Origin of the sequence: Rhodoblastus sphagnicola, assembly GCF_002937075.1 — a bacterium.
Lineage (GTDB): Bacteria > Pseudomonadota > Alphaproteobacteria > Rhizobiales > Beijerinckiaceae > Rhodoblastus > Rhodoblastus sphagnicola.
This window is the reverse complement of the sequence record NZ_NHSJ01000018.1, coordinates 56,510-101,927: the sequence shown is the minus strand read 5'-3', so window position 1 is coordinate 101,927 and position 45,418 is coordinate 56,510. Positions and strand designations below refer to the sequence as shown.

Sequence of the window (45,418 nt, the reverse complement as noted above, 5' to 3'; positions counted from 1 at the left end):
TGCTCGGTGACCGGCGGCCCTTCGACATGTTTGGCGTTCACGGGAGGCTCCTGAAGTTAGTAAAATTATGGAGTATGTCGATTATAAAGGTCAAGTGCTTACCGATGCGCGACGCAAGCACCGGCGCCCGACGCAAAGGGGGCGATCTCGCTATCGCTCCGTTTTTGCGCCACCTCGTCATCACGTCGCCAGGACTGTTGCTGCGGTCGCAGGCTTTCCAGGCGTGGAGTTGCTGGGCGCGATAGGATTCCCGCCGCTCTGACAGGGCAGGGATCGGGGGCATGTCGCGCGACGGAACGGGGGGTGAGTAGTTCCCGAATCTGTCGCAATCCCTTTCCAGAGGGTATTGTGGGACGAGGTCGGCGCCGACCCGGATTTGAGGATATCGAGACTGAGCCGGAGACCGCATCGCGGGCGCCGCCGCGGCGGGTTATGGTTGCGCCAGCGCCCAACACCCATCATTGAACCCCGCGGCGCGCCGAAGCGTTGAAAACGGCGATGCCGAGTGAAGCTCGCTTCGGCGAAATATAACCTCCCTGCCGAAGAGGGCGCAGGGCGAGAAAAATCAAGCTTGCCGATCTTTTGTCCACGTGCGGCTCAATCGAAATCGGACAAACGGATATCGGACGCCGTGGAAGCGCCTGTAGCGGATTGCGCATGAGTCGTTTCCAGACCTGCCTTGGTCCCATCGCGTTGCGAGCGCCCCCTGACCCGATCCGGGCAGGGGCGACACAGAGGTCCAATTTTGCCCCGCCTTGAAGGGAAAAGTGATCCATGGTCGCCAAGCTCAAGGTCCTCATCGTCGAAGACAATTTGATGATCGCCGATCTTGAGAGAGATCTGCTTGTCCACTACGGCTACGAAGTCTGCGGTGTCGCCACCACCGTCGCTGAGGCGGTGGCCCTTGGCCTCCGCCATAAACCCGATCTCGCTCTCATCGATCTGTGCCTGGCCGATGGCGGCCGCGGGACTGAGGTGGCGATCCGTTTGCACGCCGTGGGCAGGATTGGCGTCCTCTTCGTCACAGCCGGTGTTGCGAGCGCCGGGATGGGGGAGGCGGGCGGCGAAGCCTGCCTTGGCAAACCCTACGATGTCGACGACCTCCTGCGTGGATTGGAAATCGTCGCCGAAATCGTCGCCACGGGCGCGGCTGCGCCGCCATTTCCGCGCGAGCTTCAGTTGCTGCGCCGCGCCTGTTGCAAGCCGCTGGAACGCGCCGTTGGATAATGCGGTCGTGAACCCGCGCGCCCGCGCGCCGCTTCCGGCGCCCACGGGGTTTCACACCAGCCGCGCCGCCGAAGCGCGGGGAGGTCGTTCGCCTTAGTGAGACAGGCGGCGCGAGTGCGACCGCGCCGCCTGTCCCGCGACGATCCCCGCGGAGATCGCCCTTGCGCCGGCGCCGCGAGGAGAAACAACGTCGGCGCAAACTCATTTCAGCTTGAAGGCGTCGTGGCGGTCTGGGGCGGCGGCGCGACGATGCGGGTGATCTTGCCGCCCTCGTCCTCGTCGACCTGCGACCCCACGGCGCCCATCACCTTGAACCCCTTTTCGGCGAGCAGGTCGGCGGCCTTGCCGGCGCGCGCGGCAGGGTTGGAGACGGTGACGATCGGCCGCTCCTTCGGAATGAAATCGAGCTGCTTTTCGGGATCGGCGATCTGGATGTTGAGATAGACCGGGGAGGTCCCGATCTTCGCAATTTCATCGGGACGGCGCAGATCGACGAACAGAACCTGGTCGGGGAAGGACAGCAGAGCGTCCACCGAGGCGCGATGCAGTTGCGGGGTCATGTAACTGGAAACGAAGGGGTTCGCGACGGCGGCGCGGGAGGGGGCGTGGCGGAGGGCAGGTCGCCGGCGACGGCTGGGCCGGCGACAAAAGTCGCGGCGAGGAGGGGAAGGAAACGCATCGTCTGTCCTTGGCTGTCCACGATCATTAAGTATAGTAATACTCTCTATAATATAGTCGTCAAGACAAGTGGAGTCTTCCATTTTCCCAAGCGTCGCCAAAAACAGCGCGCGCCTGCAAAACCGACGGCTGTCGCCCAGCGTCAATTATATCGACAAATCATATCGTCGAATGGAGTTTCCGCCGCCTTGGCGGCGCCCGCGCCGATCTCTCTCGCGCAACCCGCGCAGCCGCTTCAGGTCAGGATGTAGCGTTGCGCGCTCAGCTCCCAGGCGGCGTCAAACAGCGCGTGGACATTTTCGGGCGGCGTGTTGATCGGCAAAGCGCAACCCAGACCGAGGATGTAGCCCTTGGGGTTGCCGACGCCCTTCTCGAAGCACGCGCGGGCATTGGCGCGGACATCGGCGGGGCCGCCGTTGGCCATGACGGCGGTCGGCCTGATATTGCCGATCAGCCCCACCCTGTCTCCCACTTGCGCGCGCGCCTCGGCCAGATCGACTTCGTCGTCGACGCTCAACAGGCTCGCCCCCGTGTCGGCCATATCGGACCAGATCCGCGAACTGTCGCCGCAGATGTGCAGCGAGGGCCCGACGCCGCCGGTCAAATCTTTGACAGCCTGCACGATCTCCGTGAGGTAGGGCTGGGCGAACTCCTTGAATTGCCTGGCGGCGATCAGCGTGCCCGACGCCATCGGCTCGGCGAGGCTGACGCGGGCGCCGAGCGCGATGACTTCGCGGATGAAAGGGAGGGTGGCGTCGGTGGCGATGCGCAGGGCGCGATGGGCGAACTCGGGCGCGCGGCGCAGATCGCGCAAGAACTGATCCGGACCGCGCAAGTACGAGGCCGTCGTGAAAGGACCGGCGGTGGTCAGCGAAACCGGCACGCTGGCGCCGGCTTGGTCGAGCACGATCTTGGTCGCCTCAAGAAACAGCGGCAACCGGCCATCGCACCTGGGATCGGGAATTTTCAGGCGATCGAGATCGTCGTGCGTCGGCGCGGGGTTTTCGAAGACATAGGCGGTGTTGTCGGGGAAGGCCAATCTGGCGCCGAGGGCCTCGGCGATGCCGGTCAAGCCGGGTCCGGTGTTGAGCATGTCGACGCCATAAAGCCTTTGTGCCGCGAGCTGGCCTTTGGCCATCAACGCCGCCGACTGTTGATATTCGCCGACGGTGACGCCGATCACCCGCGCCGCATGGTCGCTCATGAGGAGGAACACCGGGATGCGGTCATAGGGCTTGCCCGCGAGCGCGGCGGCGAAGCGCTCGCGAGAAGTCATCGTCTCTTTGTGGGTCATGGTCTTTCGTCCGAAGTGGTTTCGTCTGCGGCCCGTCAGGCGGCCGCGCTGAGATTCGCGTCGAGGAGGGCCGCCAGAAGGGCGAAAGCGCCGACGCCGCGGTGAGGAGGCTCGGAACGGCTCCATGCCCCGCGACCGCCCCGATCCCAGTCGGCGGAGAACGACAGAACCACAGCAAAGAATTTTAATCTATAGAAATTGTAGCTTATAAGGATTCGACAATCCAGCCGCAACCCCGCGACAGATCGCCGCGAGGCGCGCGACAGTGTCGCCGCCGCGCTTGCCCGGCAGGCCCCTTCACCACGATCGCGATTGGAGAGATGCGGCGCGGCGAGCGAAGGAAAGCTGTCGCCGCGCGCGCGGAACCTGCTTTCACGCGACAGAAAGGGAGGCGGAGACTGCGCCGATCCGGCAACACCGGACGGAAACGCCTAAAAAAAGAGGTTTGGTGGGAGAGGTAGGACTCGAACCTACGAAGGCATAGCCAGGGGATTTACAGTCCCCCCCCTTTGCCGCTCGGGACACTCTCCCAACACCGGTTTCGCTAGCAAGGCCAGCGACTTCCAGAGACGAAAAAGGCCCTTGCGCCGGGCCCCGTTCGTGTGGGGGGCCTTATGCGCGACTCGGGCACGGGCTGTCAACTGCAAAAGATCGCGTCATTCTTGCCAAAACGGGCGCCCCGTGACACGACGGTGACGGAGACGAAAATGAGAAAACCCGGCAAGCCCCCGTTCGACCGCGCCAACGCCAGACCGGAGCGCGGCAAGCGCGCGCCCGCGCCGAAAACCGGAAAGCCGCCTGTTTCGGGCGACGCCTCGTTCCGCCGGCCCTCCGCCGAACTCGCGGTGATCCATGGCTACCACGCCGTCCGCGAGGTTTTGCGCGCCAAAAGACGCAAGTGTCTCGACCTGTTCGCGACCGCCGCCGCCGCGGAACGGCTACAGGCTGAGATCGCGGGCTGCGAGGTGAAGGTCCATGTCGTCGCCCCCGAGGTTCTGGACGCGCGCCTCGGCGGCGACGCCGTGCATCAGGGCGTCCTGCTGGAGGCGCGGCCCCTGCCGGAGCTGGACATTTCCGACATCGAGGTGAACTCCGGCCTGGTGCTGGCGCTCGACCAGATCACCGACCCGCACAATGTCGGCGCCATCCTGCGCACCGCCGCCGCCTTCGCCGTGGACGCCGTCATCGTCACCGACCGCCATGCGCCCGAATTTTCCGGCGTGCTGGCGAAAACCGCGTCCGGCGGGCTGGAGCATGTGCCCCTGGTCGAAGTCGTCAACCTCGCCCGCGCGCTGGAACACCTCGGCGACGCCGGTTTTCTGCGCGTCGGGCTTGATTCGGAGGGGCCGGCCAGCCTTGAGCACACCGTGCTGTCGCGCCCCACGGTCCTCGTGCTCGGCGCCGAGGGCAAGGGGTTGCGACGGCTGACGCGGGAAAAATGCGATGTGCTGGCCCGGCTCGACATGCCCGGCGCCATCAAGAGCCTCAATGTCTCCAACGCCTGCGCCGTGGCGCTGACGCTGGCGCGGCTCGCGCTCAAGCCATGATCATGGGCCCGCGAAAATCCTGGGTCGGCGAAAGTCTTAAGGCTTATCGCCGCCGCCCGCTTGCGCTTCGCGCCGATCGCGCCCATCCTCTCAAAAAACCACAATAAGAGCTTTCCAAGTTTGCCCGGGAGGATTCATGACCGACGCGGTTTTGTCGCGCGCCGATGACGCGGCGCGCCCGATGACGCCACAGGAAAAGCGGGTGGTGCGCGCCGCCTCCGCCGGCGCCGTGTTCGAATGGTACGATTTCTTTCTCTATGGCTCGCTGACCCCCGTCATCGCGCAAAATTTCTTTTCCAACGTCAACCCGACCGCCGCCTATATTTTCGCGCTGCTGGCCTTCGCCGCCGGTTTCGCGGTGCGGCCGTTCGGCGCCTTGCTGTTCGGGCGGCTCGGCGACCTCACCGGGCGCAAATACACGTTCCTCCTCACCATCCTCATCATGGGGCTGGCGACCTTCTTCATCGGCCTGCTGCCCAATTTCGCGGCCATCGGCTTCGCCGCGCCGGTGCTGCTGACGCTGCTGCGCATGGCGCAGGGGCTGGCGCTCGGCGGCGAATATGGCGGCGCCGCGCTGTTCGTCGGCGAGAGCGCGCCAAAGGGCCGGCGCGGCTATTTCACCTCCTACATCCAGCTCACGGCTTCCGGCGGGCTGCTGCTGGCGCTGCTGGTGACGCTGGGCTTCCGCGCCCTGCTCGGCGAGGCGGATTTCGCTGTTTATGGCTGGCGTTTCCCCTTCCTCGCCTCGTTCGTACTGCTGGCGGCCTCGGTCTGGATGCGGCTGCGGTTGAACGAATCGCCGGCCTACCTGAAGATCAAGCGGGCGGGTCGCGCGTCCGCCGCGCCGGTCGCGGAGGCGTTCGGATCGTGGCGCAACGGGCGGCTGGCGCTGATCGCGCTGTTCGGCGCCACCGCCGGGCAGGCGGTGGTCTGGTACGCCGGGCAGTTCTACGCCCTGTTCTTCCTCACCCAGACGCTGCGGCTCGACTCCACCACCGCCAGTCTGCTGATGGCCGGCGCGCTGGCGCTGGGCGCGCCCTTGTTCGTGCTGTTTGGCGCGTTGTCGGATCGAATCGGCAGAAAACCGGTGATCCTGGGCGGCTGCCTGCTCGCCGCCCTGCTCACGTTCCCGATCTTTCAGGGGCTGACCCATGCGGTCAATCCGGCTTTGGCGCAGGCTTCGGCCCGCGCCCCGGCAAAAGTGATCGCCGATCCGAACACTTGCGCTTTCCAGTTCGATCCGGTCGAGGCCAAGGCCTTCGTCAGCTCCTGCGACATCGCCAAAAACCTCCTGGCGAGCGCCGGGGTGAGCTACGCCAATGAGGCGGCGCCGCCGGGGGCGCTGGCGAAAATCGTGGTCGGCGACAGGGAGATCGCCAGTTTCGAGGGCAGGGGCCTCGACGAGGCCGGGCGCGCGGAAAGGCGCGCGACGCTGGAGCGACAGGTGGCGGAGACGCTGGCGCGGGCGGGCTATCCGTCGCGGGCCGATCCGGCCAAGGTCAATATTCCCGTGGCGCTCGCCCTGCTGACGGCGCTGATCGGGCTGGTGGCCATGACCTATGCGCCGATCGCGGCGCTGCTGGTGGAGCTGTTCCCCACGCGCATCCGCTACACCGGGCTGTCCACGCCCTATCATGTCGGCAATGGCTGGTTCGGCGGGTTGCTGCCGCCTTTGGCCTTCGCGCTGACGGCGGCGAGCGGGAATATCTATTCGGGCCTGTGGTATCCGGTGGCGGTGGCCGGCCTGACTTTTGTCGTGGGCCTGATTTTTGTGCAGGAGACGAAAGGCAGGGACATAGCGGCGGCGGATTGAGCGGGCTGTCCCGCCGTTCGGGCGAAGTTGAAGCCAATGCCGCCCCGCGTTCTCGATGGCGTCCGACAACGCCCCTCGCCCCGTCAACGGGGAGGCGGTGACTCCGCGTCCGGGTTGCGCGGCTCGCGCGGGTTTGTTAGCAGAGGATCTTCGCCGGCGTAGCACAGCGGTAGTGCAGCGGTTTTGTAAACCGAAGGTCGGGAGTTCGATCCTCTCCGCCGGCACCAATATTTTCAAATAGTTAGACAAAATCCGTGGAATGGCTCAAGCGCAGGGCAATCAGTGCGGTAACAAAAACAGAGGCGGGTAATACGCCTTTTTGCCCCAGAATCGCTGCTAGCTCGATTCGAGCGCCGGCTCTAGACTCTTTGTTTTCGCATGATCTTTTCCGAAAACCGGCGTCCACTTTTCGCGATCGCGCTCTGGTGGTGGCGCTCAGACACGAAAAAACCCGCCACCGGGTTTCACCGTGCGGAGCCTCTCCGGCAGGTAATTGACGTGGGTCAAAAAATTTTGGAACGTAAGCGAGGCAAGCGCGTTATCGTGCGGCTGACTTGCCGAACTTGGGCGATCTTGAGGAAATTCTGCATCAGTTTTGTGTAACGATGGAACATCGAGCATGTAAGCGAGTCCTCAGCGCCTCGCTTAAATCAATAATTCGTATATTCCAGCGAGTTTTGCAGAAAGAACGAAAGAAGCTGAAGTCATCGCGCTGCAAAAGCGTACCATGCCGCTCAGGTGGCAGGTTAATACTGTAATGTATGCAGGAGGCTTCAATATGCTGGTTTCGTATCAATTAGATCAATACAATTCGTCTGTGCCGCAATGCGCCAAAAGATCTGTACCCGCTTTCGTCGACGAGCTTTCTCAATGTATGCATTTAATTAAAGCTGCGAATCAGGAGCTTGCCGACAACCTTAGCAAGGATAGCGCCGAGCCGGCCGATCTCGAATTCGGCGTTATACTCTGCGACCTGCTGCTTTCAGAAGTCTCCGACGTCAGCAGGCGCATTGCAAGCGAAATCAAAGCCAAGCCTTCGAGGGCATGTGCCTCTGGACGCGGCGAGGACAGACCGAATCCAGCATGAGAAAAGACGCCCGTCAGCGAAAGACTGACGGGCGCTCTGATCTGGCGCCAAACTGGGGTGAATTCTACAAGGCATGCGAAACACGCCGCCCAGTGCGGCGCCGTCCTATTCGTCCGCCTCGTCCTCAAGATCGGCGTCGCCGTCGATCTCATCCATCAGCAGGATCAGCGCCTCGCTGGCGTCGGCGATCAGCACGCGCATGGCCGGCGTGAATTCCACGATTTGGGTGAAGTCGTCAGGGCTGGCGTGGTCTGCAACGGCTCAGAGGTCCTGACCGGCAAGCCGCGGGCGGTGAACGCGCTTTCTCGCCATGGTCAGCCACTATGTTTTCGAGACGACGTTCTGCAATCCCGCGACAGGCTGGGAGAAGGGCTAGATCGAGAAAAAGGTTCAGGACGGACGCCATCAGCTTTGACCGTCGAAGGTCGGGAGTTCGATCCTTTCCGCCGGCGCCATCAAATCAACCCCTTAGCGCCAAAGAGCGCCAGAAGACCGCCCCAGGGCGTCCCCGCGCGGGAAAGACATGGGCATGACGCGGCCCTTTTGCCTAAGCTCCAGCCGGGTTAGGAGTCTTGAGCTGAAGGGGCGAACAGATGCGCATTCTCGGTCTCACCGGTTCGATCGGCATGGGCAAGTCCACCACGGCCGCCCTGCTCGCGGCGCAAGGCGCCGCCGTGTTCGACGCCGACGCCTGCGTGCATCGGCTCTATGAGGGCGAAATCGTTCCGGCTCTGGCCGAGGTCTTTCCCCAGGCCGTGAAGGACGGGCGGGTCGATCGCGCCATCCTGCGCCTCGCCGTGGTCGGCAAGCCCAGGGAGATCGCGTTGCTGGAAAAAATCGTCCACCCGGCGGTGCAGCGCGGAAAATGGGATTTTGTCGCGGCCCAGGCCAAGGCGGGAACGAGCCTGTGCGTGCTCGACATTCCGCTCTTGTTCGAAACCGGCGACCACCGACGGGTCGATGCGGTGATCGTCGCGACCGCGCCGCCCGACGTGCAAAAGGCCCGCATTCTCGCGCGCGGCGGCATGGATGAGGGGCAGGTCGAGGCCATATTGAGCCGGCAGACGCCCGATGCCGAAAAGCGGCGGCGCGCCCATTTCATCGTCGAAACCCAGCATGGTCTTGCCCACGCCGAGCGGCGCATCGGCGTGATCCTGCGCGCGCTCGCGGTTTGACGCAGTGACGGGGATCATGCCGAGCGCGGCGCGCCCGAGGTCTACACCTCGACCTATGACCTGCGCAAAACGCTGGCGGCGACCGCCGCCCTGCTGAAATGGGCCGACCAAAGGGTGGTCGGCAAACTGCCGCGGGCGTCCGGCTTCGCGCCGCCCGCGCGCAGGGCGTCGCGCAAAACGGCTTGATTCTTTGCCGCAAAATCGGTTATTGAGGGACACCACAGGCCGCAAGGGCCTGTCCGAGAGCCGCATGACCTTTGTCGCCAACCAGACGCCTGTTCTGAACGCCGCGCTTGAAGCGCTGGCGGCGTCTGCGTCGCGCGCGCGCCTTCTCCTCCTTATCAACCCCTGAGGGCCGGCCGGGCTATGCCTGGGCGCTCAGGGGTTTTTGCCATCTCAACCCGAGCTTTTCGCCCGTGGCTGCGCCCTTGCGCGCCTTGCCCGAAAATTTTAAGGCAAACGGGCGTCCCTATTTGGAGACGATCATGACTGATCAAAACAACGACCGCGTTTTCATTTTCGACACCACCCTGCGCGATGGCGAGCAATGTCCGGGCGCCTCGATGACGCTGGAAGAAAAGCTGGAAGTCGCCGACGCGCTGGACGCCCTGGGCGTCGATATCATGGAGGCCGGCTTCCCCATCGCCTCGCAGGGCGATTTCGAATCCGTGTCAGAAATCGCCCGCCGGGTGAAGAACGCCTCCGTCGCCGGCCTGAGCCGCGCCGCGCCAAAGGATATCGACCGCTGCGCCGAGGCGGTGAAACATGCGCGCATCCCGCGCATCCACACCTTCATCAGCACCTCGCCGGTTCATATGCAGTACAAGCTGCAAATGGCGCCGGAACGCGTGCTGGAGCTGATCGCCTCCTCGGTGGCCCGCGCCCGCAATCACGTTGCGTCAGTCGAATGGTCGGCGGAGGACGGCACCCGCACCGAGCACGACTTTTTGTGCCGCTGCGTGGAGACGGCGATCAACGCCGGCGCCACCACGATCAACATTCCGGACACGGTCGGCTACACCACGCCGGACGAATATCGCGCGCTGTTCGAGATGGTGCGTTCGCGCGTCCCCAATGCCGACAAGGCGATCTTCTCGGTGCATTGCCACAACGATCTGGGCATGGCCGTGGCCAATTCCATCGCCGGCGTGATGGGCGGCGCCCGGCAGATCGAATGCACCATCAATGGCATTGGCGAGCGCGCCGGCAATGCCGCGCTGGAAGAAATCGTCATGGCGCTGAAGACCCGCGCCGACGTGCTGCCCTACAAGAACAATATCGACACCACCTTGCTGATGCGCACGTCAAAACGGGTTTCGGCGGTGACTTCGTTCCCGGTGCAATACAACAAGTCCATCGTCGGGCGGAACGCCTTTGCGCATGAGAGCGGCATCCACCAGGACGGCATGCTGAAGAACGCCCACACCTATGAGATCATGACGCCGGAATCGGTCGGCGTGTCCAAGACCTCGCTGGTGATGGGCAAGCATTCCGGCCGCCACGCTTTCAAGGAAAAGCTGAAGGAGCTGGGCTACGATCTGGGCGACAATGGCCTGGAGGTCGCCTTCACCCGCTTCAAGGATTTGGCCGACCGCAAAAAGGTCGTCTACGACGAGGACATTGTCGCCCTGGTGGACGACGAGATCGCCAACGCCCATGAGCGCATCCAGGTGATCGCCCTGTCGGTGATGGCCGGCACCAAGCAACCGCAATCCGCCGCTCTGACGTTGCAAATCGACGGCCAGCAGAAGACCTATCAGGCCACAGGCAATGGTCCGGTGGACGCGATCTTCAACGCGATCCGCGCGCTGGCGCCGCACGAAGCCAAATTGGAGCTGTTCCAGGTCCATGCGGTGACGGAGGGTACGGACGCGCAGGCGGAAGTCTCGGTGCGGCTGTCGGACGGCGATGTGGTCAGCGCCGGCAAGGGGGCGGACCCGGACACGCTGGTGGCCTCGGCGCGCGCCTATGTTTCGGCCCTGAACAAGGTTTTCGCCCGGCGCGCGCGGGGGACGGTCGAGGCGGTCGCCGCGCTCTGAAACGACTCCGCCGGCAAAAATCCGCCTCCCCTGGAGACTTTTGCCGGCGGACATTGCGCTTCGGCCGTGACAGCCGCGCGCTTGGAAAAGGAATTTGCTTCAAAATCCTGGTCTGGAAACCAGACCACTTGGTCATGCTATCCTTTGGGCGCCTGATGTAAATTCGCTGTTCGGCTTACGGGATCTCCGCAAACGGCGCAGGGGACGATACGGATGCTTTGCCTTTGGTCACGCGGGCGGACCTTCATGGATTCGCGCGTTCAGCCGCGTCGGTCGAGCTTAGGAGACGCCGCGAAATAAACGCGCCAAGAGAGCCGGGGTTCTCCTTCTCCCCTTGCGGGAGAAGGTGGCTCGTGGCGAAGCCGCGAGACGGATGAGGGGCGCTAACCGCCGCATATCCGTTCGAAATCAGGGGACGAACCCCTCATCCGGCCCCTTCGGGGCCACCTTCTCCCGCAAGGGGAGAAGGGGCGTCCACCATTGGGACCAGAGTCCGAACAAGGCGTCGATTAAGTTATTTCGTCGCGTCGCCTGAATGGGTCGCGGCGCATGTCCGGGCGGTCCCGGTACCGCACTTTCAAGCGAAGCGGGCGCCGGTTCGCGAACGCTCACGCGCACTTCGAATTGTCGGCCGCAAACCCTGCCGCGAAAACAAAAACCCGCCGTCTCCGGCGGGTTTTTGTGAGCGACGATGCGTCCCCCTCAGGCGGTGATGCGGTCGTCGGCGTCGGAGGGTTCCCGGAGCACATAGCCGCGGCCCCAGACGGTTTCGATATAGTTGCGGCCGTCGGAAGCATTGGCCAGCTTCTTGCGCAGCTTGCAGATGAACACGTCGATGATCTTCAGTTCGGGTTCGTCCATGCCGCCATAGAGATGATTGAGAAACATCTCCTTGGTCAGGGTCGTTCCCTTGCGCAGGGAGAGCAGTTCGAGCATCTGATATTCCTTGCCGGTCAGATGCACGCGGGCGCCGCTCACTTCGACGGTCTTCTGGTCGAGGTTCACGACGAGGTCGCCGGTGGCGATCACGGACTGGGCGTGGCCCTTGGAGCGGCGCACGATGGCGTGAATGCGCGCGACCAGTTCGTCCTTGTGGAAGGGTTTGGTCAGGTAGTCGTCGGCGCCGAAGCCGAGGCCCTTGACCTTGTCCTCGATGCCGGCGAGGCCGGAGAGGATGAGAATGGGGGTCTTCACCTTGGCCACGCGCAGGGTGCGCAGCACTTCATAGCCCGACATGTCCGGCAGGTTCAGGTCGAGCAGGATGATATCGTAATCGTAGAGCTTGCCGAGGTCGATGCCTTCTTCGCCGAGGTCGGTGGTGTAGACGTTGAAATTCTCGGACTTCAGCATCAATTCAATGCTTTGCGCGGTTGCGCTGTCGTCTTCGATCAATAGTACGCGCATGTGAAGTCCTCACCCCGCCCAAAGTATACGGCGCCTAGCCGGCCGCCGGCCTTGTCCCCCGACTGAACGACGCGAATCATACCCGAAGACGCTTAACGCCGAATGGTTAACAAAAGCTGATTCACCCTGGCAAGCTGTCTCGGGTCACAATCCTCGCTTCTTCGCCCCGGCGCGTCGCCGAGGGAAATTTTGTCTCGCAAGCTGGCCTGGACGAGGGGGATCGCCTCAAGCCGGCTTTGCTCCGCCCTCTCGGCCCGGTTGAGCGGGACGGTCGAACGGCTATGAAGCGAGTGTTAAACATGGCGGTTAACGAAGGCTGAACGCGCCCGACGCAATTGCATGCGCCACCCCGCTTTTTTTCGAATTCGACGAAAAAATGTCGCGCGAGTAATAAAACGGCAACCTCCCTGCGCCAATGTTCGGCTGTCTCGCGGAACAAATCGAGTTTGTGGAACAGGCTTTGCAGCTTGGTGAGTTTGGAGTCTCTGGCATGAAGTCGCGGGATACGCTCGTTCGTCTAAAGAAGTTTCAGGTGGATGAAAAACGCCGCCGGGTCGCCCAGATCGAAATGATGATCGCGGAATTCGGCCGGATGGCCGGCGATCTCGACCGGGAAATCGCCGCCGAGGAGCAGCGCACCGGCGTCAAGGATCAGGCCCACTACGCCTATTCAACCTATGCCAGCGCCGCCCGCGCGCGCCGCGACAATCTCGCGCAGTCGGCCGACGAGCTGAAGCATCAGCTCGAAGAAGCCAAGACGGCGCTCGACATCGCCAGCGACGAACTGGCCAAGGCGCAGGTGCTGGAAAGCCGCGAAAAGGGGCCGGCGCTCGCCGATCTCGCGCGCGACGCGATGGATCTCACGACCTTGCGCGGCGCGCGCGCCTGAACGGATATCCGATGGCGGCGGGACTTGCCTCGCGCACTGCGGGACTTGCCTTGCGCCGCCGCCTGTAGCAAACAGGCAAACCCGCGCGCGGTCCCGGACGAGCCTGAATGCTTCAAGATACGCCATCTGACAGCCCGTGTTCGCGCGAGGGGCCGCCCGCCGGCGGTCCGACAGGTAGCGATTCCGCGCCGCGGGAGCCAGATCGCAGGTCCCGCATGGATTTCATCAAACGCAATCTCGATTACATCTGGCCGGCGGTCGGCTTTGGCGCGGTCGCGGTGTCTTTCTGGCTGCTCTATCGCGAATTCGCGGGACAGGCGATCGGCCCGCAGTTGATTGCGGCCTTCCGCGCCATCCCGCCCGGCCATTATGCGCTGGCGATCCTGTCCACCCTGCTGGCCTATGCGGCGCTCGCCGCCTATGACCGCATCGCCCTGATCCATCTGGGCGTGGCGAACATTTCCTGGCGCTTCGTCGCGGCCTGCTCCTTCACGACCTACGCGCTGTCGCACAATATCGGCGCGTCCGTGGTCTCGGGCGCGGCGGTGCGCTATCGCGGCTACAGTTCCAAGGGCATGAGCGCGGCGCAGATCGCCATTCTGGTGGCGGTGTGTTCCCTGACCTTCCTGCTCGGGGACGTGCTGCTCAGCGGCGTCGGCCTGCTGCTCGAGCCGCACGCGCTGGCGCGAATCGGCGGCCTGATGCCGGAGTTCCTGCGGCCGTGGCTGGCCAATCCGAACAATGCGCGCTGGATCGGCGCCGCCTTCGTCGGCGCCATCGTGCTTTATGTCGCCGGTTCGGCCCTGCACATGCCCTCGTTCACCATTCGCGGCACGCGCATCGCCTATCCGCGCCTTTCGGTGGTGCTGCGTCAAATGATCGCCGCGCCCGCCGAATTGATCGGCGCCGCCGGCATCATCTATTTCGCTCTGCCCGAAGCCGGCAACCCCGGCTTCATCGTGGTCATGCTGGTGTTCATCTTCTCGTTTTCGGCGGCGCTGGCCTCGAACGCGCCGGGCGGGCTCGGCGTGCTCGAACTGGTGTTTCTCAAGGCCATGCCCGGCGCGCCGCAGGAAGGCGTGCTGGCGGCGCTGCTGCTGTTTCGCCTGTTCTACCTGCTGATTCCGCTGGGCATCGCCATTTTCATCGTGCTCGGTTTCGAGAAGCGGCGGCTCAAGGAGGCGATCCAGCACCACCACCAACTGGCCGAAAACCGCCCCCCGCCTCAGTAGGGCGTTTTCGAGCGGAGTGGAGCGCGGCTGCCGCCGCGTCGCGCCAGGAGGGCGCCCAACCGAATGGCCGGGCGTTCGACCAGCACGAAGTTCGCGGCGGCGACCAGCGTCACGGCGACCGCCGCCCCCGGCAACAGCAGCGGCGTCAGCGACGCGGACAGCGGCTCCACCAGTGCGCAGCGTGAACGCAACAGGCCGCCGAAATCGTCGCCGCACGCCACGCCAGCGAAGAAGAAGGGCGAGTCCTCCAGACGGGGCAAGGCCAAGGCCGTCTGGCTTGCTAACCAAAAATCAACATCGTATCCGCATCGTCGGGGCGCTGGCGTCAAAAAGTCGTCTTCGGACGCGTGATATGCGTCCGAAGCGCCAGGCGATGCTCATCCGCGCGGGTCTCCAGGCGATCCGGGTGGAGCGATTCCGATTGCGCCTCCCATCAAATCCTGCGCAAGGATCGTTCGATCTTCAGGAAGTCCGCCATGAACGCGCCGTCGAAGTCCCGTTATCTCTATCTCGTTCCCGTCTCGCGCGAGGCGGGCCTGACGTCCATGGCGCTTGGACTCGTGCGGGCGTTGCAGCTTTCGGGCGTCCGGGTCGGCTTCGTCAAGCCGATCGCGCAGCCCGAGGCGGCGGGCGAATCGGACCTTGCGTGTCACTTCGCGCGCGCGCTGTGCGGCGTCGCCACGCCCGACCCCATTTCCTTCGATCATGCCGCCTATATGGTGCGATCCGGCCGCCTGGCCAGCTTGATGGAGGAAATCGTCGCGGGGATCGACGACCTCGGCCGCGATTGCGCCCTGACGATTGTCGAGGGGCTGATCCCCGACGCGGACATTCAGATTGCGATTCGGCTGAACATCGAGATCATCCGGTCGCTCGGCGCCGATCTCGTTCCGGTGCTCGCGGGCGGGTCCAGCACGCTTGAGGACCTCGCGAAGAAGACCGAGGCGGCGATCGAGCAATATGGCGACGACGGCCGGCGCTCCATCGCCGGCGTGCTGATCAATCATTGCCATACGGGCGCGGCGGCGCTTCAGGCGGCTGGCGGCTTCATGCGGTCGAGCGGGTGCGGCGCCGTTCCCATTCTCGCGGCCGTACCCGATCTGACGGAAATCTCCATGCCGCGCGTCATCGACATCGCGACGGGCCTTGGCCTTGAGATCGTCCAGCGCGGCGATATCGAAACCCTGCGGGTCAAGACGCATCTGATCGCGGCGCGCGCGCCGGAAAAACTGCTGTCCTATCTTCGGCCGGGAACGCTGGTGGTGACGCCGGCCGATCGCGCCGACGCCATACTCGCGGCGGCGCTGCTCGCCCAGCGCGGCATGCCGCTGGCCGGCTTCGTCCTGACCTGCGGCGGCAGGCCGGCGCCGGAGGTGTTGGACGTGATGGCCGGCCCGCCGCTGGACCGGCTGCCGATCCTCGGCACGGAAGAGGACACGTTCACCATCGCGTCGCGCCTGTCGCATCTGTCGAGCCACATCGCCGCCGACGACCCCCAGAGGATGGAGCGGGTGATCGCCGCCGTCGCCGAGGCGATCGATACCCAGCCGCTGCAAGCGCGCATCGCGGCGCCGGTCGATCTCTTGATGCCGCCGCCGGTGTTCCGGCATAGGCTGGTCGAGGCGGCGCGCGAAATCGACGCGCGCATCGTCCTGCCGGAGGGCGACGAGCCGCGCACGCTGAAAGCCGCCGTGATCTGCGCGGAAAGGAAAATCGCCCGCTGCGTCCTGCTGGGTTCGCCCGCCAAGATCCGCTCCGTCGCCGCGGCTCATGGATTGGACCTGCCGCCCGCGCTGGAAATCGTCGATCCCGACGCGGTGCTGCGCGATTACGTCGCGCCGATGGTCGAACTGCGCAAGAGCAAGGGCCTGACGCCGCTCCAGGCGGAAAAGGCGCTCGAGGACACGGTCGTGCTCGGCACGATGATGCTGGCGCGCGACGTTGTCGATGGCCTCGTGTCCGGCGCCGTCCACACCACCGCCAATACGGTGCGCCCGGCCATGCAACTGATCAAGACCGCGCCGGGATCGAGCCTGATTTCCAGCATTTTCTTCATGCTGATGCCGGATCAGGTGTTCGTCTACGGCGATTGCGCCATCAATCCGGCGCCCAACGCCGAGGAACTGGCCGAGATCGCCATCCAGTCGGCGGATTCGGCGACGGCTTTCGGCATCGATCCGCGCATCGCCATGATCTCCTATTCGACCGGCGTATCCGGCGCCGGCGAGAATGTCGAAAAGGTGCGCCGCGCCACCGGACTCGTGCGCGCGCGCCGGCCCGATCTGGTGATCGACGGCCCGATCCAGTACGACGCGGCCTCGGTCGAAAGCGTCGGCCTGCAAAAGGCCCCGTCCAGCCCGCTGCATGGCCACGCCAATGTGTTCATCTTCCCCGATCTCAACACCGGCAACACCACCTACAAGGCGGTGCAGCGCGCGGCGAATGTCGTCACCGTCGGCCCGATGCTTCAGGGCTTGCGTAAGCCGGTCAACGATCTGTCGCGCGGCGCGCTGGTCGATGACATCGTTTACACCATCGCCCTGACGGCGATTCAGGCGGGCGCCCGCAAGCGCGCCGCCGCCGCGCCGGAGGCGCGCGCTCAGGCCTGCTGAAAGCCGGTCAGCGCATTGACGACGTTGATCCCGATTTCGGCGACGGCATAGCCGCCTTCCAGCACGAACAGGGTGGGCAGCCGCAAGGCGCCGATCCGCTCGCCCATGCGGGTGAAATCCGCCGAACCCAGCGTGAAGAAGCTGATCGGGTCGCCCGCGAAGGCGTCAACGCCGAGCGACACGACCAGGGCGTCCGCGCCGAAATCCGCGATTCTTTTCAGCGCGTCGGACAGCGCGGCCTCGTAATCCGTCCAGCCCGCGCCGCGCGGCAAGGGATAATTGGCGTTGGCCCCTTCGCCGGCGCCCGCGCCGGTTTCATCGGCATAGCCCGAAAAGTAAGGAAAGGCCTGGCGGGGATCGCCGTGGAGCGAGGCGAACAGGACGTCGCCGCTGTGGTAAAAAATGTCCTGCGTGCCATTGCCGTGATGGAAATCCACATCCAGCACCGCGCAACGCGCCGCGCCGTGGTCGCGCAGGAAACGCGCGGCGATGGCGGCGTTGTTGAGGAAGCAATAGCCGCCGAACAGATCGCGGGCGGCGTGATGGCCCGGCGGCCGGCACAGAGCAAAGGCCGCGCGCCCGCCTTGGGCAAGCGCGTCGGCCCCGCTCAGGGCGACCTGCGCGGCGGCTTGCGCGGCCTCCCAGCTTCCCTCGGTGAAGGAGGTGTCGGCGGCGAGCGCGTAATAGCCGAGCTTGCCGCCGATCGCCTCCGGTCGGCGCGCGCGGTCGCGGTTTGTCGGCCACACCATCGGGATGGCTTCGCCTTCATGGCCGGCGGCGGTCCATTCGCGCCAGGCCGATTCGAGAAAGGCGACATAATCGGCGTCATGGACGCGCAGCGCCGGCGCCAGCCCGAACTCGCGTGGCGCGAAAATCTCGCCGAGCCTGGCTTGGCGCAGGCGATCCAGAATCAGGGTGGCGCGCGCCGGACATTCGTAAGGCGCGACCAGCCGCCCGTTGGAGAGTTCGGTTTTCGCGTCCCGGCGGATGTGGCGCTCGGAATAGAAGATGTGCATGGTCCCTCAATTCGCGGGCAAAAACCCGCCCCCGAGGCGAGCGCGCTGAACAGGGCGATCGTCAAGCCTCTTGCGCCTCGGGCGCTTTCTTGTCCCTCGCCCCGCCGAGGACGAGCAGGCGCCCGGACAGGGGCGCGTTTTCGAGAATGTCGCGCGACAGGCCGAGCCGCGCGGTGGTCACGAACAGGGTTTTGCCGTCGGCGCCGCCAAAGGTGAGGCCGGTCGGGCGCGGGACGGGCAGGGCCAGCACGCCGCTGATTTCGCCGACCTCGTCGAGCTGGGCGAGGCTCCAGCCGTCCCACAGCGCCACCCACGGCCGCCCGTCGGCGTCGAGCGCGATGCCGCGCGGCTCGCCCGATCCGCGCGCGATCCGCGCGAGAATATGCGGCGTGGCGCGCCCGGCGCAAAATTCGTGAATGAGTCCGCGCTGGCCGTCGGCGGCGAAAATCTTGTTCGAATCGGGAGCGATGACGAGGTCGTCGATGTCGCCGGTCACGGTCCAGACTTTGGCGAAACCCAGCGACGGCGACAGCACGCCGATCTCCGCCTTGTCGCCTGCGTTGACCGCGACCCAGAGCGTCCCGTCGGGCGCGGCGCGCATCACGCTGGGGGGCGGGCAATCCGCGCGGACGGGAACCGGCCCTTCGCAAGCGGAGCTGAGGCGAAACCAGCCCTCCTGACACGCGACGATCACCCCGCCCTCCGGGGCCGGGCCGAGCGCCTGGATCGGCGTCGGCAGGGTCGCGCGCAGGCGCGGCTGGCCGCCCTCGGCCAGGGCGTAAACGACGGGCGCGAGGCGGTCGGCCCAGTACAGGCATTTGTCCCGCGCCGACCAGAACGGATTGCCGCCGTGGAAGGAGGCTTCGCCGCTGCCGCTCCAGCCATTGGCGCGTTTCGGCTCGATCGCGGGCAGGCGGCGGACCAGCGCGGCGCCGATGCGGCGCGCGGCGTCGATCAGTTCGGGGCCAAGTTGTTCGATGCGCTCCAGCGTCATGCGATAGGACGGCCCGGCGACGCTGATCGCGGCGACGCAGCGCCCCTCGGCGTCGTAAACCGGCGCGCCGACGCAGCGCGCGTTGAGGACGATTTCCTGGTCGTCGACGGAAAAGCCGCGCTGGCGGATGATGTCGAGCTGACGCCGCAGCAGGTCGGGATGGGTGATGGTGTGCGGCGTACACGCCTCGAAGCGCAGGCCCTCGATCAGGCGATCCGCTTTGCGCTGCGGCAGGAAGGCGAGGATCGCCTTGCCCTGGCTGGTGCAATGCAGCGGTTTCGACACGCCGAGCGGCGTCATCGAACTGTTGGCGTGCGCGCCGACGTATTTCGCCATCGACACCACGCCGTGGCCCGAAAGCACGGCGAGATAGGCGGTTTCCCCGGTCATGTCGCGCAGGTGGCGCAGCTCCATCGACGCGGTGGTGACGAGATCGGGATAGGCCCAGACGTTTTGCGCGAGATCGAGGAAATGGTAGCCGAGCGCCAGACCGTGACCGTCGACGTCGGAGCGCAGCAGCCCGCGCGCGGTCAGCGCCGAGACGATGCGATAGAGGGTGGATTTCGCCAGGCCGGTGGCCTCCACGAGGTCCTGGACGCCGACCGGCCCGGCGGAGCCGCCGACCAGATCGAGAATGTCGCAGGCCTTGGTGATCAGCGCCGTGCCATGCGCGCTGGCCTTGTCGTCGCGCCTTGCGGCGGCCTCCGCTGCTGTCATCGCCATTCTCGTGGCCATCCTCGTGGGTTCATCTCACCATATGAGATGATCCCGGTGGTGTCTCGCGTTTTTCCCCAATTCGCCGAACAGGCTTCAGGGCGGCGCGGGCGGGCCGGATCGCGTGGCGACGAAACGCGCCATCGCCGGCCCCGCCAGCAGCACCGCGAACAGGCGCAGCGTCTGCATGGTGACGACGAACGACCGGTCGACCGGGCTGGTTGCGGCGATGATCGAGATCGAATCCGCGCCGCCGGGGCTGGTCGCGAGATAGGCCGTCAACGGGTCCAGCCCGCAGAAGACGACCAGCGCCTGTCCCAGCCCGGCGCAAAGCCCGATCAGCGCAAGCGTCGCGACCATGATCGCCGGCAGGCGCCGCAGCGCATAAAGCAGCAGGGCGCGGGTAAAACGCAGGCCGATGCGCGCGCCGATCAAGGCATAGGCGCAGGCGAACAGCCAGGGCGGCAGGTCGATGGTCGCGCCAAAACCCTGCTTGGCGAAAACCGCCGCGACCAGCGCCAGCACGATGGGACCGCCGGAAAACCAACGCATCCGCGCGAAACCCACGGCGAACAGGACGATGGCGAGGGCGGGCAGGCACGCCCAGACATCCGGCGCGGCCGGCGCGGCGGTCTCCGCCGCTTGCGTCCCGATTGCGCGAAAATGCGCAAAGGCGGCCGAGGAGAGGGTGATGATCAGCACCCGCGTATATTGCATGAAGGCGACGAGTTGCGCGTCGGCGCCGTGATGGTCGGCCAGCACGGTCATCACCGTCGCGCCGCCGGGGCTGAGGCCCCACACGACGGTGGAGCTGGGCAACAGGCGCAGCCGCATCAGGACAAAACCCAGCAGGCTGCTCGCCGCGAGCACGAAGGCCACGCCGACGCCGAACAGGGGCCAGCGCTCCAGCAAGGCGTGCAGGAAATCGGCGGGCATGAAGCCGACGATCAGGCAGCCGACCACGGCCTCCGCGACAGCCGAGAGCGGCTCGGCGATCTCAAGCGTTTCCCCGCGCGTCGCCACGACAATCGCGGCGATCATCGGCCCGATCATGAAGGCGGCGGGGATGCCGAAATGGCGCAGCAGCGCGGTCAGCGCGGCGGCAAGGCCGACGAGCGCGGCCCATCCGAACAGTTTTGGCTGTGGCGGGAACAAGAAACTAGCCCTCATGCTGAGACGCGAGCGGAGGTCGCCTCTCGAAGCACGAAGGCGGTCTGCGGGTTTGTCCGCGTTCTCAGTCAAATCGATCCTGATCGATTCGAAGTTTTTCGGCGCTGCGTCAAGCAGTTTCACGTCACCGGCCAGGGCAATCGGGTGAACGAGTAGAGCGGCAGCCGAGCTGGGACTCCCTTCTCCCCTTGCGGGAGAAGGGAGTCCCGAAGGGGCATAGGCGCTAGGTTAAGCTTGGCGCCTGCCGAGAATTTCGTGGGTTGATCCCCTCGTGCTTCGAGACGGCGAGCTTCGCTCGCCTCCTCAGCATGAGGGGCTCAATGGAATCAATCCAGTAGCCCTCATGCTGAGGAGGCTCCGAAGGAGCCGTCTCGAAGCACGAGGGCGGTCCACGGCTTTTGCCGCAGCCTGCCAGCGCTTAACCGAGCGCATATGCCCCGAAGGGGTCGGATGAGGGGTTCAACCGCAAGGACAAAGGCGTTTTTCTCCGGCAGGCGCCCCCCTCATCCGGCGCTTCGCGCCACCTTCTCCCGCAAGGGGAGAAGGGAACACGACCGCGCGCGCCTCTTCTGTATTCTTGAAGTCACGGACCCCGGATCGAACCGGGTCGGCGCATTGCGCGAACCCATCTTGATGATCGGCGCGGCGGCGAGTCCTTGGGCTGGCGTCGCTCAGTGTTTTGGTCGCGGCGCGGTCTCGGCCGGGGCGCCAATGAGAATCGCGCGGAAATCGTTGACATTGGTCAGCGTCGGTCCGGTGACGACGGAATCGCCGAGCGCGGAGAAAAAGCCGTGGCCGTCATTGTCGTCCAGCGCGTCCCTGGGGCGAACGCCCGCCTTCCAGGCGCGGGAAATCGTGTCGGGCGTGAGGATCGCGCCGGCGATTTCCTCCACCCCGTCGACGCCATCGGTGTCGCCGGCGAGCGCCCAGACATGATCGAGGCCGTTCAGCGCGATGCCGAGCGCCAACAGGAATTCGACATTGCGTCCGCCGCGTCCCCCGCCGCGCACGGCGACGGTGGTCTCGCCGCCGGACAGCAGCAGGCAGGGCGGCTCAAAAGGCTGTCCGCGCAGCGCGATCTGGCGCGCGACGCCCGCCATGACGGCGCCGACCTCGCGCGCCTCGCCTTCAAGGGAATCCCCGAGAATGTGAACGGGCAGGCCGGCGGCGCGGCCAACCTCGGCGGCGGCCTCCAGCGCCATTTGCGGCGTCGCGATCAGGTGGGTTTCGATGTTTTGCAGGCGGGGATCGTCCGGCTTGACCGATTCGCCGCGCCCGCTTTCGAGCAGGTCGCGCACAGCCGGCGACATCTCGACGCCGTAGCGGTTCAAAATATCCAGCGCGTCGGCGCAGGTGGTGGCGTCGGGAACGGTCGGTCCCGAGGCGATGTCGGACAAAACATCGCCGGGAACGTCGGAAATCAGCAGCGACACCACCTTGGCCGGATGCGCCAGCGCGGCGAGCCGGCCGCCCTTGACGCCGGACAGATGGCGGCGCACGCAATTGATCTCGGAAATGCTGGCGCCGCACGCCAGCAGCGCGCGGCTGACCGCCTGCTTGTCTTCCAGCGTCAGGCCCGGCGCGGGCAGAGCCATCAGCGCGGAGCCGCCGCCGGAGATCAGGCACAGCACGGTGTCGTCGGGGCCGGCGGCGGCGGCGATTTCGGCGATGCGGCGCGCGGCGTCGAGACCGGCCCGATCCGGCGCGGGATGCGCGGCCTCGACGATGTCAATCCGCGCGCAGGGCACGCCATAGCCATGGCGCGTCACCACCAGGCCCGACAATTCGCCCGGCCAGTTGGCTTCGACCGCGCGCGCCATCGCCGCCGAGGCCTTGCCGGCGCCGAGCACGATGAGCCGTCCCTTCGGCGGCGCGGGCAGGTGAGGGGGGACGCAGCGCGCGGGCTGCGCGGCTTCAATCGCCGCGTCGAACATGCGTTTGAGGAGGGCGCGTGGCTCGAAGGTCATGGGTTCACCCCTTGTCGGGCTTTCCGCCCGACTCCGCAGTTTGCCACGAACGCGGGCGCTTGACATGGCGCCGGCCGAAGCCGCCGCGCCGTTTCAGTCCGACTGGCGCGCGCGGTCGGCGGCGACCAGGGCGAGGCCGCAGGCGACCGACGCGAAAGCGTCGCCAAACCTGAGTTTGTCCGCGCCGAACCGGCTTGCGAACAGATTTCGCACGGCGGGAACGAAGGACGTGCCGCCCGTCAGGAAAACCGCGTCAATGTCGTCGGGAACGGCGCCCGCGCGTTCCAGCGCCAGATCGACCGTCGCCTCCATGCTCGCCACGTCCTCGGCGATCCAGCGCTCGAAATCCGCGCGCGCGACCTCCGTTTCGATGCACAGTCCACCGGCGGCGAACCGGAACGGCGCGTGGTCGCTGGCCGAGAGTTGCGCCTTCAGTTTGGAAACCGCGACATAGAGTTCGTAACCGAGATCGTGATCGACGATCTCGATGAGATGCTCAATCTCTTCCGGCTTCTCGGCGTCCTTGGCGAGGCGGCGCAATTGCGCCATGGTGTCGGCGCTCTTGAGCAGGGACAGTTTGTGCCATTGCGCGAAGGCGGCATAATAGCGCGCCGGCATGGGCAACTGTTTCTCGAAGGACCGATAGACCGAGTTCCGCCCGAGTCGCGGCGAAACCAGATTGTCGATGAGGCGGAAGTCGAACGTGTCGCCGGCGACGCCGACGCCGGCATGGGACAGGGCGTTGGCCTCCAGCCGGCCGCCGGCGGGATTGAAGCGCATCACCGAGAAATCGCTGGTGCCGCCGCCGAAATCCGCGACGAGAACCGTTTCCGGGCGGGTCAGCGTGCGGCCATAAGTATAAGCGGCGCCGAACGGTTCATAGGCGAAATCCACCGTCTCGACGCCGGCGTTGCGATAGGCGGCCGTCATGCGCTCCAGCGCGAGCGTCTCGTTGGCGCGCTCGCCGGCGAACACCACCGGTCGCCCGGAGACGATGGGCAGGCGCGACAGCTCGGCCGGCAGGATGTCGGCGAGGAAGACGCCGATGAGATCCTCGATCAGGAATTTCTTGCCGAACAGCCGCGTGTCCTGGAACGCCGGACTGGAGACATAGGTTTTCAGCGATTGCAGGAAGCGATGCTCGCCGTCGATGTCCAGCGCGCGATCCAGCGCCGCCGGTCCCGAAACATGCCGCACCTTGGCGTGGGGCGGGCGGCCCTCGCGAAAGAACAGCAGAGCGGAGCGATAGGCGTCCACCGGCCCGGCGGGCGTGTCGAAGCGCCGCGCGACGACGGCGCCGGAGGCGTCCGCTATGGCGACGACGCTGTTGGTCGTCCCGAAATCGACGCCGATGGCGATCGGGTTCATCAATCCGAAATCCTTGTGTTCGCCGCCCCGCGCACCCTCCCGTCCCCGCGCGACGCCTGTTCGGGCGGACGTTCGGGAACGCGCCAACGCCTTGAAAGAGGAGGAATCGATGTGGCGGGGGAAGCAGTCCGAGCCTCACCTATCGTGGCAAACGGTCGATCCGTCAATTGAAAGGGCCGCCCGGCGCGTTTCGGCGGATTGACGAGGAACGGCGCAGCCATGATCTTGTCCCGGCCGGAGAGACCGGCAGGCGACCGCGCGTTTTTTTTGGCCCAGGCGAATGGGTCGGCAGGGGCAGGCAACGAAAGGCGAACCCTGCGACAGACCCAAAAGTTTTTGGAAATTAATTTGCCTTGAAGCGCATCGCGGTCCTATTGCATGGCGACGCCCGATGATGCGTTTGCGGGCGATTGTTTATTTATATTGCTGATTTCAATAGAAATAAGCTTTAAGGGGTCTTCGGGTTCAATATGTTCTGTCCATCTCCTTGGAAATCTTGCGGGATCGCATCAACTTTGTCTGGATTGGGTTGACGCAGCGCGATACCAACGTTAGGGTTCATCGACCCTGCGCTCGCGCAGCCGGGAATCGCGGTTGGACCAAAACTCAATTCATTCTTGAGGATCGCCATGGTTGCGAAGCTACTCGACGGCAAAACCTCCACCGACACCATTACGGTGAAGAGCGGAACGTTCTGGGGCACGGCCTACGACGAGGTAGACACCCATTTCACCCCCGCAGGCTTCAACGACGTCACCAGCTATTTGCTGAACGGCGCCGTCGTGGCGAAGCAGGTCAACAATCCGTCTGGCGGCTTTACCGTGACGACCTATGCCTCGGGCGTGTGGTCGCTGGTGTTCACCCAGAACGCCGACGGCTCCTATGACGGCCGGCACAATACGGCGGGAACCTTCTGGGGCGTGTCCTACGCCAGCTATGACCGTGCGGTGAGCTCCAGCGGCAAGGTTCTCGGCGATACCTATTACGACGCCAACGGCGCTGTCGTCGGGACGAAGACTTTTGCGGCCGGCGGCGCCTATACCGTGGATCTCTATGACTCGCTGGGCCGGCCCACGCTTGTCTATGTGGAGAACGCCAACGGCTCGCATTCTGAGCAGCACTGGCTGCCCGGAACCTTCTGGGGCATCGGCTACGCCAGCGTCACCTGGAAAGACACGGCGACGAACTTCAACTACGAGAATGATTATTTCGACACGTCGGGCCATGAAGTCGCTTCGGACGTCCTCAAGACCGATGGCAGCTTTGTCGTCACGACCTACGATTCCAACAACAAGCCGACGCTGATCTTCACCCAGAACGCCGACGGCTCCTACGACGGCGAACATTTCACCAGCGGAACCATCAATGGCGTGACCTATGCCGCCTTTGACCGCGCCTTTGACAGCAAAGGCGTATTTTTCGCGGAAAGCTGGTACGGCGCCGACAACAATCTCCTGTTGAAGGAGACCTTCTCGCCCACCGGCAAGATCACCAGCATCGACACCTACGCCAATGGCGGCCACGACCTGTGGAGCGCGACCGGCGGAACTTTCTGGGGTCTGTCCTATTCGTCCAGGGACACGTTCTACGACTCCAAGGGCTTCAATTACGACATCAAGTTCCTCGACGCTTCCGGCAAACTGCTCGCCGACAAGACCAATTTCTCCGACGGCGGCTGGGAGGTGCAGCTCTACCCCAGCGCGGTCTCGTCGCCGACCTCGACCTTCATCCAGAACGCCGGAGTGGGCGCCGGCTACGAAACCATCAAGCCGATCACCAACAGCCAGATCGCCGATCAACAGACGGCGTTCTACAGCGGGACCGGGACGCTGGAGACTCTGGTCTCGACCAAGAACGGCGTCGCCGCGCGCGTGGACAATTACGACTCCACCGGCAAGCAGGTGTCCTCGCAACTCCTGTCCGCGAACGATCCTTCGGCCCCGCTCGGCAAGACCAACCAGATCGACTTCTTCGCGCTCGACAAGGCCAGCACCACGCTGGCGTTCAAGGAGGACGCCTCCAACAGCTTCGCCACCTTGACGCTCAAGCAGGGTGACGAGAGCTTGAGCCTCGTCCTGCTCGGCCAGTATTCCGCTGGTCAGTTCGGGCTGGCCGCCGACGGCCACGGTGGTTCGCTGCTGACCTACACGGCCCAGACCAACCCCACGCTTGCGGCCAGCCACTGACCACGGACTCGGACATTCCTGAACGCCAGCCCGGTCTCTTCCGGGCTGGCGTCTTTTTCAAGGCCTGGGCCACCCACGTCTTGCGCGCCCTGATGGCGTGGCGCGCGCGCGTGACCGGCGAAGACGATGCGACCCCGCCGCCCGAGCCAGAGCCGTCCGAAACCGGATCGACCGAACGCGGCGCGCCCGACAGCGGCGCCTTCGCGCTCAGCATCGTGCTGCGCATGATGGGCCTTCCCGCCGACGCCGAGCGCATCCGTCATCAATCCGGCAAGTCGGGCCACCTCACCACCGAGGATTTGCTGCGGGCCTTGCGCGCCTTCGAGGTGAAGGGGAAGCTCGTCCGGCTTCCTTTCGAGCGCCTGATCAAGGCGCCGCTGCCGGCGATGGTGGCCGCCCGCGAAGGCGGCTGGATCGTGGTGGGCCGTATCGCCGACGAGCAGGTGATCGTCCTCAAGCAGTTGGAGATCAAGCCGTCGCTGCTTTCGCGCGCCGAGTTTGAAGATATCTGGGATGGCCGCGTCCTTCTCGTGACCCGGCGCGCCGGCCTGCGCAATCTGGCGACGCGCTTCGGCCTGTCCTGGTTCATCGCCGCCATCACCAAATATCGCAAGCCGCTGCTGGAAGTGCTGGCGGCCTCGTTCTTCCTCCAGATTTTCGGCCTGTTGACGCCCTTGTTCTTCCAGGTGGTGGTCGACAAGGTGCTGGTGCATCGCGGCCTGTCCACGCTGGAGGTGCTGGCTGCGGGGCTCGCGCTGCTGTCCGTGTTCGAAGTCACGCTGGGCGGGCTGCGGACCTGGCTGTTCGCCCATACCGCCAACCGAATCGATGTCGAACTCGGCTCGCGCCTGTTTCGCCATCTGCTGGCCCTGCCCATGGCCTATTTCGGCGCGCGCCGCGTCGGCGACACGGTGGCGCGGGTGCGCGAACTCGAAACCATCCGGCAATTCCTGACCTCATCGGCCTTGACGCTGGTGCTGGACCTGTTTTTCGCCTTCGTCTTCATCGGCGTGCTCGTCGCCTATTCGCCGTCGCTGACGCTGGTCGTGGTCGGCGCCGTTCCGATCTACGTACTGATCTCCGTGCTGGCGACCCCGCTGTTCCGCCGCCGCATCGAGGAGAAATTCGCCCGCGGCGCCGAGAATCAGGCGCTGCTGGTGGAATGCGTGTCCGGGGTCGAGACCGTCAAGAGCATGGCGCTGGAGCCGGTGCTGCAACAGCGCTGGGAGGAGCAACTCGCGGCCTATGTCACCGCCTCGTTCAAGGTGGTGAGCCTCGGGACCTGGGCGCAGCAAGCCGTGCAGGCGGTCAACAAGATCGTCACCGTCGCGATCCTGTTCCTGGGCGCGCGCCAGGTCATCGCCGGCGAACTCACGGTCGGCGAACTGGTGGCGTTCAACATGCTGGCGGGGCAGGTGACGCAGCCGGTGCTGCGGCTGTCGCAACTCTGGCAGGATTTCCAGCAGGCCCGCGTCTCCGTCGAACGGCTCGGCGACATTCTCAACACGGCGGCCGAACCGTCCTCGAACGGGCAGGCCAATCTCCCGCCCATTCGCGGCGCCATCCAGATCCGCCATGTCACCTTCCGCTATCGCCTCAACACGCCCGCCGTGCTCAGCGACATCAGCCTCGACATCGCCGCGGGCGAGGTGATCGGCATTGTCGGCGCCTCCGGCTCCGGCAAGAGCAGCCTGGTCAAGCTGGTCCAGCGCCTGTTCGTGGCCGAGGCCGGGCAGGTTCTGGTCGATGGCGTCGATCTCGCCCAGGCCGATCCCGCCTGGCTGCGGCGCCAACTCGGCGTCGTGCTGCAAGACAATGTGCTGTTCAACCGTTCGGTGCGTGAAAACATCGCCATCGCCAATCAGGCCATGACCATGGATGAGATCATCGCCGCCGCGCGTCAGGCCGGGGCGCATGAATTCATCCTCGGCCTGCCGGAAGGCTATGACACCGTGGTGGGCGAACGCGGCGCGACGCTGTCCGGCGGCCAGCGCCAGCGCATCGCCATCGCCCGGGCGCTCGCCAACCAGCCGCGCATCCTGATCTTCGACGAGGCGACCTCGGCGCTCGATTACGAGAGCGAAGCGGCGATCCAGGCGAACATGGCGGACATCTGCCACGGCCGCACCGTCCTGATCGTCGCCCATCGCCTGTCCACCGTGCGCGCCGCGCATCGCATCGTGGTGATGGAGGAGGGCCGCGTCGTGGAGGAGGGAACCCACGCGCAACTGGTGGCGCGCGGCGGGCGCTACGCCCAGCTCTGGCGCATTCAGAACGAGGGTCCGCGCAAGCTGGCGCCAAGTGGTCAGGTTTCTGGCGCCCCGGTCTCTGGCGGTCCGGTTCTGGCGGGAATCGTGAAATGACAGGGGGCCGAATCTCGCCTCTGCATCGCGCGTCGGCGCCTGTCGAACGGGCCTTTCTGCCGGCCGCGCTCGAAATCGTCGAGACGCCGCCCTCGCCGACGGCGCGCTACACCGGCTGGGCCATCTGCCTTTTCCTGGTCACCGCCCTGGCCTGGTCCTGGTTCGGCCATGTGGACATGATCGCCGCCGCGTCGGGCAAGGCCGCGCCCGCCGGCCGCACCAAGCAGATCCAGGCGTTCGAGACCGGCGTGGTGCGCAAGATCCTGGTCGAGGATGGCGATCGCGTGACGGCCGGACAGCCGCTCATCCTGCTCGACCAGACCCTGGCCGGGGCGGACCGCGATCGGTTCGCCGATCAGTTCATGCGCGCGCGGCTCGATGTGGCCCGGCTGACCGCGCTGCTCGCGGAAGCGGAGGGACGGCCGCTCAAGGAGGCTTTCGCCGGCATCGAGGCGCCCGAGGACTCGCTGCGCGAAGCGCGCGGCCGCTTCGCCGCCGACCGCGCCAACCGTCAGGCGCGGCTGGCGGGCGCCGACCGCGACATCGCCGCCAAGCGCTCGGAACGCGCCGGTCTCGACGCCCAGCTCGCCAAGGTTGACGCCTCCTTGCCGATGACGGCGGAGCGCGTCAGGATTCGCAAATACACTTTCGAGAAGGGCATCGGCTCCAAGCTCGACTATCTCAACGCGGCGCAGCAGCAATCCGAACTTGAGAACGACCGCAAGGTGACGGCGGAAAAGGCGGTGGCGACGGAGGCGGCGCTCCAGGCGGCCATCGCCGACCGCGCCAGAATCTCGGCCGAAACCGAGCGCGACTGGCGCTCCGAATTGCAGAAGGCCCTGCGCGACCGGGCCGAGGCGCAGAGCGAACTCGCCAAGGCGGAACGGCGCACCGGCCTGACCTCGGTGACGGCGCCGATCGATGGCGTGGCGCAGGATCTCGCCGTGCATACCGAGGGCGGCGTGGTGCAGGCCGGGCAGCAATTGCTGCGCGTGGCGCCCACCGATGGCGCCCTGGTGATCGAGGCCGTGGTCGAGAACAAGGACGCCGGCTTCGTCCGCGTCGGCCAGGAAGCCGAAATCAAGGTCGAGGCCTTTCCCTTCACCCGCTACGGCTTCCTGCATGGCAAGGTGGCCTCGATCGCGCGCGACGCCACGCCCGATCCCGAGGAACAGCAGGCGCGCGGCGCGACGCTCGATCACGGCCCTAACGAATTGCGCCGCTCGCAGGGCCTGGTCTATGTCGCGCGCATCACCGTGGACGATGCGACGCTCGACGTGGACGGGGTCTCAACCCGTCTGGAGCCGGGCATGGCGATCACGGCGGAAATCAAGACCGGACGCCGCCGCGTGCTGGATTACCTGCTCTCGCCCATCGCCCAGCGCACGCACGAGGCGTTGCGGGAACGCTGAAACTCTTTCAGTTCAGGTTGAACCTGATGCTGGTCGCGGTGGAAAACCGGCCGCCCGGCGGGGGCGGGGCGTGGAGCGCGCTCATGATCGCGCGCGCCGCGCCGTCGAGCGAGGCGTCGCCGGAGGAGCGGGTGATCGATCCGCTGACCACGCGCCCCGACGGGCCGATGGTGAAGGCCACGCCCACCGCGCCGGTGACGCCGGCCGCCCGCGCCGCGGCGGGAAAGAATTTGCGGCGATTCAACTCGGCCAGGACGAGGCCGGCATAGGACGCGACCGACATGCCGCTGGCGCGCGCCGCGCCATGCGCCGCGCCGCGATGGGCTTCCTGGCGCGCCTCCCGCGCCTCGCGGCGCTCCTGAGCGTCTTCCCGCGCCTCGCGCCGCCTTGCCTCCGCTTCGTGCTTGCGCTGCTCAATCCGCCGCAATTCGGCTGGACTCGGCTCGTCGTCCGGCTCCACCTCGGGTTTTGGCTTGACGACCGGCTTGGGCTTGGCGACCGGCAGGGGCGGGGCCTCCGGCGCGATTGTTTCCGGAGGCGGCGCGGTCAAATCTGCCGCTGGCGGCGGCGCGGAAGCCTCGGCCGGCGGCGGCGCTTCGGCGGGCTTGATCTCGTCCTGCGGCCTCTGGTCCTCGCTCGCGTCGCCGAGCGCAACCAGACCGACTTCCATCGATTCGAGCGGCGGCGTCGCGTCGAGGTCCGGTTTCACCACGACAAAAACGGCGGCGTGGGCCGCCAGGATCAGCGCCAGCGCCGCCGGGCGCAGCCAGGGCGGTCGCAGCGAAGCCGGTCGCCGGGCGGGCGCGGCTTCCGTCAAGGGCGAGACGGCGTCGCTCATGGCCGCAACGGCTCGGCCGCCGCCGGCGCCGCCGTCTTGTGGCTGTCGGTGACGATGGCGAGACGGGTGAGGCCATTGCCGGCGAGTTCGTCCATCAGCGCCACGATCTGGCCGAAGGCGGCGTCCTTGTCGCCGCGCAGGTGGATGGTGCGATTGAGATCGTCGCCGACCTTCAGTTTGATCCGCGCCACCAGATCGGCGCGGTCAATCTGCTCGGCGCCCAGCGACACCTTGCCGTCGCGGTCGATGGCGACCACGATCGGCTCCTTCGGGTCGAGCGGTTTGGCCGCTTTCGCCTGCGGCAAGTCCACCTTGACGCCGGTGGCGAGCAGCGGCGCCGTCACCATGAAGATGATCAGCAGCACCAGCATGACATCGACCAGCGGCGTCACGTTGATGTCGGCCTGGGGCCGGAAAAAGCCCAGTTTTCCGTTCTGTTGAGGGGCGCCAGCCATTTGCCTCTCCCTCAACCGGGATCGCGACAAAAATCCGCCGCGCGGTCGGCGGCGCGATGGATCATGCGCTGCCCGAGCCGCGAAAAAGCCGCGCCCAGCCTGTTATAGGCGATCGAGGCGGGGATGGCGGCGGCCAGTCCATAAGCCGTGGCGGCGAGCGCCTCGGCAATGCCCGGCGCGACCACCGCGAGCGAGGTGTCGCGCGCCGCCGCTATGCCGACGAAACTCGCCATAATGCCCCAGACCGTGCCGAACAGGCCGATGAACGGCGCCACCGAGGAAATCACCGCGAGATTGGCGAGGCCGCCCTCGGCCTTCATCAAAATCTCGACATGGCCGCGCGTCAGCTTTTCGGCGACGCGGGCGCGCCGCTCGGAAACGGTTTCGCCGGCGAGGCGGATTTTCGATTCGTTGTAGCCGTCGACGTCGGAAGCGGCCAGCAGCGGCGATTGCGGCGCGCGCAACGCCCCCGACAGCCGCGTGAGGCCGAACAGCGATTCGACGATCAGCAGCCAGCACCAGATCGAGGCGAGGCCGAGCACGACCATCACGATCTTGCCGACGAGACCCGCCTGCAAAAACAGGGCGAGCGGAGATAAGGAGAGGGCGTCCATGCTGATTCCTTGGGTGACGGTCGGCTTGTCGCACGTTTCCGTCGCGTTTACGACAGACTAGCGGTGGTGGTCGATCCGCGCCACACTCGGCTTCGGGAAAATTTCCCGGTGGGTTTTTCGAAACAGGAGGACGCATGGCGCGGCGCGCGGGCGGGGCGGATTTGCCGCTGCATGGCGGAAGGGTTCCGGCCTGGCTCGGCCAACGCATGACGCGGCTCGGGGCGGTGATCGCGCAGGCTATCGTGCATCATTACGGCCGCGACGAGTTTTTGCGGCGACTCGCCCATCCGTTCTGGTTCCAGTCGTTCGGCGCCGTGATGGGCATGGACTGGCATTCCTCGGGAATCACCACCAGCGTGATCGGCGCCCTGAAGCGCGGCCTTGAACCCTTGTCGGGCGAGCTTGGCCTGCACGTCTGCGGCGGACGCGGCAAACATTCGCGCCAGACGCCGATCGAGTTGCGCGACATTGGCGCCCGCGTCGGCTTCGACGGCGCCGCCCTGGCGCAAGCGAGCCGCATGGTGGCCAAGGTGGACAGCGCCGCCGTGCAGGACGGGTTCGATCTCTATCTGCACGGTTTCATTGTCGCCGATGACGGCAAATGGGTGGTGGTGCAGCAGGGCATGAACGGCGAAACGCGCTATGCCCGGCGCTATCACTGGCTCTCCGAAGGTCTGGAGGATTTCGTCGATGCGCCGCACGCGGCCATCGAGGGCGAGACGCAAGGCGAGATCGTCAACCTCACCGACCGCCGCGCGCGAAAATCGCGGGCGCTTCAGCTCGACCTGTTGCGCGATCTCGGCCCCGGCGGCGTGGCGCGCGAGTTTTTCGCGCTCGAACAGCGGCCCGAGCCGGCGCAAATGACGCTGCCGCATCTGATGCTGCCGGCGCATCACGAGGTGAGGTCTGATAATGTGGTGTTGCGCCGCCTGCATGGCGCGCTGGCGGCGGCGGCCGACAGCGGCCCGAAGGATTTTTCCGACTTGCTGATGGTTCCCGGCGTCGGCGCCCGCACCGTGCGCGCCCTGGCTTTGGTGGCGGAAGTGGTGCATGGCGCGCCCTGCCGCTTCTCCGATCCGGCGCGGTTTTCGCTCGCGCATGGCGGCAAGGACCGCCATCCCTTCCCGGTGGCGACGGCGGTTTACGACCAGACCATCGGCGTGCTCAAGAGCGCGGTGGCGAAGGCCAAGCTCGGCAATGACGATCGGCTGGAAGCCCTGCGGCGGCTGGATGCGCAGGCGCGGCGGCTGGAGCGGGCGGGCGGCGAGTCGTTTGATTCGATCGTCGGCGAGGAGCGGCGGCGCTCGGCGGATTATGGCGGACGCAGCGTATTCGGATGGGAGCAAGCGCATGTCGATGGAAAATAAGGCGGTATGGGCGGCCGGCATCGACGACGAACTGGCGTTCTGGACGCATTGGATCGCGACGCGCGGCGGGCAATGGCCCGATGATTTCGCCATGCGCTGCGACCCGGCCGCGCCGTTGCAGGACGAGATCGCGCGCTATCTGCCGCACCCCGCGCCGTCGCCGCTGTCCCTGCTCGATGTCGGCGCGGGGCCGATGACCTATGTCGGCAAGGTTTTTGGCGCCACCGCCATCGACCTGACCGCCGTGGACGCGCTCGGCGACGCTTACGCACGGCTCGATTTCCCGCCCGGCCTGCCGCTGGTGCGGACCAAAACCTGCGACAGCGAGGCGCTGTCGCGCCTGTTTCCGTCAAACCGTTTCGACGTGGTGTTCTCGCGCAACGCGCTCGATCACGGCTACGATCCGATGCAGGCCATTCTCGAAATGATCGCGGTCGCCAAACCGGGAGGGCTGGTCATCACGCTCAACTGGTGCAACGAAGCCATGCGCGAAAACTGGCGCGGGTTCCACCAGTGGAATTTTTGCGTCGAGCAAGGCCGGTTCATCATCGCCGACCGGACGCGGCGCTTCCTGGTGAACGAGGCGGTGCAAGATCTGGTCGATATCGCGCATCTCAGCGCCGAGGACTCCGGCGTGGTCCATTGCGTGATGCGGAAGCGAACGCCTCGATAAAACGGCTCCGGCGCAACCGGCTTTGGCGCGCGGCGGCGGATGCGCTAAACTCCCCGCGAGGAGTTTCGCCGCATGAATGGTCCCATCCGTTATGTCGAGCCGGTCTATCGCCCGCCGAGCGAGGCGGAGTCGCTGATTCTGCCGGTGACCGACGGCTGTTCGTGGAACCGCTGCACCTTCTGCGACATGTACACCGCGCCGCAAAAGAAATTCCGCCCGCGCGACGAGGCCGAGGTTTTCGAGTCCATCAAGCGCTGCGGCGAAGTTTACGCGGGCGAGGTCCGGCGCGTCTTCCTCGCCGATGGCGACGCCCTGACGCTGTCCACGCGGCGCCTCGTCGCCATTCTCGAAGCGCTCCGGCGCGAAATGCCGGCGGTGCGGCGGGTGTCGAGCTATTGCCTGCCGCGCAATGTGAAGAAGAAATCGGTCGAGGAATTGCGCGAACTGGCCGATCTCGGCCTGAGCATGGTCTATGTCGGCGCCGAATCCGGCGACGATGTCGTGCTGGACAAGGTCAATAAGGGCGAGACCTTCGACTCGACGCGCGAGGCGCTGCAAAAACTGGGCGAAGCCGGGATCAAGCGCTCGGTGATGATCCTCAACGGCCTCGGCGGCGAGGTTTACAGCCGCCAGCACGCGGAAAATTCCGCGCGCCTCGCCAACGAGACCCAGCCGGAATTTCTGGCCACGCTGGTGGTGAGTTTCCCCAAGGGCGACGCGCGGTTGCGCGAAAGATTCCCGGAGTTCGCGCCGCTGAGCATAGACGGTCTCCTTCGGGAAATGGAGTTGCTCGTCGCCACGCTCGACTTGCGCCGCACCGTGTTTCGCAGCGACCACGCCTCCAACTGGCTGGTGCTCAAGGGCACGCTCGGCGCCGACAAGGCGCGCCTGCTGGAGCAATTGCGCGCCGCCATAGCCGCGCCTGATCAGGCCCCGCTGCGGCCGGCCTGGGCGCGGGGGCTGTGAACGCGTGACACGGATGTCACAGGGTTAACGATTCCGCTCGGCGTGGCCTCTTGACTTGCATTTTGTCAATTCGCTTCGTTTTGCGCGCATGCTAACCTCGGCTTCACCTTTGGAGACCGGCTTGCGGCGCGTATTCGCGATCATTCCCCTGTTCCTGGCGGCCCTGCTGGCGCAGATCTATGCGCCGGTCGGGTCGGGCCTCGCCATGGGTCGGGCGCAAATTCAGGGCGTCGCGTTGGCGCCCATCTGCGCCGGCGCAAATGGCGCGCAAGACAGGGGCGCGCCGCATGCCCCGGACGCCTGCTGCGACCTGTGCAAATTCGTGCTGTCGGGCGCGGCGCCGGTCGCGCCCGCCGCGCTGAAGCTTTCGTTCCGGTCCTGCGCGCCGCGCCGAATCGCCTGGACCCTTCCGGTCGCGCGCGTTCTGGTCGCCGCCCGCCGCGAAACCGCGCAGGCCCGCGCGCCGCCTTCCGCAAGCTGAATCCCGATCCATTTTCTCGATCGCCGGGCGTGTTGCGCGCCCGATGTCTCCGCTTGTGAAAGTCTCATCATGACCCGTCTCTCCACCCTGCTGCTCGCGGGCGTTTCGCTGCTGCCCGTCGGCGCGCGCGCGCAAGACCTTCCCGCCATCGACGTTTATGCCGGGCGCTCGCCCGCGCCGGCATTCGCGCCCGCCGTCGAACCCGCGCGCGAAGAGAAAATCCTGAATTACACGCCGCGCGGCGCCGATTTGGCGCAGGCCCTCGGGGATACGCCCGGCCTCGCCCTCGCCACGGGCGGCGGCGTCTCCAGCCTGCCGGTGATCCACGGTCTCAACGACGACCGCAACGCCATTGTGCTCGGCGGCGTGCCGATCTCCGCCGCCTGCGCCAATCACATGAACCCGCCCTTGTCCTATCTCGATCCGCTGGCGGTGGGCGAAGTCGAGGTCATCACGGCGAATGTCCCGGTGAGCAAGGGCGGCGATTCCATCGGCGGCGCCATCATCGTCAAGCCGCGCGCCCCGGCGTTCGCCAGGGCCCCGTCCGCCGAGGTCAAGGGGCCGCTGCCGCCCGGCTTCGTCGCCAGCGCGACGGTTTCGAGCAGCTTCCGCTCCAACAGCGGCGGAGTCAGCGTCGGCGGTCACGCCAACATCGCCAACGACCATTTCAGCCTGAGCTATGACGGCGCCTGGACCAAGGCCGGCGACTATCACGCCGGCGGCGGCGCGCTGGTGCGCGCCACCCGCTACGAGGCGCAGAACCATTCGGCGACGCTGGCCTACCAGAACGACGGCCACGCGCTGGCGTTCCGCTACGATTACCAGCATATTCCCACTCAGGGCTTCCCCAACCAATACATGGACATGCTGCTGAACCGGGGCAACACGTTCGACCTGTCCTACAAGGGCGCGTATGGCTTCGGCCGGGTCGAGGCCAACGCCTATTACCACCTGACCCAGCACTACATGAATTTCCTGGCCTCGCGCGTGGGCTACAACACCTCGCCCACCAGCGGCATGCCCATGTATGTCAACGGCCAGGATTTCGGCTACCGGCTCAAGGCGGAAATCGACGCCAGCGCCGCCGATCTGGTGCGGCTCGGCAGCGAATTGCACATGCAGCGCCTCAACGAATGGTGGCCGACCCCGACGAACATGCTGATGATGGGTCCGGGCATGATGTGCTGCGGGACCTATCTCAATGTGAACCAGGGTCAGCGCGACGTGCTTTCCACCTATGCCGAATGGGAGCGCCGCTGGAGCCCGCAATGGTCCACAAGCCTGGGCTTGCGCAACGATGTGGTGTGGATGGACGCCGGCGACGTTCAGGGTTACAGCGCCAAGGCCTATGGCGCCGACGCCAGCGCCTTCAACGTCAAGGACCATGCCAAGACCGACGTGAACTTCGACGTGTCCGCGCTCGCCCGCTACACGCCGTCTGACTTCGCCGCTTACGAAGTTGGCTATACGCGCAAGACGCGTTCGCCCAGCCTTTACGAGCGCTACACCTGGGCGACCTCGACCATGGCCGCGCATATGATCGGCTGGTTCGGCGACGGCAACGGCTATTATGGCGACGTCAATCTCAAGCCGGAAGTCGCGCACACGCTCGCCGCCACGGCGCAATGGCGCGGGCGGGACTGGACGGCCAAGGTCACGCCCTATTATTCCTACGTCGAGGATTACATCGACGCCAACTACGTGAAGACGCTCGGCTCCGGCGCCAACGCCACCAATCTGCTGCGCTTCGCCAACCACGACGCCGAGCTTTACGGCTTCGATCTGTCGGGCCGCGCCGTCGTCGCGCGCACGGTGGATTACGGCGATTTCTCGCTGGCCGGGCAGTTGAATTATGTGCGCGGGCAGCGGCGCGACGGGCTGAATCTCTACCACATGACGCCGCTCAACGGCAAAGTCGCGCTGGAGAACAGCATCGCCCTGTTCGGCGGCCGGTTGACCAGCGCGGTGGAGGTTCGCGCCGTCGCCGCCAAGACCGACGTGCAGGCGATCCGGCTGGAGCCGACCACGGCGTCCTTCGCGACGGTCAACCTGCGCACGGCCTACGAGATCCAGAACCTGCGCTTCGACCTCGGCGTCGAAAATCTCGCCGACAAGCTCTATTACGAGCCGCTCGGCGGCGTGGACGTGGCCGACTGGCGCGCTGGCGCCAACGCGCTGATCCACACCCCGCTCGCCGCCCAGGGGCGAACGGTTTATGGCGGCGTCACCGTCAAATTCTGAAGGGCAAGCGGGGCGGCGCGCCGCCCCGCCGAAATCTTGGTCTTGGGGGCGGCGCGCCGCCCCGCCGAAATTCTGGCCCTGGGGGGCGGCGCGCCGCCCCGCCGAAATTCAGCTCTGGTTCGGGCCGCGCATCAGCTTGATCGCCGCCTCGATGTGGCGCCAGGTCCGCGATTGCTCCTTGTCGCCCTTTTCCTCGAAGGCGTGCGCCTTCTGCGCCGCCTCGGCCGCGGCCTTGGCGCCGCGCGCCTCGAACAACTGCCGCGCGTAAGTGTGAATTTCAGCTTCCTGCATGCTGGCTTGCATGGATGACGCCTCCGTGAAATGCGCCGGTCTCGCGCTCTAGACACTTTGTTTTCGCATGATCTTTTCCAAAAACCGGTGTCCACGTCCTGGGATCATGCTCCCGTCCGGCGCTGCGCCGAAAACGCGGATGGGCGCGAAAAGTTCCGCCAAGGTCGAGCAAAAAATCGCGCCGCGCTACAATTCGCGCCAAAGCCGGAGCGACAGGGCGATCAGGCGGTCGCGCCCCTCCTCGCCAAGAATGTCGGAGATGCGCGCCTCTTGCGCGGATTGTACGGCCTGGGCGCGCTTCAGCAAAGCCCGGCCCTTGTCGGTCAGGATCACGGCTTGCAGGCGCCGATCCTGTTCCGACCGGACGCGGCGCGCGAGGCCGCGTCGCTCCAACCCATCGAGCATGGCCACGAAATTGGGCCGCAGGATGCCCAGCGCGGCGCCGAGCGCCGATTGCGGCTGGCCGGGGTTGGACGCGATCACCTGTAGCGTCGAATATTGGCCGGGCTTCAGGTCCAAAGCCGCGAACCGCGCGGCAAAGTCGTTGAAGACGGCCATTTGCGCGCGCCGCATCACATAGCCGGCGGCGTGTTCGAGACTTCCCAAATGCAGGCCTGCCATATCCAGGCTCGCCATATCCAGACCGTTTCCCGGCGCCGCCGCCTTCGCCTTCACCATCCCTTCCTCCCGCCGGCTTCCATTTGCCAAAAACGAGTATATAATATAACAATTATCTTATATACAAAATTCCGCCGCCTGGTCCGACTTTCATTGCGATCGAGGAAGAGAACCATGTCCTACCGCGCTCCGACCGAAGACATTGTCTTCACATTGACCCGCATCGCCGCGCCGCATCTGGACCCCGAGGACATCCGGGCCATTGTCGAGGAGGCCGGTCGCTTCGCGCGGGACAAGGTGGCCCCGCTCGACCGCGTGTCCGATCTCGTCGGGGCCACCTGGCGCGAAACGGGCGTGACGACCCCGCCCGGCTTCCGCGACATCTATCGCGACTGGCGGGAAGCCGGCTGGAACGCGCTCGCCCAGCCGGAAAATTTCGGCGGCTCCGGCCTGCCCACGGTTTTGGGCGCGGTCTCGACCGAAACCCTGGCCTCCGCCTGCATGGCCTTCGCCACCTTGCCGACGATCACGCGTGGCGCGGCCGATGCGCTTCACACCCACGCCAGCGACGAACTCAAGGCGCTCTACCTGCCGAAACTCGTCTCCGGCCAATGGACGGGAACCATGAATCTCACCGAGCCGCAGGCGGGTTCGGACCTCGCCCTTTTACGCGCGCGGGCCGTTCCCGCCGGCGACGGAAGCTGGCGCCTCACCGGCCAGAAGATTTTCATCACTTTCGGCGAGCACGACATGGCCGAGAACATCGTCCATCTCGTGCTGGCGCGATTGCCGGACGCGCCGCCGGGGATCAAGGGCCTTTCGCTGTTCCTGGCGCCGAAATTCCTCGTCGATGCCGATGGCAACCTGGGGGAGCGCAACGATCTGCGCTGCGCCGGGATCGAGCACAAGCTCGGCATCAAGGGCTCGCCGACCTGCACCATGATTTTCGGCGAAAACGGCGGCGCCAAGGCCTGGCTGGTCGGTCGCGAGAACGAGGGTCTCGCCTGCATGTTCACCATGATGAACAAGGCGCGGCTCGACACCGGCATCCAGGGCGTTTCCATGGCGGAAAAGGCGACGCAGCGGGCGCTGGCCTATGCGCTGGAGCGCCGCCAGGGCCGCGCGGCCGGCTTCGACAGTCCGGCGCCGATCGCGGCCCATCCCGACATGGGCCGCATGCTCGCGCGGATGCGCGCGCTCACCGCCGCCACGCGCGCCATCGCCTATTGCGCCGCCGCCGCCATCGATCAAGCCGAGCGCGGCGACGATGCCGAAGCGCGCCGACAGGGCGAGTTGCGCGCCGGCTTGCTGACGCCGGTGGTGAAAGCCTTTTCCACCGATATCGGCTGCGAAGTCGCCTCGCTGTGCGTGCAGGTCCACGGCGGCATGGGCTTTGTCGAGGAGACCGGCGTCGCGCAATTCTACCGCGACATTCGCATCGCGCCGATTTACGAGGGAACCAACGCCATTCAGGCGACCGACCTCGTCATGCGCAAGATCGGCCGCGACCAGGGCGAGGATTTGCGCAAGCTGATCGCGGAATCCCGCGCCGATGTCGCGGCGGCGGAAACGCGCATTGGCGCCGCCGCCGCCGGACGCTTGCGCGACGCCCTCGCCGCCTGGGAGCAGGCCAGCGCGGCGGCTTTGGCCGCCGATCTGTCCGACACCGAAAAACTGCTGGTCGCCTCGACCTATCTGCGCCTGTTCGGCCTCGCGCTGGGCGGCGCGCTGCTGTGCCGGGGCGCCGCCGCCGCCGGCGCGGGCGAGGATCATTGGGTGGGCCTCGCCCGCGTATTCGCCGACGATATCGCGCCGGAATGCCAAAGCCTCGCCGCGCAGATCGTGCAGCCGAAACGCGACATCGAGGATTATCGCGTTCTCGCGGGGCTGCGCTGAGGGCGACGTCGGGTCGGGCGGTTCCGTGGCCATGGTTCGAGACGCCGCTTGCAGCGGCTCCTCACCATGAGGGGTTAGCTATCTAAATCAATAAGTAGCCCTCACCCTGAGGAGGCCCCGTCAGGGGCCGTCTCGAAGGGCGGGGGCGGTCCACGGCTGTTTTCGGCGGATCGCCTTGCTCGCGCTCAGGCGAGCTTGAGCAGTTTGATCGCGTTTTCCTTCATGATCAGCGGCCGCACCTCCGGCCTGATGTCGATCTTCTCGAAATCGGCGATCCAGCGGTCGGGCAGGATCACCGGCCAGTCCGAGCCGAACAGCATTTTGTGTTTCAGCACGGTGTTGGCGTATTGCACGAGATTGGCGGGGAAGAAGCGCGGCGACCAGCCGGAGAGATCGATGTAAACATTGGGCTTGTGGGTCGCCACCGCCAGCGCCTCGTCCTGCCAGGGAAAGGACGGGTGCGCCAGAATGATCGGCATGTCCGGGAAATCCACCGCGACATCGTCGATGAACATCGGATTGGAATATTTCAGCCGCATGCCATTGCCGCCGCGCATGCCGGAGCCGACGCCGGTCTGGCCGCTGTGGAACAAAGCGACGGCGCCGGCTTCCGCGATGGCTTCGTACAGCACATAGGCGCTGCGGTCGTTGGGATAGAATCCCTGCATGGTCGGATGAAACTTGAAACCGCGAATGCCGAAATCGCGCACCAGCCGCCGCGCCTCGCGCGCGCCCAGCTTGCCCTTGGCGGGGTCGATGCTGGCGAAGGGAATCAGGACATCGCTGTTGGCGGCGGCGGCTTCCGCGACCTCCTCGTTCTTGTAGCGGCGAAAGCCGGTCTCGCGCTCGGCGTCCACCGGAAAGATCACGCAGGCCATGTTGCGTTCGCGATAGTAAGCGGCGGTTTCGTGCGGCGTCGGGCGATGATTGTGCTTGGGCTTGAAATAGGCCTTCATCGCCTCCTGAAGCGCGTCATAGCCGTCGTCGGCATGTGTGCCGCAGGGTTCCTCGGCATGGGTGTGAATATCGATGGCGACAATCTTGCTCAAGTCCAACATGGCCGTTCCCCTCAACGCTTCAGTTTGTATCCGGTCTCTTCAAGATCGAAGGTCTCGTCGGTGACGCCCTCGTCACGCAAAACGAATTTTTTTACCTTGCCGGTTTCGGTGACGGGCAGATCCTCGACCACGCGCAGGTAGCGGGGTACGCAGAAATAGGCGAGATGCTGCTCGCAATATTTGACGATGTCCAAGAATTCGACCTCGGCGTCTTCGGCCAGCACCAGCGCCGCCATGACCTCGTCTTCGCCGAGAGCCGAGGGCACGGCGTAGACGGTGGCGGCGGCGATGGCGGGATGGCTGCGCAGCACGTCCTCGACCTCATAGGAGGAAATATTCTCGCCGCGCCGGCGAATGGAATCTTTGACGCGGTCGATGAACAGGAATTGCCCGTCGGGATCGCGGCGCACGCGGTCGCCGGTGTGGAACCACAGATTGCGCCAGGCCTCCACCGTCTTGCCCGGCAGGTTGAGATAGCCGGCGGCCAGCGAGAACGGCTCGCGTCCGCGCAAGACCAGCTCGCCCGGCGTGCCGTCGGGGACTTCGGCGTCCTCGGCGTCCACCACCCGCGCCTCGTAATTTTCATCGCAAAAGCCCAGCGATCCCGGCCGTTGCGGGCGGTCGGCGTGGCCCATGATCTGGTTGGTCTCGGTCGAACCATAGGCGTTCATCAGCCGCACGTTGAAGCGCTTGGGAAAGGCCACGAAATCGGCGGGCGAGATGCCCGGGCACATGGCGAGGCGGAGAGCGTGGTCGCAATCGTCGGCCCTTGGCTCCTGCCCCAGCAAAATCGGCACGATCGCGCCGATGAGATAGACGACGGTCGCCTTGGTCTGGCGCACCGCCGGCCAGAAGCCGGACGCGGAAAAACGCGCCTCGATGGTCAGTTCGCACCCGAGCAGCAGCGATTCCATGAAGGTGTGCTGGGCGTTGATGTGAAACAGCGGCAGGCAGGTGTAGAGGATGTCCTCCGGGACCAGCCCCTGCGAATTGACGCCATTGGCGCCCCACCAGAAATATTGGGCGTTGGGCAGGCAAACCCCCTTGGACGGCCCTGTGGTGCCGGAGGTGTAGAGAATGGCGGCGATGTCGCCGGGGCGGGCGGAGGCGGGCGCGGCGACCACGTCGCGCGGCGGCGCCAGCCGGCAGGCCGCGTTCTTGACCTTGTCCAGTGGCGGCGGATCGAAGCTCCAGATCAGGTCCATCGGCAGGGCGTCAACCGGCAGGTCGGCGAAAACGCTGAGATTGGCCGGTTCGGTCAACAACAGTTTCGGCGCGCTGTCGCGGATGACATGGGCGAGCTGCGCGCCGCGCGAGGCGACGTTGATGGGCACGACAATCGCGCCCAGCCAGGCGCAGCCGACAAAGGCCTCGACGAATTCCAGGCGGTTGCCGCACATCAGCGCGACGCGGTCGCCGCTCCTCACCCCGGCGTCCTTGAGCGCGCCGGCGAACCGGGCCGCGAGATTGCGCAGATCGCGAAAGCTGATGGCGGTTTCGCCGAAGCGCAGCACGATCCTGTCGCCATGACGCTCCGCCTGACGGCACAGAATGTTGACGATGGTGCGCTCTCCCGGCGGAAATAGCGCGGCCAGTTCGGCGCGGCGGCTGCTCATGGGCGTTCTCCCTATGGTATAATTATGCGCAAATATGATAATGTTATATAATTATATCGGCCCGGCGCCGCTGGCAATGGAAAATGTTTTCCGCCCGCGCCGCGTTGTTGCAGCGCGGATTTCCCATTCGTGCGGATTTTCGGGGTCGTTTTGCTGGAAAAGCGTGACAAACGCTCAGCTTGGGGCCGCGCGCCCACCTTTGAAATTGTCATTGGCGGGCCTGCGTGGCCCCATGATCGCGCATGCGCGCCGCGCCTGCCGCCAAGATCAAGACCAACAAAGACAACAATAACAAAGGGAGGAAACAATGGATTTACGAAAGGCGATCGCGACCCAGCCGATGCGGCGGTTTCAGATCCTCGCCGTCTTGACATGCCTGATCATCGCCATGGTCGATGGCTACGACATTGTCGTCATGGCCTTTGTCGCGCCCTATGTGGCCAAGGTCTGGTCGATCGGTCCGGTCGAAATCGGCACCTTGCTGTCGGGCGGCGTGCTCGGCTCGGCCGCCGGCGCCCTGCTGATCTCGCCCCTGGCCGACCGCATCGGCCGCCGGGCGCATGTCATCCTGTGCCTCGCCCTGCTCGTTGCGGGCCTGGCGGCTTCGACCTGCGCCCAGACCTTCAACCAATTGCTGATCGCTCGCGTGTTCTCCGGGGTGTGGATGGGCGCGATCGTCTCCAGCCTCAATGTGGTGGCGTCGGAATTTTCGTCCGACCGGCGGCGGGGCGTCGCCATGGGACTCTATGGCGTCGGCCTCCCGCTGGGCGCGGCGCTCGGCGGCGCCCTCACCACCGTCCTCATCGACCAATGGGGCTGGCGCGGCCCGTTCGGCTGCGCCACCCTCGTCAGCCTGCTCGTTCTCGCGCTCGCCGTGGTGGAACTGCCTGAGTCCATCGAATATCTGATCGAAAAGCGCCCGCGCGACGCCCTGCGCGCCTACAATCGCATCGCGCGCAAACTCGGCCTCGCCGCGTCCGAAATCCTGCCGCCGTCCGAGCAGGAGGCGAGCCGCAGCACGGTCTTCACCATCGTCTTCCAGGGGATCATGCTGTGGCGCACGGCCCTGCTTTGGCTGGGGTTCTCCGCGTTGATGGCGGCGTTTTACTTCACCAATTCCTGGACGGTGAAGCTGATCGCCCAGGTGTCGGGCGACCCCGCCATGGGCGTGCGCGCCGGCGCGCTCGTTTCGGCGGGCGGCGTGCTGGCCTCGCTGATTTTCGCGCTGCTCTCGCTGAAAATACAGCCGCGCCTCGTCACGGCGCTGATCCTCGGCTCGGGCGCGCTGTTCTTCGTGCTGTTCGCCAAATTCATGGGGTCGCTCGGGCTGGCGCTCGCGTTCGCCGTGGGCGTGGGGGTGGCCGCGAACGGCGGCGTGGTGGCGTTTTACGCCATCAGCCCCAAAATCTATGCGGCGGCGGCGCGCGCGACCGGCGTGGGCTGGATGATCGGCATCGGCCGCGGCGTCGCGGCGCTGGCGCCGCTGTTCACGGGCTACATGCTCAATCTCGGATGGAAACCCGCCGAACTCTATCAATTGTTCGCCGGCGCCATGCTGGTCTCGGGCCTGTGCGTGCTCGCCCTCGACCTGACCTATCGCCGCGCGGCGGCGGAGGCGGTCGCGCCCGGCCAATAGCAAGAGCGGCGGTCGCCCGGTTCTAGCGGAGCGGCCGCCCTGGCGCGGGACAATCCAGGGAGTGGGCGTTGACGGCGAACGATCAAATCATGTTCACGCGCGCGCCACTCTCAACCCAAGGTCTTGTCGAGAGCCTTTTCGATGTCGGAGGACAAATCCTGCGGCTTTTCGGTGGGGGGATAGCGGCGCAGCGCCTTGCCGTCGCGGCCGATCAGGAATTTGGTGAAATTCCACTTGATCGCCTTGGTGCCGAGCATGCCGGGGGCGTCGTGTTTCAGCGCGCGGAACAGCGGGTGGGCCTTGTCGCCGTTGACCTCGACCTTGGCGAACATGGGAAAGGACACCCCGTAGTTCACGGTGCAAAACGTCTTGATTTCCGCGTCGTCGCCGGGCTCCTGGTGGCCGAACTGGTCGCAGGGAAAGCCGAGCACCACGAAGCCCTGCGCTCCGTAGCGCCGGTAGATCGCCTCAAGCCCCGAAT

At 65.8% G+C, this 45,418-nt stretch carries 37 protein-coding genes and 2 tRNA genes (1 of these 39 only partly in view); 20 read left to right on the top strand and 19 right to left on the bottom strand.

Going from position 1 to position 45,418, the window contains the following annotated elements:
• The first annotated feature begins 774 nt into the window (after positions 1-774).
• Positions 775-1,227: a response regulator gene (locus CCR94_RS01660; protein ID WP_104506141.1), complete on the top strand. Its 453-nt coding sequence runs from the start codon at positions 775-777 to the stop codon at positions 1,225-1,227.
• 206 nt (positions 1,228-1,433) lie between these two features.
• Here the strand turns inward: CCR94_RS01660 and CCR94_RS01655 are convergent, their stop codons facing one another.
• From CCR94_RS01655 to CCR94_RS01645, 3 genes are all read right to left on the bottom strand, one after another.
• Positions 1,434-1,787: a rhodanese-like domain-containing protein gene (locus CCR94_RS01655; protein ID WP_206605751.1), complete on the bottom strand. Its 354-nt coding sequence runs from the start codon at positions 1,785-1,787 to the stop codon at positions 1,434-1,436.
• A gap of 353 nt (positions 1,788-2,140) precedes the next feature.
• Positions 2,141-3,199: a uroporphyrinogen decarboxylase family protein gene (locus tag CCR94_RS01650; protein ID WP_104506140.1), complete on the bottom strand. Its 1,059-nt coding sequence runs from the start codon at positions 3,197-3,199 to the stop codon at positions 2,141-2,143.
• A gap of 446 nt (positions 3,200-3,645) precedes the next feature.
• Positions 3,646-3,730 (bottom strand) — tRNA-Tyr (locus tag CCR94_RS01645).
• Between the two features lie 176 nt (positions 3,731-3,906).
• Here CCR94_RS01645 and rlmB point away from each other — a divergent pair.
• The 6 genes from rlmB to CCR94_RS01620 all read left to right on the top strand — a co-directional run bounded on the left by rlmB (position 3,907) and on the right by CCR94_RS01620 (position 10,860).
• On the top strand, positions 3,907-4,746 hold the full coding sequence (rlmB, locus tag CCR94_RS01640; protein ID WP_104506139.1) for a 23S rRNA (guanosine(2251)-2'-O)-methyltransferase RlmB: 840 nt from the start codon (positions 3,907-3,909) through the stop codon (positions 4,744-4,746).
• Positions 4,747-4,882: 136 nt separating this feature from the next.
• Positions 4,883-6,559: an MFS transporter gene (locus tag CCR94_RS01635; protein ID WP_104506138.1), complete on the top strand. Its 1,677-nt coding sequence runs from the start codon at positions 4,883-4,885 to the stop codon at positions 6,557-6,559.
• Between the two features lie 152 nt (positions 6,560-6,711).
• Positions 6,712-6,786, top strand: a tRNA-Thr gene (locus CCR94_RS01630).
• A 551-nt stretch (positions 6,787-7,337) separates the two neighbouring features.
• Positions 7,338-7,646, top strand: a complete 309-nt coding sequence (locus CCR94_RS24340; protein ID WP_146089802.1) for a hypothetical protein — start codon at positions 7,338-7,340, stop codon at positions 7,644-7,646.
• Between the two features lie 593 nt (positions 7,647-8,239).
• Positions 8,240-8,821: a dephospho-CoA kinase gene (gene coaE / locus CCR94_RS01625; RefSeq protein ID WP_104506137.1), complete on the top strand. Its 582-nt coding sequence runs from the start codon at positions 8,240-8,242 to the stop codon at positions 8,819-8,821.
• A 485-nt stretch (positions 8,822-9,306) separates the two neighbouring features.
• Positions 9,307-10,860: a 2-isopropylmalate synthase gene (locus tag CCR94_RS01620; RefSeq protein WP_104506148.1), complete on the top strand. Its 1,554-nt coding sequence runs from the start codon at positions 9,307-9,309 to the stop codon at positions 10,858-10,860.
• A gap of 702 nt (positions 10,861-11,562) precedes the next feature.
• On the opposite strand, the gene ctrA is transcribed toward CCR94_RS01620, so the two are convergent.
• Positions 11,563-12,264, bottom strand: coding sequence for a response regulator transcription factor CtrA (ctrA, locus tag CCR94_RS01615; RefSeq protein WP_104506136.1), 702 nt, complete (start codon positions 12,262-12,264; stop codon positions 11,563-11,565).
• 490 nt (positions 12,265-12,754) lie between these two features.
• On the opposite strand from ctrA, the gene CCR94_RS01610 reads away from it, so the two are divergent.
• Complete coding sequence (locus CCR94_RS01610) at positions 12,755-13,153, top strand: flagellar export protein FliJ (protein WP_104506147.1); 399 nt, start codon at positions 12,755-12,757, stop codon at positions 13,151-13,153.
• Positions 13,154-13,377: 224 nt separating this feature from the next.
• Positions 13,378-14,385, top strand: a complete 1,008-nt coding sequence (locus CCR94_RS01605) for a lysylphosphatidylglycerol synthase transmembrane domain-containing protein (protein WP_104506146.1) — start codon at positions 13,378-13,380, stop codon at positions 14,383-14,385.
• Here CCR94_RS01605 and CCR94_RS01600 read toward each other — a convergent pair.
• Entirely contained in the window at positions 14,379-14,651 is a 273-nt protein-coding gene (locus tag CCR94_RS01600) for a hypothetical protein (protein ID WP_104506135.1), read from the bottom strand. The two genes, CCR94_RS01605 and CCR94_RS01600, sit on opposite strands and share 7 nt — an antisense overlap.
• 210 nt (positions 14,652-14,861) lie before the next feature.
• On the opposite strand from CCR94_RS01600, the gene pta reads away from it, so the two are divergent.
• On the top strand, positions 14,862-16,997 hold the full coding sequence (pta, locus tag CCR94_RS01595) for a phosphate acetyltransferase (protein ID WP_104506134.1): 2,136 nt from the start codon (positions 14,862-14,864) through the stop codon (positions 16,995-16,997).
• Here pta and CCR94_RS01590 read toward each other — a convergent pair.
• The 6 genes from CCR94_RS01590 to CCR94_RS24335 form a co-directional block, all read right to left on the bottom strand.
• Positions 16,985-18,013, bottom strand: a complete 1,029-nt coding sequence (locus tag CCR94_RS01590; RefSeq protein ID WP_104506133.1) for a histone deacetylase family protein — start codon at positions 18,011-18,013, stop codon at positions 16,985-16,987. The genes pta and CCR94_RS01590 overlap by 13 nt on opposite strands.
• A 61-nt stretch (positions 18,014-18,074) precedes the next feature.
• Positions 18,075-19,730: an IclR family transcriptional regulator domain-containing protein gene (locus CCR94_RS01585; RefSeq protein WP_158254569.1), complete on the bottom strand. Its 1,656-nt coding sequence runs from the start codon at positions 19,728-19,730 to the stop codon at positions 18,075-18,077.
• 87 nt (positions 19,731-19,817) lie between these two features.
• A complete protein-coding gene (locus tag CCR94_RS01580; RefSeq protein WP_104506131.1) occupies positions 19,818-20,891 on the bottom strand; it encodes an AbrB family transcriptional regulator in 1,074 nt (357 codons plus the stop codon).
• Positions 20,892-21,562: 671 nt separating this feature from the next.
• A complete protein-coding gene (locus CCR94_RS01575) occupies positions 21,563-22,858 on the bottom strand; it encodes a glycerate kinase type-2 family protein (RefSeq protein ID WP_104506130.1) in 1,296 nt (431 codons plus the stop codon).
• Positions 22,859-22,951: 93 nt separating this feature from the next.
• A complete protein-coding gene (locus CCR94_RS01570; RefSeq protein WP_104506129.1) occupies positions 22,952-24,226 on the bottom strand; it encodes an Hsp70 family protein in 1,275 nt (424 codons plus the stop codon).
• A 448-nt stretch (positions 24,227-24,674) separates the two neighbouring features.
• Positions 24,675-24,857: a hypothetical protein gene (locus tag CCR94_RS24335; RefSeq protein WP_146089801.1), complete on the bottom strand. Its 183-nt coding sequence runs from the start codon at positions 24,855-24,857 to the stop codon at positions 24,675-24,677.
• On the opposite strand from CCR94_RS24335, the gene CCR94_RS01565 reads away from it, so the two are divergent.
• The 3 genes from CCR94_RS01565 (at position 24,856) to CCR94_RS01555 (ending at position 30,187) form a co-directional block, all read left to right on the top strand.
• Complete coding sequence (locus CCR94_RS01565; RefSeq protein ID WP_104506128.1) at positions 24,856-26,412, top strand: hypothetical protein; 1,557 nt, start codon at positions 24,856-24,858, stop codon at positions 26,410-26,412. The two genes, CCR94_RS24335 and CCR94_RS01565, sit on opposite strands and share 2 nt — an antisense overlap.
• Positions 26,413-26,522: 110 nt before the next feature.
• Positions 26,523-28,775, top strand: coding sequence for a type I secretion system permease/ATPase (locus tag CCR94_RS01560; protein WP_275112798.1), 2,253 nt, complete (start codon positions 26,523-26,525; stop codon positions 28,773-28,775).
• Positions 28,772-30,187, top strand: coding sequence for an HlyD family type I secretion periplasmic adaptor subunit (locus tag CCR94_RS01555; RefSeq protein ID WP_104506126.1), 1,416 nt, complete (start codon positions 28,772-28,774; stop codon positions 30,185-30,187). The genes CCR94_RS01560 and CCR94_RS01555 overlap by 4 nt, the downstream gene beginning before the upstream one ends.
• A 7-nt stretch (positions 30,188-30,194) precedes the next feature.
• Here CCR94_RS01555 and CCR94_RS01550 read toward each other — a convergent pair whose 3' ends face one another.
• The 3 genes from CCR94_RS01550 to CCR94_RS01540 are packed head-to-tail and all read right to left on the bottom strand — an operon-like array spanning position 30,195 to position 32,094.
• Positions 30,195-31,025, bottom strand: a complete 831-nt coding sequence (locus CCR94_RS01550) for an energy transducer TonB (protein ID WP_104506125.1) — start codon at positions 31,023-31,025, stop codon at positions 30,195-30,197.
• Entirely contained in the window at positions 31,022-31,480 is a 459-nt protein-coding gene (locus tag CCR94_RS01545; RefSeq protein ID WP_104506124.1) for an ExbD/TolR family protein, read from the bottom strand. Before CCR94_RS01545 ends, CCR94_RS01550 begins: the two co-directional genes overlap by 4 nt.
• A gap of 11 nt (positions 31,481-31,491) precedes the next feature.
• Entirely contained in the window at positions 31,492-32,094 is a 603-nt protein-coding gene (locus tag CCR94_RS01540; protein WP_104506123.1) for a MotA/TolQ/ExbB proton channel family protein, read from the bottom strand.
• Positions 32,095-32,228: 134 nt separating this feature from the next.
• Here CCR94_RS01540 and CCR94_RS01535 point away from each other — a divergent pair, with 134 nt between their 5' ends.
• The 5 genes from CCR94_RS01535 to CCR94_RS01515 all read left to right on the top strand — a co-directional run bounded on the left by CCR94_RS01535 (position 32,229) and on the right by CCR94_RS01515 (position 37,822).
• Entirely contained in the window at positions 32,229-33,461 is a 1,233-nt protein-coding gene (locus tag CCR94_RS01535; protein ID WP_104506122.1) for a DUF763 domain-containing protein, read from the top strand.
• The gene (locus CCR94_RS01530; protein ID WP_158254568.1) at positions 33,445-34,134 is read left to right on the top strand and encodes a class I SAM-dependent methyltransferase; all 690 of its coding nucleotides are present in this window, start codon (positions 33,445-33,447) and stop codon (positions 34,132-34,134) included. Before CCR94_RS01535 ends, CCR94_RS01530 begins: the two co-directional genes overlap by 17 nt.
• A gap of 72 nt (positions 34,135-34,206) precedes the next feature.
• Complete coding sequence (locus tag CCR94_RS01525; RefSeq protein WP_104506120.1) at positions 34,207-35,100, top strand: radical SAM protein; 894 nt, start codon at positions 34,207-34,209, stop codon at positions 35,098-35,100.
• Positions 35,101-35,221: 121 nt separating this feature from the next.
• Complete coding sequence (locus CCR94_RS01520; RefSeq protein WP_104506119.1) at positions 35,222-35,581, top strand: DUF2946 family protein; 360 nt, start codon at positions 35,222-35,224, stop codon at positions 35,579-35,581.
• A 69-nt stretch (positions 35,582-35,650) separates the two neighbouring features.
• Positions 35,651-37,822, top strand: a complete 2,172-nt coding sequence (locus tag CCR94_RS01515; RefSeq protein WP_104506118.1) for a TonB-dependent receptor — start codon at positions 35,651-35,653, stop codon at positions 37,820-37,822.
• A gap of 108 nt (positions 37,823-37,930) precedes the next feature.
• Here the strand turns inward: CCR94_RS01515 and CCR94_RS01510 are convergent, their stop codons facing one another.
• Together CCR94_RS01510 and CCR94_RS01505 are read right to left on the bottom strand one after the other, a co-directional pair.
• Positions 37,931-38,125 carry a hypothetical protein gene (locus CCR94_RS01510; protein ID WP_425332301.1) on the bottom strand — a complete coding sequence of 65 codons (195 nt, stop codon included), beginning with the start codon at positions 38,123-38,125 and terminating at the stop codon, positions 37,931-37,933.
• A 174-nt stretch (positions 38,126-38,299) separates the two neighbouring features.
• Positions 38,300-38,791, bottom strand: a complete 492-nt coding sequence (locus tag CCR94_RS01505; protein WP_104506117.1) for a MarR family winged helix-turn-helix transcriptional regulator — start codon at positions 38,789-38,791, stop codon at positions 38,300-38,302.
• A 114-nt stretch (positions 38,792-38,905) separates the two neighbouring features.
• Here CCR94_RS01505 and CCR94_RS01500 point away from each other — a divergent pair, with 114 nt between their 5' ends.
• Positions 38,906-40,627: an acyl-CoA dehydrogenase family protein gene (locus CCR94_RS01500; protein WP_104506116.1), complete on the top strand. Its 1,722-nt coding sequence runs from the start codon at positions 38,906-38,908 to the stop codon at positions 40,625-40,627.
• Positions 40,628-40,812: 185 nt separating this feature from the next.
• On the opposite strand, the gene CCR94_RS01495 is transcribed toward CCR94_RS01500, so the two are convergent.
• Positions 40,813-41,685: an amidohydrolase family protein gene (locus CCR94_RS01495; protein ID WP_104506115.1), complete on the bottom strand. Its 873-nt coding sequence runs from the start codon at positions 41,683-41,685 to the stop codon at positions 40,813-40,815.
• Between the two features lie 11 nt (positions 41,686-41,696).
• A complete protein-coding gene (locus CCR94_RS01490; protein WP_104506114.1) occupies positions 41,697-43,301 on the bottom strand; it encodes an AMP-binding protein in 1,605 nt (534 codons plus the stop codon).
• Positions 43,302-43,608: 307 nt separating this feature from the next.
• Here CCR94_RS01490 and CCR94_RS01485 point away from each other — a divergent pair, with 307 nt between their 5' ends.
• Positions 43,609-44,937, top strand: coding sequence for an MFS transporter (locus CCR94_RS01485; protein WP_104506113.1), 1,329 nt, complete (start codon positions 43,609-43,611; stop codon positions 44,935-44,937).
• Between the two features lie 110 nt (positions 44,938-45,047).
• Here the strand turns inward: CCR94_RS01485 and CCR94_RS01480 are convergent, their stop codons facing one another.
• Positions 45,048-45,418: the 3' portion of a glutathione peroxidase gene (locus CCR94_RS01480; protein WP_104506112.1), read on the bottom strand. It continues 124 nt past the right edge of the window; the window shows 371 of its 495 coding nt (coding positions 125-495); its start codon lies off the right edge, out of view; its stop codon occupies positions 45,048-45,050.

Excerpts from the sequence above, each read along its gene's own strand:
- CCR94_RS01660 (WP_104506141.1), top strand. The coding sequence starts at position 775 with ATGGTCGCCAAGCTCAAGGTCCTCATCGTCGAAGACAATTTGATGATC.
- CCR94_RS01655 (WP_206605751.1), bottom strand. The coding sequence starts at position 1,787 with ATGACCCCGCAACTGCATCGCGCCTCGGTGGACGCTCTGCTGTCCTTC.
- CCR94_RS01650 (WP_104506140.1), bottom strand. The coding sequence starts at position 3,199 with ATGACCCACAAAGAGACGATGACTTCTCGCGAGCGCTTCGCCGCCGCG.
- rlmB (WP_104506139.1), top strand. The coding sequence starts at position 3,907 with ATGAGAAAACCCGGCAAGCCCCCGTTCGACCGCGCCAACGCCAGACCG.
- CCR94_RS01635 (WP_104506138.1), top strand. The coding sequence starts at position 4,883 with ATGACCGACGCGGTTTTGTCGCGCGCCGATGACGCGGCGCGCCCGATG.
- CCR94_RS24340 (WP_146089802.1), top strand. The coding sequence starts at position 7,338 with ATGCTGGTTTCGTATCAATTAGATCAATACAATTCGTCTGTGCCGCAA.
- coaE (WP_104506137.1), top strand. The coding sequence starts at position 8,240 with ATGCGCATTCTCGGTCTCACCGGTTCGATCGGCATGGGCAAGTCCACC.
- CCR94_RS01620 (WP_104506148.1), top strand. The coding sequence starts at position 9,307 with ATGACTGATCAAAACAACGACCGCGTTTTCATTTTCGACACCACCCTG.
- ctrA (WP_104506136.1), bottom strand. The coding sequence starts at position 12,264 with ATGCGCGTACTATTGATCGAAGACGACAGCGCAACCGCGCAAAGCATT.
- CCR94_RS01610 (WP_104506147.1), top strand. The coding sequence starts at position 12,755 with ATGAAGTCGCGGGATACGCTCGTTCGTCTAAAGAAGTTTCAGGTGGAT.
- pta (WP_104506134.1), top strand. The coding sequence starts at position 14,862 with ATGAACGCGCCGTCGAAGTCCCGTTATCTCTATCTCGTTCCCGTCTCG.
- CCR94_RS01590 (WP_104506133.1), bottom strand. The coding sequence starts at position 18,013 with ATGCACATCTTCTATTCCGAGCGCCACATCCGCCGGGACGCGAAAACC.
- CCR94_RS01585 (WP_158254569.1), bottom strand. The coding sequence starts at position 19,730 with ATGGCGATGACAGCAGCGGAGGCCGCCGCAAGGCGCGACGACAAGGCC.
- CCR94_RS01580 (WP_104506131.1), bottom strand. The coding sequence starts at position 20,891 with ATGAGGGCTAGTTTCTTGTTCCCGCCACAGCCAAAACTGTTCGGATGG.
- CCR94_RS01575 (WP_104506130.1), bottom strand. The coding sequence starts at position 22,858 with ATGACCTTCGAGCCACGCGCCCTCCTCAAACGCATGTTCGACGCGGCG.
- CCR94_RS01570 (WP_104506129.1), bottom strand. The coding sequence starts at position 24,226 with ATGAACCCGATCGCCATCGGCGTCGATTTCGGGACGACCAACAGCGTC.
- CCR94_RS01565 (WP_104506128.1), top strand. The coding sequence starts at position 24,856 with ATGGTTGCGAAGCTACTCGACGGCAAAACCTCCACCGACACCATTACG.
- CCR94_RS24335 (WP_146089801.1), bottom strand. The coding sequence starts at position 24,857 with ATGGCGATCCTCAAGAATGAATTGAGTTTTGGTCCAACCGCGATTCCC.
- CCR94_RS01555 (WP_104506126.1), top strand. The coding sequence starts at position 28,772 with ATGACAGGGGGCCGAATCTCGCCTCTGCATCGCGCGTCGGCGCCTGTC.
- CCR94_RS01550 (WP_104506125.1), bottom strand. The coding sequence starts at position 31,025 with ATGAGCGACGCCGTCTCGCCCTTGACGGAAGCCGCGCCCGCCCGGCGA.
- CCR94_RS01545 (WP_104506124.1), bottom strand. The coding sequence starts at position 31,480 with ATGGCTGGCGCCCCTCAACAGAACGGAAAACTGGGCTTTTTCCGGCCC.
- CCR94_RS01540 (WP_104506123.1), bottom strand. The coding sequence starts at position 32,094 with ATGGACGCCCTCTCCTTATCTCCGCTCGCCCTGTTTTTGCAGGCGGGT.
- CCR94_RS01535 (WP_104506122.1), top strand. The coding sequence starts at position 32,229 with ATGGCGCGGCGCGCGGGCGGGGCGGATTTGCCGCTGCATGGCGGAAGG.
- CCR94_RS01530 (WP_158254568.1), top strand. The coding sequence starts at position 33,445 with ATGTCGATGGAAAATAAGGCGGTATGGGCGGCCGGCATCGACGACGAA.
- CCR94_RS01525 (WP_104506120.1), top strand. The coding sequence starts at position 34,207 with ATGAATGGTCCCATCCGTTATGTCGAGCCGGTCTATCGCCCGCCGAGC.
- CCR94_RS01515 (WP_104506118.1), top strand. The coding sequence starts at position 35,651 with ATGACCCGTCTCTCCACCCTGCTGCTCGCGGGCGTTTCGCTGCTGCCC.
- CCR94_RS01510 (WP_425332301.1), bottom strand. The coding sequence starts at position 38,125 with ATGCAAGCCAGCATGCAGGAAGCTGAAATTCACACTTACGCGCGGCAG.
- CCR94_RS01505 (WP_104506117.1), bottom strand. The coding sequence starts at position 38,791 with ATGGTGAAGGCGAAGGCGGCGGCGCCGGGAAACGGTCTGGATATGGCG.
- CCR94_RS01500 (WP_104506116.1), top strand. The coding sequence starts at position 38,906 with ATGTCCTACCGCGCTCCGACCGAAGACATTGTCTTCACATTGACCCGC.
- CCR94_RS01495 (WP_104506115.1), bottom strand. The coding sequence starts at position 41,685 with ATGTTGGACTTGAGCAAGATTGTCGCCATCGATATTCACACCCATGCC.
- CCR94_RS01490 (WP_104506114.1), bottom strand. The coding sequence starts at position 43,301 with ATGAGCAGCCGCCGCGCCGAACTGGCCGCGCTATTTCCGCCGGGAGAG.
- CCR94_RS01485 (WP_104506113.1), top strand. The coding sequence starts at position 43,609 with ATGGATTTACGAAAGGCGATCGCGACCCAGCCGATGCGGCGGTTTCAG.